Raw genomic sequence first — 57,671 nt, 5'->3', positions numbered from 1 at the left:
GGCCCTCGGCGTAGGCGTCGCCGTGCCGCTGGGCCGCGGAGATCACGGCGGTCGCGGCCTGGACGTACTGGCGGGCGCCGATGCCGGACTCCCCGAGGTCCACGGCCGCGACCAGCAGATCGGCCGCCCGGCGCAGCCGGTCCGCGGCGCCGCCGGCCTGCTGCACGGCCGCCAGCAGCCCGCTCGCCTCCGTGAACAGCCAGTCCAGCGCCCGGTCCCGGCCGGTGAAGGAGAGCCCCGGGTAGGTGCTGGGGGTCAGGTGGTCAAGGACGCGCTCCCCGGGCCGCTCGATCGCGTACACCCCCGCCGCGGTGGCCAGGTAGAAGTCCAGGAGGCGCGACATGGCCGCCTCTCGCTCGCTCGGCGGCCTCTCGTCGCGTTCGGCGCAGGAGCGCGCGTAGAGGCGGACCAGGTCGTGGAAGCGGTAGCGGCCGGGAGCCGCCGACTCCAGCAGGGACGTGTCCACCAGGGCCTCCAGCAGGTCCTCGGTGTCCTCCGCCGCCAGGTCCAGCACCGCCGCGGCCGCCGCCAGTGAGATGTCCGGGCCGTCGGCCAGGCCCAGCAGGCGGAAGGCGCGGGCCTGGGCCGGTTCCAGCTGGCCGTAGCCGAGTTCGAAGGTCGCCTTCACCGCGAGGTCGCCGGCCTGGAGTTCGTCCAGGCGGCGGCGCTCGTCCGCGAGTTTCGCCGCCAGCACCGAGACCGTCCAGGTGCGGCGGGCCGCGAGCCGGGACGCGGCGATCCGGATCGCCAGCGGCAGGAACCCGCACGCGGCGACCACGTCCAGGGCCGCCTCGCGTTCGGCGGCCACCCGTTCCGTGCCGACGATCCGCGTGAAGAGCTGGAGCGCCTCCTCGGGGGACATCACGTCGAGGTCCACCAGGTGCGCCCCGGCCAGGTCGACCATCCGCACCCGGGAGGTGATCAGCGCGGCACAGCCCTCGGTGCCCGGCAGCAGCGGGCGTACCTGGGCCGCGTCCTTCGCGTTGTCCAGCAGGACCAGCACCCGGCGGCCGTCCAGGACCGAGCGGTACAGGGCCGCGCGGTCGTCCAGCGCGTCCGGGATGGCGGAGTCCGGGGTGCCGAGGGCGCGCAGGAAGGAGCCGAGGACCGTCTCCGGTTCCGCCGCCCGTGGTCCCGCCCCTTGCAGGTCGACGTACAACTGGCCGTCGGGGAAGGCCGAACGGGCCTGGTGGGCCACGTGCACGGCGAGCGTGGTCTTGCCGACGCCGCCGATGCCGGCGAGCGCCGACACGGCCATCACCCGGCCCTCCGCCGACGCCAGCACCTCGCCCAGTTCGGTGGCACAGGCCGTCCGGCCGGTGAAGTCGGTCACGGTGGCGGGAAGCTGGGCGGGGCGGACGAGGGCGGCCGGAGCCTCCGCGGCGGGCGAGGAGGGCTCCGCGAGGGCCGGGTCGGCCCGCAGGATGCGCTGCTGGAGGTCGCGCAGCCCCGGACGCGGGTCGACGCCGAGTTCCTCGCTCAGCAGGCGGCGGGTGTCCGCGTACACGGCCAGCGCCTCCGCCTGCCGGCCGCTGCGGTACAGCGCCAGCATCAGCAGTTCGCGCAGCCGCTCGCGCAGCGGATGGGCCGCCGTCAGCGCGGTCAGCTCCGACACCGCCTCCGCGTGGCAGCCCTGCTCCAGGTCCATGTCCAGCCGGGACTCGAGGAGTTGCAGCCGCCACTCGTCGAGCCGGACCCGGTGCGCGTCGGCGTACGGGCCGGGGACGCCGGCCAGCGCCTCGCCGTCCCACCGGGACAGGGCGCGGCCGAGCAGCTCCCTGGCCCGGCCCAGGTCACCGCCGCCGCGCGCCTTCTCCGCCGCCCCCGCCAGCTCCTGCACCACCGCGAGGTCCAGGGCGCCCTCGCCGAGGCCGCGCACCGCGTAGCCGCCGGACTCGCTGACCAGGACGCCCGGGCCCAGGATCTTCCGCAGCCGGGACGCGTACGTCCGCACCGCGGCCAGCGCCTGCGACGGCGGCTCCGGGCCCCACAGCGCGTCGATCAGCTCGGCGGCGGTCGCCGTGCGGCCCTCGCGCAGCAACAGGGCCGCGAGCAGGGCGCGTTGCTGGGGGGAGCCGGTGTTGAGCGGCTGCCCCTCGCGCCAGGCGCGCACCGGACCGAGCACGCTGAAGCGCAGCGCCGCCTCCGTCGAGGACGAGGGGCGCCGCTGCTCCGGCACCCGCGGTCCACCGTCCATGCCGGTCCCCCTAGACATACCGATCCACCCCGTCAGTCTGCCTTGTCCACGGGAGCCGCGTCAGCCTGGCGAGACCCCGATCACAGGCGGCACGCGGCGGTCCACACAGTCTTCACACACGAGCGGCGGCCGCCGGCGGTTCCGGCGCGGTGCCGCGTCCGCCCGCGCGCGGCCGGCGTCCTGCGCGCGGGCCGGCGTCCTGCGCGCAGGGCCCGCGCCGGGCCCGGTCCGCCGCCCAGCGGTCGCCTGACGAACCGCCACACAAGAGCTGACGGTTCGTCAGATCGGCGCTACCGTGAGCGCCATGGACACCCAGGACGGCACCTTTCCGCTGATCATCTCCGTCGACGACCACACCGTGGAGCCGCCGGACGTCTGGCAGTCCCGCCTCCCGAGGAAGTACCAGGACACCGGGCCGCGGATCGTCCGCGCGCCGCTGCGGGAGATGAGCTTCCTCGGCGGCCGCTTCGCGCCGGTCATGGGCAGCCCCGGCGAGGACGGCCCGACCGGCGACTGGTGGATCTACGAGGACCTGCACCGCCCCCTCACCCGCCTCGACACCGCGGTCGGCTACAGCCGGGACGAGATCAGGCTGGAGGTGATCACCTACCAGCAGATGCGGGCCGGGTCGTACGACGTCCCGCAGCGGCTCGCCGACATGGACGTCAACCACGTCCAGTCCGCCCTCTGCTTCCCGACCTTCCCGCGGTTCTGCGGGCAGACCTTCACCGAGGCCAAGGACCGCGAACTGGCCCTGCTCTGCGTCCGGGCCTACAACGACTGGATGGTCGAGGAGTGGTGCGGCCCGCTCGCGCGGGGGCGGCTGATCCCGCTGACCCTCATCCCGCTGTGGGACGCCCGGCTGGCCGCCGAGGAGGTACGCCGCAACGCGGCCCGCGGGGTCCGGGCCGTCGCCTTCTCCGAGATACCCCCGCACCTGGGACTGCCCTCCGTGCACACCGACGACTGGGACCCCTTCCTCGCCGCGTGCGACGAGACCGGCACGGTCGTCGCCATGCACATCGGCTCCAGCAGCCGTATGCCCTCCACCTCGGCCGACGCCCCGCCGGCCGTCGGTTCCACGATCACGTTCGCCAACTGCTGCTTCTCGATGGTCGACTGGCTGATGAGCGGCAAGTTCGAGCGGTTCCCGAACCTGAAGGTGATGTACGCGGAGGGCCAGATCGGCTGGATCCCCTACATCCTGGAGCGCGCCGACGTCGTCTGGGAGGAGAACCGCGCCTGGGGCGGCGTCGCGGACAAGGTCACCCGGCCGCCCTCCGAACTCTTCGCCGGGCACGTGTACGGCTGCTTCTTCGACGACGCCTTCGGCCTGCGGAACCTCGACGCCATCGGCCTCGGCAACGTCCTCTACGAGACGGACTACCCACACTCCGACTCCACCTGGCCGAAGTCCCGCGAGGTCGGCGAGGCCCAGATGGGCCACCTGGACGCGGACGTGGTCGAACGTATCGTCCGCGGCAACGCGATCGACCTGCTCGGCCTCACCCCGGAGGGCCTGTGGGGCGGTCCGAGGTGACCGCGTACGGCATCCAGCTCCCGGTCCAGTCGCAGTCCACGATCTACGCCGAGGAGTGGGAGGCGGGCGCGGGCGCCGCCGACCTGGTCGAGATCGCCCGCGCGGTGGACCGGGCCGGCTTCGCCTACCTGGCCGTCTGCGACCACGTGGCGATCCCGCACCGGCTCGCCGCCGCCATGAGCACGGTCTGGTACGACCCGGTCGCCACCCTCGCCCACCTGGCCGCCGTCACCGAGCGGGTCCGGCTGCTCAGCCACGTCGCCGTCGTCGGCCTGCGCCATCCGCTCCTGTCCGCCAAGCAGTACGCGACCCTCGACCACCTCTCCGGCGGCCGGCTGATCCTCGGGGTCGGGGCCGGGCACGTGCGGGAGGAGTTCGAGGTGCTGGGGGTGGACTTCGGGCAGCGGGGCGCGGTCCTCGACGAGGCGATCGACGCGCTGCGGGCCGCCCTCGGCCCGGACGAGTTCCCCGCCCACCACGGGAAGTTCTACGACTTCGAGGGGCTCGGGCAGCTGCCCAGGCCCGCCCAGCGGCGGGTGCCGGTGTGGGTCGGCGGCTCGTCACCCGCCGCCGTGCGGCGGGCCGCCCTCAAGGGCGACGGCTGGCTGCCGCAGGGCGACCCCAGGGACCGGCTGCCGGCCCGGATCGCCCGGCTGCGGCGGCTGCGCCGGGAGGCGGGGGTGGAGGCACCGCTGACCGTCGGCGCGATCGCCGAGCCGCTGTACGTCGGCACGCCCCGGTGGGAGGTCGGCCGCCGCACCCTCACCGGCACCCCGGAGGCCGTCGCCGAATCCCTGCGGGCCTACGGCGCGATGGGCGTGCACCAGGTCCAGGTGCGGTTCCGCAGCCGGAGCCGGAGCGAACTCATCGACCAGATAGCCGTGTTCGGGGCGGACGTCGCGCCCCTTCTGAACTGAGGAGCGGGTGGCATGGGCAAGCTGGACGGGCGGGTCGTCATCGTCACCGGGGCGGCGCGCGGGCAGGGCGAGCAGGAGGCGCGGCTCTTCGCCGAGGAGGGCGCGCGCGTGGTCGTGGCGGACGTGCTGGACGACCAGGGCGAGGCGCTCGCCAAGGAGATCGGGGCACGCTACGTCCACCTGGACGTCGGCGTGGAGGAGCAGTGGCAGGCCGCCGTGGCCGCCGCGAAAGAGGCCCACGGCCGCCTCGACGGGCTGGTGAACAACGCCGGCATCCTGCGGTTCAACGCGCTCGTCGACACGCCTCTGGACGAGTTCATGCAGGTCGTCCAGGTGAACCAGGTCGGCTGCTTCCTCGGCATGAAGACGGCGGCGCCGGAGCTGTCCGACGGCGGGACCATCGTCAACACGGCGTCCTACACGGCACTGACGGGGATGGCCGCGGTCGGGACGTACGCCGCGACCAAGCACGCGGTGCTCGGGCTCACCCGGGTCGCCGCGCTGGAGCTGGCCGGCCGGCGGATCCGCGTCAACGCGATCTGCCCGGGCGCCATCGACACCGCGATGTCCAACCCGGCCCGGCTCGACCCCACCGCCGACCCGGAGGAGATGAGCCGGGCCCTGGACGAGCTGTACCGCAAGCTGGTGCCGCTCGGCCGGATCGGACGGGCCGAGGAGGTGGCCCGGCTCGCACTGTTCCTGACCTCGGACGACTCGTCGTACATCACCGGGCAGCCGTTCGTGATCGACGGCGGCTGGCTGGCCGGGGTCTCGGTTATCTGACGGACCGTCAGCTCTTGACGGTGGCGACGGCCGGTGCGACAGTCGGCCAACGAACGCAATCTGACGGAGTGTCAGTACACAGGGACGGTGGACCGCCGTGGAATTCGGGCTCTTTGTACAGGGGTACGTGGGCAAGCGCGCCGAGACCGACCCGCTCGCCGAGCACAAGGCACTGATGGAGGAGACCGAGTACGTCATCCAGGCGGACAGGTCCGGCTTCAAGTACGCCTGGGCCTCCGAACACCACTTCCTGGACGAGTACTCGCACCTGTCGGCGAACGACGTCTTCCTCGGCTACCTCGCCCACGCGACCGAGCGCATCCACCTCGGCTCCGGGATCTTCAACCCCCTCGCCCAGGTCAACCACCCGGTGAAGGTCGCCGAGAAGGTCGCCATGCTCGACCACCTCACCGGCAACCGCTTCGAGTTCGGCAGCGGCCGGGGCGCGGGCTCCCACGAGATCCTCGGCTTCATCCCCGGGGTGACCGACATGAACTACACGAAGGAGATCTGGGAGGAGACCATCGCCGAGTTCCCCAAGATGTGGCTCCAGGACGAGTACGCGGGCTTCCAGGGCAAGCACTGGCAGCTGCCGCCGCGCAAGGTGCTGCCGAAGCCGTACGGCAGGTCGCACCCGGCGATGTGGTACGCGGCCGGGTCGCCGCCGTCGTACGCCATGGCCGCGAAGAAGGGACTCGGCGTCCTCGGGTTCAGCATCCAGAAGGTCTCCGACATGGAGTGGGTGCTGGAGCAGTACAAGACGGCGATCGTGAACGCCGAACCGGTCGGCGACTTCGTCAACGACAACGTGATGGTGACGACCACGGCGATCTGCGCGCCGACCCACGACGAGGCGATCCGCATCGCCGCGTCCGGCGGCCTGCACTACCTGCCCTCGCTGGTGTTCCGCTACCACGACACCTTCCCGAGGCCCGAGGGCTTCCCGGTGTGGCCGGAGACCCTGCCCGAGTACACGCCGGAGTTCGTCGAACTGCTCGTCGAGGAGGAGCTGCTGATCTGCGGCGACCCGGACGAGGTGCTGCGGCAGTGCAAGCGGTGGGAGCAGGCGGGCGCGGACCAGCTGAGCTTCGGGCTGCCGGTCGGCGTCCCCAAGGAGGAGACGCTGCAGACGATCCGGCTGATCGGGGAGCACGTGATCCCGAAGATCGACACGGACCCGGTGCACCGGACCACCCGGTTCCGGGGTGCCGTGTAACGGCCGTCGCGGGGTGCGGGGCCGTCGTGGCCGGTCGCGCCCACGCGGCGGAGCCGCACCTCGATGCGGCCCCACGCCCCCAGGTAGCCATGCCTCACGGACCCAGAGGAGTCCCCGTGCTCGATCACGTCATCAAAGGGGCGACGGTCGTCGACGGCACCGGCGCGCCCGCGTTCACCGCCGACGTCGGCATCCGCGACGGCCGGATCGCCGTCGTCGGCACCGTCACCGAGGAGTCCCGGACGACCGAGGACGCCACCGGGCTGGTCCTCGCCCCCGGGTTCGTCGACCCGCACACCCACTACGACGCCCAGCTCTTCTGGGACCCGTACGCCACCCCCTCCCTCAACCACGGGGTGACCACCGTCGCCGCCGGGAACTGCGGGTTCACCCTCGCGCCCCTGCACCCGGCCCGCCCGGACGACGCCGACTACACGCGCCGCATGATGTCCAAGGTCGAGGGCATGTCGCTGGTCGCGCTGGAGGAGGGGGCGCCCTGGAGCTGGAACTCGTTCGGCGAGTACCTGGACGCGCTCGAAGGGCGGATCGCGGTCAACGCCGGCTTCATGGTCGGGCACTGCGCCCTGCGCCGGTACGTGATGGGACCGGACGCGGTCGGCGGCCGGCCCACCGACGAGCAGCTCGGCGAGATCGTGCGGCTGCTGCACGAGGCCATGGACGCGGGCGCCTGGGGCTTCTCCACCACCCAGTCCGCGACCCACTCCGACGGCGACGGACAGCCCGTCGCCTCCCGGCACGCCCGCCCCGAGGAACTGCTCGCCCTCTCCCGGGCCGTCGGGGAGCACGAGGGCACCCAGATCGAGGCGATCGTCGCCGGCTGCCTCGACCAGTTCAGCGACGCCGAGATCGACCTCCTCGCCGAGATGAGCGCGGCGGCCGGACGCCCCCTGAACTGGAACGTGCTCACCATCGACGCCGCCGTCCCGGAACGGGTCCCGCGCCAGCTCCAGGCCAGTGAACGGGCCCGGAAGGCGGGCGGCCGGGTGGTGGCCCTGACCATGCCCATCCTCACCCCGATGAACATGTCCCTGGGCACCTTCTGCGCGCTGAACCTGATACCGGGCTGGGGACCGGTCCTGGCCCTGCCCGTACCGGAGCGGATCGAGCGGCTCCGGGACCCGCGGGTCCGCGCGGAGATGCTGGAACGCGCCCACTCCAAGGAAGCCGGTGTCTTCCGGCGGCTCGCGAACTTCGGCCGGTACGTCATCGGCGACACCTACAGCGAGGCCAACGCCGGGCTGTCCGGCCGGGTGGTCGAGGAGATCGCCGCGGAACGCGGCCTGGACCCCTTCCACTGCCTGGTCGAGATCTGCGCGGCCGACGGGCTCCGCACCGTCCTGTGGCCCATGCCCACCGACAACGACCCCGCCTCCTGGGCGCTGCGCGCCGAGACCTGGCTCCACGAGGACGTGCTGCTCGGCGGGTCCGACGCGGGGGCGCACCTGGACCGGATGTGCGGGGCGCCCTACACCACCCGGTTCCTCGGCGACTGCCTGCGCGGCCGCAGGCTGGTCGGCCTGGAACAGGCGGTGAAGATGCTGACCGACGACCCCGCGAGGCTCTTCGGGCTGCGCGAGCGGGGCCGGATCGCCGAGGGCTGGCACGCCGACCTCGTGCTCTTCGACCCGGAGCGGATCGCCGCCGGCCAGGCCACCCTGGTCCACGACCTGCCCGGAGACAGCCCCCGCCTGGACGCGAAGGCCGTCGGGGTACGGGCGGTCTGGGTGAACGGGGTCGAGGCCATCCGCGACGACGAGGTCAGCGGCGCCGTCCCCGGCAAGGTGCTGCGGTCAGGCCGGGACACCAGGACGGTGAGCACCCGATGAACGGTCCGCGGGACGGGCAGCGGCTGTTCGTCGGCGGCGCCTGGGCCGCGCCGGACGACGGGTACTACGAGGTGGTCGACCCGGCGACCGAGGGAACCGTCGGCTGGGCCCCCGAGGCCTCCGAGGACCAGGTGCTGGCCGCCTGCGCGGCCGCCCGGGAGGCGTTCGGGGCGTGGTCGCGGACGCCGGCCGCCGAACGGGCCGCGGTCCTGGGACGGGCCGCCGACATCATCCGGTCCCGACTGAAGGAGTACGCCGACCTGGCCCGCGCCGAGACCGGCGCGACGACCGGAACCGCCCGCGCGATGCAGGTGGGCGTCGCCGCGGCCCGGTTCCGGCGGTACGCGACCGTCGAGCCCGCCGAATGGCCGATCCCGCCGCAGATCAACGAGGCCGGACCGATGGGGAAGGCCGGCGTGATGGGCGCGCTGGCCGTGCGGCAGCCGGTCGGAGTGGTCGCCTGCGTCACCTCGTACAACAACCCGTGGGCCAATCCGGCGGGAAAGGTCGCCCCGGCGCTTGCGATGGGCAACACGGTGGTGGTGAAACCCGCCCCGCAGGACCCCCTGTCCGTGTACCGGATGGCGGAGGCGCTGGAGGCGGCCGGAGCGCCGCCCGGCGTGCTGAACGTGGTCTCCGGCAGGTCCGCCGGGGTCGGCCGGGCGGCCGTCGCCTCCCCGGACGTCGACATGGTCAGCTTCACCGGGTCCACGGCCGTCGGACAGCGCATCGCCGAGGTGTGCGGACGGGACATGAAACGGCAGCTGATGGAGCTGGGCGGCAAGGGCGCGGCGGTCGTCCTCGACGACGCCGACCTCGGCTCGGCGGTGGCCGGGATCGGCACCACCTTCTCCTTCTACAGCGGACAGATCTGCACGGCACCCACCCGGGTGCTGGTGCAGCGCGGCCTGTACGACCGTCTGGTGGACGGACTCGCCGCCTACGCGCGCCGGCTGACCGTGGGCCACCCGGCGGCGCCGGACACGGTGGTCGGTCCGGTGATCAGCGCCGAGCACCGGGCCCGCGTCGAGTCGTACGTCGAACTCGCCAGGAAGGAGGGCGCGACAGTGGTGACCGGCGGCGAACGCCCGCCGCTGGAGCGGGGGTTCTACGTCGCGCCCGCCGTGCTCGCCGACTGCACCAACGAGATGCGGGCCGTCCGGGAGGAGATCTTCGGCCCGGTCGTCTCCGTCGTCCCGTTCGACGACGAGGAGGAGGGCGTCGCCCTCGCCAACGACTCCGACTACGGCCTCATCGACTACGTCTGGTCGGCGGACGTGGCCCGCGCCTTCCGGGTGGCGCGGCGGCTGCGGGCCGGCGGCGTCGGGATCAACACGGTCGGACGGAACATGGAGGCGCCCTTCGGCGGATTCAAGCGCAGCGGGGTGGGCCGGGACGTCGGCTCCTACGCCCTGCACGCCTACAGCGAGGTGCAGGCGATCGTCTGGCCGGGCTGAGACCCGGCCGCCGCGGACGGCTACTCCTGACGTGTGCACCGCGCGGCGGGGCGTGCCGGACGGCGGCCCGCGTGCCGTAGAAAGGCCGGGCGGGTTGCCGACTGCGGGAGGACGTCTTGCCGAGTACGGATCCGATCCTGGTCACCGGCGCGGGCGGCGGTGTCGGAGGCGTCGGCCGGACGGTCGTCGAGGAGCTGCGCCGGCGCGGGGTGCCGGTGCGGGCCCTGGTGCACCACGACGACGAGCGGGCCACCGCGCTGCGGGCTCTCGGCGGCGTCGAGGTGGTCGTCGGCGACCTCACGCGCGGCGCGGACGTGGCGGCGGCCTTGGACGGGTGCCGCAGGGCGTACTACGGCATGAGCCCGTCGACCGACTACCTGGAGGCCACCGCGACGGTCGCGGCGGCGGCCCTCGCGGGCGGCCGTCTCGAACTGCTGGTCCACATGTCCCAGATGACCGTCTCCCAGATGACCCTCACCAGCACCGCCGAGTCGCACCAGCAGCGGCTGCACCGGCTCTCCGAACTCGTCCTGAACTGGTCCGGGCTGCCGGTCGTGCACGTCCGGCCGACGGTGTTCATGGAGAACCCGCTCTTCGGCGTGCTCGCCGTCGCCTCCGTCCGGCGCGACGACACCATCCGCCTCCCGTTCGGCACCGCGCGCACCTCGCCGGTGGCCGCCGCCGACGTGGCCGCGGTGGTCACCCGGCTGCTGCTGGACCCCGCGCCCAGGACCGGCCGGGTCCACGAACTGACCGGCGCCGCCTCCCGCGACATGACCGCGATCGCCGCGGAGATCTCCGAGGCGCTGGGCCGCACCGTGACCTATGTCGACGTGCCCTACGACGAATGGGTCGAGCGGGACCTGAAGCCGCTGGGCCTGTCACCGCACCTCGTCGACCACCTCGCCACCATGGCCCGGCTGCACCGGGAGAACCGCTACGACCGGGCGACCGACGACGTGACGGAACTCCTGGGCCGCCCGCCGGCGGGCTTCGACAGCCTGCTGCGCACCCTGTAGGCCGCGCGAGGGGACCGACGGCCGGGCGCGGGCCTTCGGGCCCTGCCGGTTCACCGGCCCAGGAAGATCGGGTTCGTCAGGGCCGCGAGCGCGCCGGGCAGCGGGCCGGCCGCGGTCTCGTGGCGGAGCTCCGCGCGGACGTAGGCCGCGTACTGCGGGGTGGTCCGCCATTCGACCACGCCCGAGCCGGTCACCGGGAGCGGGTCGCCGGTCAGCAGCACGCCCTCGTCGGTGACGAAGCGGACCGTGCAACGCGGCACGCCGGAGGCTTCCAGGCGGACGGTCACCGGGGTGTCGGCGGCCACCCTCAGCCGCTCGCCGCTCGCCGCTCGCCGCTCGCCGCTCGCCGCTCGCCGCTCGCCGATCCCGGCCCCGGCCCCCGGCCCGCGGCCCGCGGCCCGCTCCGGCGGGTGGACCGGGCGGACCGGGGTGCCCGGCTCGCCGTAGGTCAGCGTGATCGTCAGCTCGTAGTCCAGGCCCTGCGGGGCGACCGTGTAGGGGCCGAGGGCGACGTGCCAGGTGCCGGCGCGGACCGGTCCGGGGAGGTAGCCGGGCGTCGCGTCGTCGGCGCGGACGAAGAACTCCGTGCGCGCCCCGCCGGACCAGCCGCGGAAGCCCGCGCCGCCCAGCTCGATGCCGTGCTGGTCGAAGACGCCGAGGTCGAGCGCGTTGCCCGTGGTGCCGGCCGGGACGCCCGGCCGGTCGTAGGTGGAGGAGACCTTGATCTCCCGGACGCCGGAGGGGACTTCGACGGGGACGTAGACGAAGTCCGGGCAGCCGGGCGGCAGGGTGCCGCGCACCGTCCTGGTCTCGCGTGTCCCGGGGGCCTGACCGTCGGCCGCTGCGAAGCTCACGGTTTCCCACGTAAGGGCTGCCGCCGCCCCGGTCACGAACAGCGCGCGCCTGCCGATGCCGTGCGTGTCCTCACCCATGCCGGTCACCCTCCTCCTGTGACGTGAACTCCCGTGGAAGGAAGGGGAATCCACATCCGCATGTCATGTGCATAGCAGCGTGAAAGGCGGGGCGGGCGATGCCGACCAGTCGGTATGGACATATCGCGCCGCCGCCGGTACAGATGGCCCATGCGTATAGCCGTCACGATCTTCCTCACCGACGAGACCATCACCCCCGTCCGGCTCGCCCGTGAACTGGAGGCACGCGGTTTCGCCGGGCTGTACCTGCCCGAGCACACGCACATCCCCGTCGAGCGGACCACCCCGTACCCGGCCGGCGGCGACCTGCCCCGCGAGTACGGCCGCACCCTCGACCCGTTCGTCGGCCTCGGCCAGGCCGCCGCCGTCACCGAGCGCCTGGGCCTCGGCACCGGCATCACGCTGGTCGCCCAGCACGACCCGATCGGCCTCGCCAAGCAGATCGCCACCCTCGACCACCTCTCCGGCGGCCGGTTCACGCTCGGCGTCGGCTTCGGCTGGAACGTCGAGGAGGCCGCGGACCACGGTGTGGCCTGGCGGACACGGCGGGAACTGACCCAGGACCGGATGGCGTTGATGCGGGCGCTGTGGGCGGACGAACCGACCGCCTACGAAGGCGAGTTCGGGATCGTCCGGGCGTCGTCCGCGTATCCCAAGCCGGTCCAGAAGCCGCGCGGGCCCCTCGCCGGTCCGCGCACGCTGGTCGGCGGTGCCGCCGGACCCAGGATGTTCGCGCACGTCGCCGCGTACGCGGACGGATGGATGCCGATCGGAGGACACGGGCTCACGGAGACGCTGCCGGTGCTGCGGGGGGTGTGGGCGGACGCGGGACGTGATCCCGCGGCGCTCCAGGTGGTGCCGTACGCGGTCTTCCCGAGCGCCGGGAAACTCGCGCACTACGCCGGACTGGGCATCGAGGAGGTCGTGGTCCAGCTGCCCCCGGCGGGGGAGGCGGAAGTGCTGGGGGCGTTGGACGAGTACGCCCGGTATCTGTAGTCGGCCGCGGCCGGGTGGGGGGTGCTCGCGCGGTTCCCCGCGCTCCTGAGGGGGCGCGGGGAACCGCGCGAGCAGCCACGACGCACCCGCACCCGGCAACGCGCCGCCGCCCCCCTGACCCCTCCGGCCCCGAACGTATGCTCAAAGAATGACGACTTCCGCGACCCCCGGAACCGGCCCCACCGAGAACTCCATGCGTCGCGCCCTCAAACGCGCCCGGGACGGCGTCGCCCTCGACGTCTCCGAGGCCGCCGTCCTCCTCCAGGCACGCGGCGAGGCACTCGACGACCTCGCCGCGTCCGCCGCCCGCGTGCGCGACGCCGGCCTGGAACAGGCGGGCCGTCCGGGCGTCATCACCTACTCGAAGAGCGTCTTCATCCCCCTCACCCGCCTGTGCCGCGACAAGTGCCACTACTGCACCTTCGTCACCGTCCCCGGCAAGCTCCGCCGGGCCGGGCACGGGATGTTCATGTCCCCGGACGAGGTCCTCGACATCGCCCGCAAGGGCGCGGCCCTCGGCTGCAAGGAAGCCCTCATCACCCTCGGCGACAAGCCGGAGGACCGCTGGCCGGAGGCGCGCGAGTGGCTCGACGCGCACGGCTACGACGACACGATCGCCTACGTCCGGGCCGTCTCCGTCCGCATCCTGGAGGAGACCGGCCTGCTGCCGCACCTCAACCCCGGCGTGCTGTCCTGGACGGACTTCCAGCGGCTGAAGCCCGTCGCGCCCTCCATGGGCATGATGCTGGAGACGACGGCGACCCGCCTGTGGTCCGAGCCCGGCGGCCCGCACCACGGTTCCCCCGACAAGGAACCCGCCGTCCGGCTGCGCGTGCTGGAGGACGCCGGCCGCTCCTCGGTCCCGTTCACCTCGGGCATCCTGATCGGCATCGGCGAGACCTACGAGGAGCGGGCCGAGTCGCTGTTCGCGCTGCGCCGCACGGCCCGGTCGTACCACGGTGTCCAGGAACTGATCATCCAGAACTTCCGCGCCAAGCCGGACACGGCGATGCGCGGCATGCCGGACGCCGAACTGGACGAACTGGTCGCGGCCGTGGCCGTGGCACGGCTGGTCATGGGCCCGGCCGGCAACATCCAGGCGCCGCCCAACCTCGTGGACAGCGAGTACGGGCGCCTGATCGCGGCCGGCATCGACGACTGGGGCGGGGTCTCCCCGCTCACCATCGACCACGTCAACCCCGAACGCCCCTGGCCGCAGATCGAGGAGCTGGCGGCGCAGTCCGCGGCCGCCGGTTTCGAACTGCGGGAACGGCTGTGCGTGTACCCGGAGTTCGTCCGCCGCGGCGAGCCCTGGCTGGACCCGCGGCTGCGTCCGCACGTGGCCGCGCTGGCGGACCCCGAGACGGGCCTCGCCCTCCCGGACGCGGTCGTCGAGGGGCACCCGTGGCAGGAGCCCGAGGAGGTCTTCGTCGCGAGAGGCCGCACCGACCTGCACACCGCCGTCGACACCGAGGGCCGCACCGGCGACCGCCGCGAGGACTTCGACGAGGTGTACGGCGACTGGGGCGCCCTGCGCGAGGCGGCCGCCCCCGGCATGGTGCCCGAGCGGATCGACACGGACGTCCGCCAGGCCCTGGCGACCGCGGCCGACGACCCCACGAAGCTGACCGACGCCGAGGCCCTCGCCCTCCTGCACGCGGACGGCCCGGCCCTCGACGCGCTGACCCGGATCGCCGACGACGTCCGCAGGGCCGCGGTCGGCGACGACGTCACCTACATCGTCACCCGCAACATCAACTTCACCAACGTCTGCTACACCGGCTGCCGGTTCTGCGCCTTCGCCCAGCGCCGCACCGACGCCGACGCCTACACCCTCTCCCTGGACCAGGTCGCCGACCGCGCCCAGCAGGCGTGGGAGGTCGGCGCGGTCGAGGTCTGCATGCAGGGCGGCATCCATCCCGACCTGCCCGGCACGGCGTACTTCGACATCGCGAAGGCGGTCAAGGAGCGGGTCCCCGGCATGCACGTGCACGCCTTCTCGCCGATGGAGGTGGTGAACGGCGCGACCCGCACCGGCCTGTCGATCCGCGAGTGGCTGACCGCGGCGAAGGAGGCGGGCCTGGACACCATCCCCGGCACGGCCGCCGAGATCCTGGACGACGAGGTCCGCTGGATCCTCACCAAGGGCAAGCTGCCCGCCGCCACCTGGATCGAGGTCGTCACGACCGCCCACGAGCTGGGCATCCGTTCCTCGTCCACGATGATGTACGGCCATGTCGACCAGCCCCGGCACTGGCTCGGCCACCTGCGCACGCTGGCCGGCATCCAGCAGCGCACCGGCGGCTTCACGGAGTTCGTGACGCTCCCCTTCATCCACACCAACGCCCCGGTCTACCTGGCGGGCATCTCACGGCCCGGCCCGACCCTGCGCGACAACCGCGCGGTGACGGCGATGGCCCGGCTCCTGCTCCACCCCCACATCCCGAACATCCAGACGAGCTGGGTGAAACTGGGCGCGGAGGGCGCGGCGGAGATGCTCCGCTCGGGCGCGAACGACCTGGGCGGCACGCTGATGGAGGAGACCATCTCGCGGATGGCGGGCTCGTCGTACGGCTCGTACAAGTCGGTGCGGGACCTGATCGCGGTGGCCGAGGCGGCGGGCCGTCCGGCGAAACCGCGCACCACCCTGTACGGCGAGGTGCCCGAGGAGCGCAGGCAAGCGGCGGAGGCGTCCGACGGGCACCTGCCGGAGCTGCTGCCCGTGCTGGACTGACGGGAGCGGGCGGACCGGGACGGGACCCCGGACCGGAGCGAGCGGGCGGGCAGCGCGCAGTACGATGATCCGACTCCTGCGTGCGTATGCAGGGGCCCTCATAACGGAGGAGATGCGTACCCGTGGCTGCCCGACTGCTGCCCTCCTGGGTCTGGGTCACCGGTCTGACGGCCGGGGCGACGGTGGCCGTCGTCTTCCTCGCCGTGCAGGCCGACAAGGGGCCGCACCCGACGGCCGCGGCGGCCCGCCCGTCCGCGAGCGCGCCGGCGGCCGCCCACCCCTCCGCGTCCCCGAAGCCCACGAAGGCCCCCGACGTGCCGGCGGCCTCCGGCACCGGCCGCCGCGTCGTCTACTCGCTGGGCGCCAAGCGGGTCTGGACGGTCGACGCGAGCGACAAGGCGACCCGCACCTTCACGGTCTGGCCGGGGACGGTGAGCCCCGACCCCGGCACCTACACGATCTCCAAGACGCTCTCCGCCACCACCGGCTCGGACGGCGTCCAGATCGAGCACGTCCTCTACTTCGCCGCGAAGTCCGGGCTGTCGGTCGCCTTCTCCAACGCGGCCGACGGCGCCTCGCCGCCGCCCGCCACCGCCGGCAAGCAGACCAGCGGCATCCGCATGCGCAAGGCGGACGGCGCGGCCCTGTGGACGTTCGGCACGGAACCCAACACCAAGGTGACCGTCGTCAAATAGCCCGCGGCCGCTCCGGCAGCCGTACGACGACCAGCGCGATCCCGGTGAGCACCAGCACCCGGGTCGCCGCGTCCAGCCCGTTCCAGGTCTTGGACTGCCACATCGAGAACCACTCCCCGCCGATCCCGACGAACCCGGCGCCGAAGAGCAGCACGAGCATCAGCAGACCGTAGGTGGACAGGCGGCGCGCGCGGTCGTCGTCGCGCCGGAACCACAGCACGGTCCCGGCGACCAGCACGAGGGCGGCGAGGGTCTCCCACACGATGATGGCGACGTACGCGGTGTTCTGCAGCCCGGTGCTGGTGACGGCCCGCCACATCAGGTCGTCGTCCTTGAACGTCGTGTCCATGGCCAGCACGTGCTGGACGAACGCCTGGTTGGTGCCGAAGTCGGTGATGTTCCCGAAGGCGACGAGGGCGATGTAGAGCGCGACCGTGCCGGTGAGCAGGGCCGCGGTGAGGGAGAGCGCACGAGGCGCGTGGGAGGTGGACATGTCACCGTCCTTCCCCGGCGCGGCCGTTCGCACCCGTGAGGGCCTCTGCCAGACTGAGCGCCCGGAGCGGCTACGGGGGTGCAGCTGATGGGGCCGACACGGCCGTCGATGCAGGAGCTGATCGGACGGCGCCGGCGGGCCGGATTCGTCGGCCGGACCGCCGAACGGGCCGCGTTCCGCGGGAACTTCGCCGTGCCCGCCGAGGACGAACGGCACCGCTTCCTCTTCCACGTGCACGGCGACGCGGGCGTCGGCAAGACCCGGCTGGTACGGGAGCTGGAGCAGATCGCCCGGGAGGCCGGGGCGCTGACCGCGTACGTCGACGAGGGCGTGGCCGGCGTGCCCGAGGCGATGACGGAGATGGCCCGTCAGTTCGCCTCCCAGGGGCGGCGGTTCAAGGATCTGGAACGGCTGCTGGCCGCGCACCGCGAGCGGCGGCACGAGGCGGCCGCCGCCCTGGCGCCGGGCCCGGCGGAGGACCGTGAGGGGCCGTCGGCGGGGAGCCTGGCGGTGGCGCGGGCGGCCCAGGCGGGCCTCGGGATGATCCCGGTGGCCGGGGCCTTCGCCGCCGCCCTGGACACCGACGGCCTCGCGCACGGCGCCGACCGGCTCCGGGCCCGCTTCCGGAGCCAGGAGGACGCCCAGCTGGTGCTCTCTCCCGAGCAGGTCCTCACCCCCGTCCTGCTGTCGGAACTCGCGGGCGCCGCCGACGCCGTGCCCTGGATCGTCCTCCTCCTCGACACCTACGAACGCACCGGCCCGTTCCTCGACCCGTGGCTGCACGACGTGATGACCACCGACCGGTACGGCGCCCTGCCCGCCGACGTCGTCGTGGTCACCTCGGGGCAGCACCCGTTCGACACGGTCCGCTGGGGCAGCTTCGCGGACTTCATGACGGACCTGCCGCTCGGCCCCTTCACGGAGGAGGAGGCCCGCGGCCTGCTCGCGGACAAAGGGGTGCGGGACGAACCGGTGGTCGCCGAGGTGCTCCGCCTCACCGGCGGGCTCCCGGTGCTCGTCTCCACGCTCGCCGAGTCAGGCCCCGTCGGCCCCGGGGACGTCGGCGACCCGAGCGCCACGGCGGTCGACCGGTTCCTGAAATGGGAGCGGGACCCGGTGCGCAGAGCCGCCGCGCTGGCGGGCGCGCTGCCCCGGCGGCTCGACGAGGACGCGTTCCGGTCGGCCGTGGACGGCCCCGGCGACCAGGCGGACGCGCTCTTCGCCTGGCTGCGCGGCATGCCCTTCGTCAGCGAGCACGGCGGACGGCTGCGGTACCACGACGTCGTACGGGCGCCGATGCTCCGGCTCCAGCGGCTGCGCTCGCCCGAGGCCTGGACCGGGCGGCACACCCGGCTCGCCGAGGCGTACCGCCGACGGCGCGCGCGGGCCGAGGGCGACCTGCGGCCGGACGAGCCGTGGGCCGACGAGGGCTGGCGGGAGCTGCGGCTCGGCGAGACCCACCACCTGCTGTGCGCACGGCCCCGCGCCGCGCTCGCCGGGACCCTCGCCGACCTCGTCACCGCCTGCGGCTACGGCGAGGACGCCGTCCGGCCGTGGGTGCGGGTCCTGGCCGAGGCCGGCGAGGACACGGACGCGGAGGCCCTGCGGACCTGGGGCGCGGACCTCGCCGCGGCGCTCGCCGGGGGCGGGCTCGCGGGACTCCTGCGGCTGCTGCTCGGCCGCGCCCGCGGCGACGAGCCGTGGCGGGCGACCGCCTGGGCGCTGCGGGCCGACGCGCTCGCCCGGGACGGCGCGCCCGGACCGGCGCTGGAGGACTACGACCGCGCCCTCGCCCTGGACCCCGCCCTGGTCCGCGCCCACCGCGGCCGGGCGGTGACCCTCGGCGCGACGGGCGACTACGCGGGCGCGCTCGCCGGCCTCGACCGCCTGCTCGAACTGGAGCCGGACAACGCCTGGAACGTCGTCCTGCGCGGCGAGCACCACCGGCTGGCCCGCCACCACGCCGAAGCGGTCGCCGACCTGAGCGAGGGGATCGCCCGCGACCCCGCCGGCGAGTTCGCCTGGGCCTCCCGCGGCGCCGCCCACGAACGCCACGGAGACCTCGACGCCGCCCTCGCCGACTTCGACCGCGCGCTGGCGCTCAAGCCGGACTACGCCTGGGCCCTCGCCCGCCGCGCCCGCGTCTGGCGCGGCCTGGGCGACCAGGTCCGCCGGCTGGCCGACCTCGACCGCGCCCTGGCGCTGCAGCCCGACTGGGCCTGGGGCCGCTGCGAACGCGGCGACGCGCTGCGCGTCAACGGCCGGGACACCGAGGCGCTCGCCGACTACGACCGTGCCCTCGAACTCGATCCCGAGTACGCGTCGGCGTACGCGAGCCGGGGCGCGTCCCTGTCCGCCCTGGGCCGCCACGAGGAGGCCCTCGCCGACCTGGACCGCGCCCTCGCGCTCAACCCGGAGTATCCCTGGGCCCTGGAGACGCGGGCGCGGGTGCGGCAGCGGCTGGCCGACCGCGCACTGCCCCCGACGTGATCGAAAACGACCGCTCGGGACCACACAACCCACACTTCGCATCCCCGACCGGTCCCTGAACGGACCGTTCCCGGTCGATTACAGTGCTGTGCGCTCGTGTGTACGGACGGTACCCGTGGGGAGGTCATGGTGGTGAGTACGACGTCGGGTGCCGTCTGGGGCCGTGCCGAGCAGCAGGACTTCCGGAGCCGGGTACGGGGCGCGCTGCTCGGCGCCGCCGTCGGGGACGCGCTCGGCGGGCCCGTCGACGGACTGACGCTGGAGGAGATCCGCACCGCCTACGGTCCCGAGGGCCTGGTCGACCTCGGGTTCGGGCACGGGCGGCGCGGGACCGTCACGCACCACACGCAGCTGACCCTCTTCACCGTGGACGGACTGATCAGAGCCCAGGTCAGACGGGACACCGGCGCCTGGCATCCACCCACCGACCTGCACCGGGCGTATCTGCGCTGGGCCGCCACCCAGCGGGACTGGGGGCCGGACGAGCGGCGCAAGGAGGACGGGTGGCTGGCCAGGGAGGAGTGGCTGTACGCCCGCCGCGAGCCGACCCGGGCGCTGCTGATGGGGCTCGGGGACGAGACCATGGGGACCCTGGAGTCGCCGAAGAACCCCGACGACATGGGGCCCGAGGCGGTCGCCAGGTCGGCGCCGTTCGGGCTGCTGGTCGGCTGGGAGCCGCAGCTCGTCGTCCAGCTGGCCGTGGAGTGTGCCGCGCAGACCCACGGGCATCCGACGGCCTGTCTGTCCGCGGGCGCCTACGCGGTGATCGTGCACGCGCTGGCCCGCGGGGACTCGCTGGACGGGGCCGTGCAGCGGACCCTGGCGCTGCTCGCCGCCCGGCCGGGACACCAGCCCGTCTCCGACGCGCTGCAGCACGCGCTCGGCGCCGTACGGCAGGGCATGCCCTCCCCGGCGCGGGTCGAGGAGCTGACCGGGGACGGGGCCGCGGACGGGGCGCTGGCGGCGGCCGTGTACTGCGCGCTCGTCGGCGAGGACGTACGGCACGGGCTGTGCCTCGCCGTCAACCAGGCCGGACCCTCCGCCGTCGCCGGCGCCCTCACCGGCGGCCTGCTGGGCGCGCTGCACGGGGAGACGGCCCTCCCGCCGGCCTGGGTGGCCGAACTGGAGGGCCGTCCCACGATCCTCGAACTCGCCGACGACTTCGCGATGGAGATGACCCAGGGCCCGGCCCTGCACAGCCCGGCGGGCGCGGCCCCCGGCTGGCTGGCCCGCTACCCGCGGGGCGCCTGAGACGGGGCGCCTGGGACGGGGTGCCTGAGCGGGCCGCCGGCGCGGCCGTCGCGGGTCAGTCCCGCAGGACCTCCCCGCCGCCCGCCGGGGCCTGCGCCTGGGCCGGTACCGGGGCCGCGGCCGCCGTACCGTCCCCGTCGGTGTTCACCGACTCGATGATCGCCAGGCGCTCCGGGGTGTCCTCCGGCTTCAGGTAGCCGATGAGGATGTAGAGGACCAGGGAGACGGCCAGCGGCACCGACACCTGGTACTGGAGCGGTACGCCGCCGTCGACGTTCCAGTTGATCGGGTAGTTGACCAGCCAGAAGGCGAGCAGGCCCGCCGCCCAGCTGGTGAGCGCGGCCGTCGGGCCGGAGCGGCGGAACGGGCGCAGCAGACCCAGCATCATCGGGATCGCGATCGGGCCCATCAGACCGGCCACCCACTTGATGACCACGGTGATGATGTCCTTGAACGTGGGCGAGTTGACCTGGGTGGCCACCGCCATCGACAGGCCGAGGAAGACCACCGTCGTCACCCGCGCCGCGATCAGCCCGGAGCGCTCGCCCCAGGCCCGGGCCCGCGACGACAGCACCGGCGCCACGTCACGGGTGAAGACGGCCGCGATGGCGTTGGCGTCGGAGGAGCACATCGCCATCGTGTGGGAGAAGAAGCCGACGACGACCAGGCCCAGCAGACCGTGGGGGAGGAGCTGTTCGGTCATCAGGCCGTAGGAGTCGGAGCCGTCCGGCTTCTGGGCGTGGACGAGCAGGGGCGACATCCACATCGGGAAGAACAGGACCACCGGCCAGATCAGCCAGAGCGCCGCGGAGAGGCGGGCGCCGCGTTCCGCCTCCTTCGGACCGGCCGTCGCCATGTAGCGCTGGGCCTGGTTGAGCATGCCGCCGTTGTACTCGAAGAGCTTGATGAAGAGGAAGGCGAGCAGGAAGACCGTGCCGTAGGGGCCGACCAGCGGCCTGCCGTGGCCGTGCAGGGCCGGCTGGTCGAAGGCGTCGAAGATGCCGATGCCCTTGTCGTTCAGCTTCAGGACGACGGCGACGAACATCGAGACGCCGGCCAGCAACTGGATGACGAACTGGCCCAGTTCGGTCAGCGCGTCCGCCCACAGGCCGCCGATCGTGCAGTAGACCGCGGTGATCGCGCCGGTGATGAGGATGCCCTGGTCGAGGGAGACCCCGGTGAACACCGACAGCAGGGTGGCGATCGCGGCCCACTTGGCGGCCACGTCCACGATCTTCAGCAGCATGCCGGACCAGGCCAGCGCCTGCTGGGTGGAGAGGTTGTACCGGTTCTTCAGGTACTCCAGCGGGGAGGCCACGTGCAGGCGGGAGCGGAGCCGGTTGATGCGCGGGGCGAAGAGTTTCGAGCCGATCGCGATGCCGAGCGCGATCGGGAAGGACCAGGTGATGAACGACGTCACGCCGTAGGTGTAGGCGATGCCGGCGTACCCGGTGAACATCACCGCGCTGTAGCCCGACATGTGGTGCGAGATGCCGGAGAGCCACCAGGGCATCTTTCCGCCGGCCGTGAAGAAGTCGCTCACGGTGTCCACGCGCCTGTGCGACCAGACGCCGATCGCCACCATCACGCCGAAGTAGCCGATGAGCACGGCCCAGTCGAGCCCGTTCATGTGCCCCCCTTCCAGGGTCCGCCTTCTGAACTCCGCTCAGCTGGCTGGCACTTCGCATAAGCGGAGTGGGGACGGGGAAGGCCGCGAAGTGCCCGCTCATCGTGGGTTCGGTCACATGGACACGACAAGCGGACGTAAGGTCAAGGGACGGTAAAATTGTTCTGCTTGCTGACCTTGATTCATGTAGATGAACAACTCGCGAGGGGTGCGATGCTCTCGGGTCGCGCCGTCAGCGCATCAGCTCCCCCGCGTTGACCAGCAGTGACTGTCCCGTGATGGCCCGCGCCCGGTCCGAGGCCAGGAACACCGCCGCGTCCGCCACGTCCCCGTCCGTCGCCAGCTCCGGCAGCGCCATCCGCTCCGTCAGCCGCCCCAGCACCTCGTCCTCCGGCACCCCCTCGGTGTGCGCGGTGAACCGCACGTACGCCTGCACCGGCGGCCCCCACATCCAGCCCGGCAGCACCGTGTTGACCCGGATCCGGTGCGGCCCCAGCTCCCTGGCCAGCGAGTACATCGCGCTGGTCAGCGCCCCCTTCGAAGCCGCGTACGCGGCCTGCCGCACCTGCGAGGGCGCGGCGACGGCCGACTGCGTCCCGACGAAGACCACCGCGCCGCCGCCCGCCTCCTTCAGCGCCGGCAGGCAGGCCCGGGTCATCCGCAGCGTCCCGAGCAGGTTCACGTCGACCACCGACGCCCAGGTCGCGAAGTCCGCGTCCTCGACCCCGCCGAAATAGGAGTCCCACGCGGCCACGTGCACCACCGCGTCGACGGACCCGAACCGCTCCCGGGCCAGCGCGGCCAGCGCCTCGCACTGGCCCTCGTCCGTGATGTCGGTGGCGCGGAACGCGGTCCGGCCGCCCTCGGGGTCGATCCCGGCCGCGCTCTTGGCGAGGTTCGCCTCGGTCCGCGCACCGAGCACGGCGTTCCCGCCGTCCCGTACGACGGCCGCCGCGACCTGGTGCCCGAGCCCGGCGCCGACCCCCGAGACGACGACCGTCTTGCCTGCGAGCAGTGACATCGATGGCCTCCCGGCTCTGGCGCTTCATCTGACGGAGCGTCAGAGTATGGGCGAGCGCAGGCGGAAGGAAGGGAAGACGCATGAGCGAGGACACGCGCAGCGAGGTGTACGCGGAGCTGGCCGCGGTCGGCCCCTACGGCGTCCGCCCCGGCCACGCCCTCATCACCATGGTCGAGCCGCACCCCGGCCACGAGTACGCGTACAACCGCTGGTACGAGGACGACCACTACTACGCCGGCGCCATGGCCATGCCCTGGATGTACGCGGGCCGCCGCTGGGTCGCCACCCGCGACCTGCAACTCCTGCGCCGCCCGGAGAAGTCGGCGATCGCCCGGCCCGTCACCGCCGGCTGCTACCTCTCCGTCTACTGGATCACCGACGGCCGCTACGCCGACCACATGAAGTGGACGGTCGCCGTCAACCGGCGCCTCAACCGGGACGCCCGGGTCTACCAGGACCGCACCCACGTCTTCACCGCGTTCCAGGACCACGAGGCCACCGTCTACCGCGACGGCGCCGCGGGCCCCCGCGACTTCCACGCCCTCGACCACCCCTACGCCGGCCTGGTCCTCCAGGTCGTCGACAGCGAGTCGCCCGAGCAGCGGGCCGACCTGCTGGAGTGGCTGCGCGGCCGCTGCCTGCCCAAGCGGCTCGCCGGCTCACCGACGGCCATGGTCACGGCCTTCCGCCCGACACCCCTGCCCGGCGACCGGATGACCTACGTCCAACAGGTGGAGGGCGTCGACACCCGCCTGACCCTGCTGTGGTTCCTCGAAGAGGACCCCAGGCAGTGCTGGGACACCCGCTTCACCGGACTGGACGAGGACATCACCGCATCCGGCCTGGGCCACACGGAACTCCTGGCCCCCTTCATCCCGACGGTCCCGGGCACGGACCGGTACGTGAACGAACTGCGCTGAGCGCTCCGGCGACGGCGGTGAGCCCTTGTGCCGGGTCCGGGACCCGGCACAAGGGCTCACGTCAGACGGGACGGACAGGCGTCAGGAACACTTCCCCCACTGGCAGTTGTGTCCCGACGGCGGCCGGCGCAGGTGCTCGGCCTCCTTGCACCAGGCGCACTTCGTCCGACCGGCGTTCGTGCAGGCACACGCCATGACTACATCCCCCTTCAGCCGTGGATCGCCCGAAAAGCGGGCTTTGGCGAACCCCTACGGTCGTCCTCGCCGTCCGGCCCCGTCAAGCGGGCGGACGGCGTATTCGGGGCGAGGCGCGTCGCGCGAGACCGGCATCAACGGGCGTTGATGGACCGGGTGTCCGGGTCACGGGAGATTGGCGTTGCGAGCGCGCGCCGCACTTCCGCCGACCCCTCCGAACCGGAGAGACACCCATGGACACCTGCCGCAGGGCACCTTTCGCCGTGCCGCCGCTCGGCCACCTCCCGCACGCCACGGCGCACGGCCCCGAGGACGCGGACGACCCGTTCGTCCCCGGCCGGCCGGCCGCCCGCTGACCCAGCCGCCCCGTCACTCCCGCCGCTGCCGCACCGTCGTACCGGTGCGGCAGCGGCGTTTGTCCGCGTAAGGGGCCCAGCCCCGCTCCCGCACGGCCATACTGAGGTCCCGCGGCAGCCCGCGAGGCCTCGTGGACGGGGGGGAGTGAGGGCCGGTGGAGCGCAGCATCGACGGGTACCGGCTCGAAGCCGAACTCGGCCACGGCGGGCAGGCCTCGGTGTACCGGGCCACCGGGCCGGACGGCGCCGTCGTCGCGCTCAAGGCCTGGCACACCCTCGGCGGCGCCCCGGACGAGGCCCGGCACCGGATCGCCCGGGAGGCCGCCCTGGTCGGCCGGATCGACCACCCCGGCGTGGTGCGCCTGCTCGGCGGGAATCCCGACGGCGTCCCTCCCTACCTGGTGTTCGAGTACATCGACGGCACCGCCCTGGACCGGATCGTCGCCCGCCGGGGCCCACTGACCGGGGACCTCGCCCGCGAGACGATCCTCGGACTGCTGCGCGCGCTGAGCGAGATCCACGCCGCGCCCGTGGCGCATCTCGACGTCAAACCGCACAACGTCGTACTGCGCAACGACTCCGGCGGCCTGACACCCGTGCTCATCGACTTCGGCATCGCCCGCTCCGCCGAGGTCACCCACACCCGGCTCACCGGCTACAGCGTGGCCTTCGCCTCACCCGAACAGCTCCGGCTCGACACCGCGTACACGCCGTCCGACGTCTTCTCCTGGGCCTCCACGGTGTACTTCCTGCTCACCGGACGGCACCCCTTCGGGTCCGACCCGGCGGCGGCCGCCGCCGCGATCCGGGACCGGGACGCGCTGCCCGACCCCGGACCGTTCCACGCGGCGGCGGGCGCCGCGGCGAGCCGGCTCTGGGAGATCCTGATCGGCTGCTGGCACCGCGACCCCGCCCTGCGGTGGCCCCTGCACATCGCTCCCGTCCCGGGCGAGGTGACCCGCCCCACCTGCGACACCCGGGCCCTGCTCGGCGCGGCGGAGGACGCGTTCAGCAGCGCGCCCGCCCGCACCCTGCGCCTGGGCCGGATCAACCCGCGCAAGGCCGGGCCCACACCCTGGCACGAGCTGGGCGCGCAGATGCGCCACCACCGCAGGCACGGAGCCTGGTCGATGACCCGCCGTCAGCTGGCCAGCCAGCGCGAACTGCTCGGCCGCACCAGCGCCTTCAGGCTGTGGGCCTACGAGATGGGCTGGAGCGAACCGCCCTTCGACATCGTCTCCATGGTCGACCGGATCACCGAGGCCCAGGGATATCTGCGCTACCTCCACCTGTGCGCACGCGGCAGCGACATGCTCGGCCTGGACGGCCGTCCCCGCGGCTCCCGCTACCCCATACCCGGCGACCGCAGCGAACAGCACGAGGACACCCCCTCGCTCATCGAACTCGCGCCCTGGCAGACGGGCGAGTTCCCGCTGCACATCCGCAACCGCGGGACGGTGACCTGGCGGGACCGGCGGCTGCGGGCGATGGCACCGGCCACCGGCACCGAGACCGTGCGGCTGCGCGGCGAACGCTTCGACGTACCCGAGACCCCGCCCGGCTCCGTCGCCACCGTCCTGATCCCGGTGCGCGCCCCGGGCTGGCCCGCCGTCTACCGCCAGCGGTTCAAAATGGTCGACGCGGAGGGGCTGTTCTGCTTCCCGGGCGTCAACACGCTCGGCATCGAGGTCATGATCCAGGTCGTGCGCAGGGAGGGACATGACGGGCTCGCGGGATGACCGCACGAGCGGCTCCGAGTCCCCGCGGACGGCCCCCGGAACCGCCGACGACGTGGTCGGCGTGCTGTCCGGCGCCTGCCCGCCGGGCACCTCCCGGCCCGGGGACGTGCCCCTGCGCGAGGGCGACCGCTACCTGGTCGGCCGCGCGTCCCGGCTGCGGCTGCCACCGGCCGGCGCCGACACGTTCCTCTCCCTGGGACCAGGAGTGCGGCGGAGCGTGCCGGCCGTCGCGCTCGTCCTGGCCGTCGCCCGCAGCGCCGTCCACCTCCGTGCCGGGCACGGAGCCGTCGACCTGGTGGTGGACGGCACCGTCCTCGCGCCCGGCGGCACACGCCTCGCAGGCCCCGCGCATGACATCGTCGTCGATCCCCTCGGCGTCCCCCGCGCCCTGACCGTCCGCCTGTTCAGCGCGCCACCGGCGTTCGGGCCGCCGCCCGCCAGCGGCACGACCTGCCGTCCCGTGCTCCGGGTGAGCGGGGACCGGCTGCTGCCCATGGCCGTGGCGCTGGCCTGGCCGGCCGTCACCGATGTCCCGCGCCCCAGGGCGGACGGCTGGTCGCTCCCGCAGATCGTGGCCCGCTACCGCGACCTGTGGGACGACGAACCCGCCGAGCCCCGGCACACCCTCTTCCGGCTCCGCGAGGTCCTGGCCGGCGCGCTGAGCGCGGACGGGCGTCCGATGGCGGCGATCGACGACGTCCAGCCGTGGCCCTGGGCCGACCGGATCGAGGACACCCCGTACCTCGACAACGAGTCGTTCATGGCGGCGAAGAACCGCGTCACCGCCGGGTACTTCGCCGCCGCCGGACAGGTGCGCCCCCTCCTGGTCGACCTGCTGGGACACCGGCCGACGGGATGACCGGCGTGCCCGGACCCGCTCACCAGGAACTCACCGTCCTCCCGGACGTGTCCGTGCGGGACAGCCGCGACCCCAGGGCGGACGGACGGATCTCACGCGACAGCGGCACACGGCCCTGGTTCGCCACCCGGTCCAGCCAGTCGAGACACAGGGCCGCGCAGTCGAACTGGCTGTCCGTCAAGTGGTCCGGGACCACCGGGTCCTCCGGATCGGGGGACGGGGACAGCGGGGCCAGGCGCAGCCGCAGATCGTGCTCGGGGCCGAGGAACGCGCCGCGCTCCTCCAGCACCTCCTCGACCCGCGCCAGGGCCCGGTGCACGTCCGCCTTCCAGGCGTCCGCCGGCTGTGCGTCACGGGCGGTGAGCTGGCGCCTGCGCGCCCACCAGTCCAGGTGTCCGGGCGTGGGCCGGGCGTAGACGATGTGCGCGCGGACGTTCCGCAGCAGACGCCGGGCCGCGACGTCGTAGGCGTCCTGGTCGCCGAAGACGTAGGGCCGGACGAGCATCACCACGGGCAGCGGGGCGGCGGGTTCGGAGAGCACCCCGATCCGGCGGGCGGCTGCGCCCCAGCCCTGTCTGCGCCGTCCCGGAGGCGACAGCGCCGGCGACCGGACGAGCCGCCCGGAGTCGAACGTGGTGGCCGAGGTGACCGGTACGAAGCGCCACCCCAGGGCCCTCGCCAGCAGGGCCGCGGTCGGGCCGATCGAGTAGTCCGCGCCGATCACCACCACCGGCAGGCCGTCGGTCGAGGACCAGGGCAGCCGCTCGGCGAAGGGCTGGCCGGTGAGCACGTGCTGGACGAGAAGGTGGGTCGGCCACCGGCGGCACACGGGCCGCCACAGCGTCGTCCCCGGCTCGCCCTGCCAGCTGAAGTCGCCGGCCCGGGACAGCGCGTCGGCCGTGACCACCTCCAGTTCCGCCTGGAACAGCCGGTGCCGCGCCGCCACCGGGTCACTCCCGTCGGAGTCCGGGGGCACCGGAGGCACCGGCCGCATCCCCACCGCCAGCGCGCGGGCCGTCAACTCGTCCGGATCGAGGGCCCGAACGTGGTCGCCGGGCAGGAACTCCGCGGTCAGCGTGGTCGGTACGGAGCACCGGTCGCCCGACTCCAGCGCGTGCAGCCGCACCTGGAAGCGCGCGGCGGCCTGCTCGTCGCCCAGGACCGCCGCGGCCGCCAGCAGCGTGGCGCGGCCGGTGCCCTCGGGCGCCAGCCCGTCCAGGCTCTCGCTCAGTCTCGTCACCGCGGCCGCCGCGGCCTGCAACTGCTCCGGCAGGTCCGGCTGCCTGACGGCCGACACCTCGTGCCGGGGCAACCAGCCCATCTCGGCGTACACCCGGGAGACCTGGACGCCGGCCAGCTCCGCGAGCGCCCGCAGCGCCGTCGGTTTGATCATCGTCCTGCCGCTGGCGTAGCTGCGCAGCGCCCCGGTGCTGATGCCCAGCGTCCTCGCCAGCGTCTCGTCGGTGACCGGTCCCTGTCGCTGCTCCACCTGCCTGCGCAGCTCGCGCATCATGTCCGCGGCGGTCTTCCGCTCGCCGGTTGCGTAGGTCAACGCGCCTCCCCCGAGGCCGAACAGATCTGATGACAAAAGCGTACAGAAATGGCGACTCCCGAGACGTCCGTTCCCTCATCCTTGAGGACATTCGCGATCTCGAACGGGACGGGATCACAAGCGAGTTCGGAACTGAGCGAAGGAAGCCGGCCATGAGTTTCGGTGCTGTGATCGGGCTGCTGCACGCGTTGGGCGTCATCGTGTCGATATGGGTGCTCACCCACCGGACCGGATATTCGGGGTGGCACGGGCTGCCGGTGAGGATCCTCCTGATCAGCCCCGAGTGGTTCGTCGTCAGCGTGCTGAAGGCCCTGGTGTGGGAAGCCGTGCTGGTGTACTGGCTGGCCACCGGGAAGCCGGCCTCCCGCTGGGGCGTTCCGCACGACAGCCGCAGCGGCCGGATCGTGCGGGGCCAGTGGGAGAGGGACGACGAGCCCTCCGCACGGCGGTAGTCGCCCGGACGGCGGTCCGTCGGGCCGGCCGCGCGGACGCCCGCCGGCCGCGGACCGGGCCACCGGTGAGCGGACGTCCCCACCGGCGCCGCTCGCGCACCACGCCAGACGACGCGGAGCCACGCGCCCGCCGAACGCGTTCGACCGCACGAGAGGTGTCACACCGATGGGACTGTTCGCCCGGCACAAGGCACTGCCACCGACGCGCTACGGGTACCGGCCGCCCCGGGGCGCCGTGGGGCTGCGCTGGATCTGCCCGTACGAGGAGTGCGGTCGCGGCGGTCCCGACCGGCCGTCCGACCGCTGGCCGGGCACCTGCCCCGGGTGCGGCACCGCCCTCGTCACGTTCTCGCTCGCCGAACCCTGGCAGCACGAGGCGAAGCGGGTCGAGCTCGACGCTCGGCTGAACGGCTCACCGGAGTACGGCGACCCCGGCCGGGCCCGCGCCGAGGACCTGCTGTGGTCCGCCGACGACGCCCTGAGGGCGGGAGCGCCGGACCGGATCCCGGAGCTAGCGACCCGGCTCGCCGACCTGCTCGACGCCGGCCGTGCCACGGGACGCGTCCACGGGTACGACCAGCTCTTCCACCTCGTGCGGCTCCTCGGGGGTGGCGGCGAGTGGCCGCTCGCCGCCGGTGTCCTGCTCCGGTGGCGGCGTTCGGTCCGCCACGACGACCTGGAGGACAACGTCCAGCGCACCGAGGTCCGCATGCTCGCCTCCTCCCTGATCTTCCTCCTCGAAGAGGCGCCGGCGACGTTCGCCGCCGACCGGCAGGCCGCCTGGGAGACGCTGCGGGAGTTCGTCCCGCTCATCGAGAACGTGACCACCGCCGACATCGACCGCTCGTGGAAACGCCTCCAGCACACCATGGCCGGCCGGCGCGACCCCCACGAGGCGGCCGCCCGCGCGCTGGAGCGCCTGTCCGTCCAGGACGCCGCCCGGCCCATGGGCGGGATGCCGCCGGAGACACCCCTGCGGATGGAGATCCTGGGCCGCCACACCGCCGACATCTCCGCCAGCACGCTGGACGCCTCGTACCTCTGGAGCGTCTGCCTCCAGCCCTACCTGAGCGTGACCCCCGAGGAACTGGCCGCGGTCGTCCTCCCGGTCGGCGGCTGGACGGTGTACGGGGCCTCCCGCTGCCTGCGGGAACTGGGCACGCACGACGAGAGCGGGGCGGCGTACGGCGCCATCTGGGACGCCGGCCTGGAGTTCTACCGCAGCACCGGAGTCTCCAGGGCCCACCTGTCCTTCAACGACCAGCAGCGCTGGATCCTGCGCCACGGCCCCGACAGCTGGTGAGGTGCCCGGAGGCGTCGCCGGAGCGTTCGTACCCGCTCCGGCGACGGCTCACTTCAGCTCGTCCGGGCAGGGGGTGCCGCGGGGCAGTTGGTAGGGGGCCGCCAGACGGTAGGTTCCCGTCTTCGGGGCCAGCAGCATCGTCCAGCGGTCGCCCTTGGCGTCCTCCGGTGTCTCCAGCAGGCAGCCGTTGACATTGGTGTACGTCTTCGGCGTGCCCTCGGCACGGTTCTTGGAGGCCTGGGTCTCCTGCGGCGGCTTCAGGCTCTTGCCGTCCGCGTCGACGATGCTCAGCCACGGCGAGTACGGGATCCGGATCAGGATCCGGCCGGCCGTGCGCACCTCGATGGTCAGCTCGCCCTGCTCGGCGCTGTCCACCACCGCGTCGGGCTCGGCGAGGGGCGTGGGATCGGTCACCCGGAACAGCTGCCAGTTGGCGTCGCCCCAGACCTGCTTCAGGTACGGCATCCCGCGCCGGACCAGCGCCCGCTCGCGCTCGCCGCCGTCGCCGTCGGGGTCGTCCTTCGGCAGCACCACGAAGTGCACGGCCCAGCGCTGCAGCCACTCGTGGTAGTTGGCGGAGTTGAGGGTGTCGTCGTAGAAGAGCGGGTTGCGCTCCATGTCGGCCTGGCGGTTCCAGCCGCGGGCCAGGTTGACGTACGGCGCGAGCGCGGACGCCTCCCGGTGCGAGCGGGCCGGGACCACCTCGACGCGGCCCTTCTCGGCGCCGACCTGCTGGAGCTGGTTGACCAGCGGGGCGAGCTCGCGGGCCCAGGAGGCCGCCGGGGTCGTGTGGATGATGTCGTCGACCGCCTTGAAGCCGATCCAGCCGACGAAGCCGAGGAAGGCGAGGACGGTGACGTAGTACCTGCGCGAGCGCGGCACGGTGTACGGGAGGGCCGCGATCAGGGCGGCGCCCGCGAACAGCATCGGCAGCCGGGATATGTTCGAGCCGATCTGCGAGCTGACCAGCCACACCAGCACGACCCCGAGGCTGTACACGGCGGCCGTCAGTCGGACCGTCTTCCACTCCTCGGGGACGAGGAAGAGGCAGAGCAGGCCGTAGCCCAGCGGCATGACCACCGAGCCGAAGCCCATCGGCTGGGTGCCGGAGAACGGGAACAGCCAGGCCGACACGGCGACCACGGCGGCCGGAGCGAGGCCCAGCGCCCAGGCGCCCGGCCGGCGCTTCTGCAGGAACAGCGCGACCGCGACCAGGCCGACGAAGAGCCCGGCCACCGGCGACGACATGGTGGCGAGGGCCGCGAACGGCGCCGCGACCAGGGCCTTCGCCCATCGCTTGTGACGCCAGCGGTGGGGCCAGCAGAACACCGCTCCCACCGAGGCCAGCGCGAACGCGGTGCCGAGACCGAAGGTGACCCGTCCGGAGACCGCGTTGCAGATCAGCGCGAGCACCCCGGCGAGCGAGGCCCACAGCGGGTTCTTCACCACGCGGCTGCGGATGAGGAGCAGGGTCAGCAGTCCGGCCGAGACCGTGCCGGCGATCATCATCGTCGTACGGACGCCGAGCACCGACATCAGGTACGGCGAGACCACGCTGTACGACACCGGGTGCATGCCGCCGTACCAGGCGAGGTTGTACGCGGAGTCCGGGTGGCGGCCGACGAACTCGGCCCAGGCGTCCTGCGCCGCGAGGTCGCCGCCGCTGTTCGCGAACGTGAACAGCCAGATGATGTGCAGGATGCCGGCGAGGGCCGTGACGGCCAGCACCGGGTGGCGCGAGGGCCACTCGCGCAGCGGCGCGTCCCGGTCGAGGAGCCGGCGGAGGCCGCCGTTACGCCGCGTGCCGGGTCTGTCGTGGGCGGTGCGCGGCCCGGTCTCGGGCAGGGCTATTCGCGGGCCGGCTACCGGGCCCGGTTCGGCGTCGTCGGCGCGTGTCGGCTCCGCTGTGGCCACCTGAAGGCACTCCCCGTGTCCCGTCTTCTGTTCTCGGCCGCGTTCCACGGTGTTACCGGCCGGTTCTCGTCCAGTTCGCGGCCGCGTCCCGGCGACCGGCGACCTGCCCCGATTCGCGACGCTAGCACGCACCCCGCCGCGGGGCCTCTGGGTGGGCCGCCATCAGCGGGGTGCGGGGACGGAATGTGCGTGATGTGTCAGCCGATGCGGGTCAGTTTGCTCGTGAACCCGGGCTCGGCCAGATCCTTCTGCAGGGCGACCGGGATCTGCACCGCGGAACCGGAGCCGTCACCGACGGTGAGGGCACCGACCTTCGTGCCGGCCTTCGCGGTGTGCGGCACGTCGTCGGCCTGGAAGGTCAGCTTCACCTTCAGGCCCGACCAGCCGACCGCGGTGACGTCCTTGGTCGCCGTGACCGGGGTACGGCCGCCGAGACCGTCGTCCACGTACCCGACGACGTCACCCTTCTTGTAGACGGTCGCCGACTTCAGCGCGCCCTGGGCCGCCCGGATCAGCTGGTCGCCGGCGTTGAGGGCGGCCTTGAGGATGCTGTTGTCGTTGCTGGCGTTGGCCGGCTGCCGGATCACCGCGCCGATGACCGTGCGGGTCTCGCCGTTCACGTCCTTCTTGGCGGCGAAGACCAGGTTGCCGAGGGCGGAGGTGGTGGTGCCGGTCTTGATGCCGACGACGTCGTTGTGACCGACCAGCTGGTTCCAGTTCGAGTGGTTGGCACCCTTGTAGTCGTCGTACGACATCATCGCGGCGACCTCGCGGAAGGTCGGCTCGCTCGCCATCGCGGCCTTCGCCAGCTTCACCTGGTCCACGGCCGTGGACACCGTGGAGTCGGTGAGCCCCGACGGGTCGGTGTACGTCGTGTTGGTCATGCCGAGCTTCTTCGCCGTGGTGTTCATCTTCGCCACGAACGCCTTCTCGGAGCCGGCGTCCCAACGGGCCAGCAGGCGGGCCACGTTGTTGGCGGAGGCGATGAGGATGCCCTCCAGGGCCTCGCGCTGCGTGATCGAGTCGCCGGCCGTCACGTCGACGGTGGACTCCTGTCCGGCGTTCGACTGGTCCTGGGCCGCCTGGTCGATCTTTATCTTGGGGCCGGCGGCACCGCTCTTGAGGGGGTGGTCGCGCAGGATGAGGTACGCGGTCATCACCTTGGCGACGCTGGCGATCGGCACGGGCTTCTGGTCGCCGGACGAACCGAACGAGCCGATGCCCTGGACGTCCAGGGCGGCCTGTCCGTCGGCGGGCCAGGGGATGTCGGCCTTGCTGCCGTCGAAGGTGTAGCTGTCCTTCGCGGTGAGCGACAGGGTGGGCTGCGGCAGCGGACGGAGAGCCTGTACGACCGCAAAGACGATCAGCAGGACGATGGCCAGGGGCGTCCAGATCTTGACGCGCCGGACGGCGGTCCTGACCGGCGTCTCCGGCGGCGGAGGCGTGTTGGTCAGCTCGGCGAGCAGGTCCAGCGGGGGCTTCGGCGGGAGCGGTACCTGGGTGGTGCGCTCGGGGCCGACCTGGGGCAGGACGGTGGTGCGGGTGGTGGAGGCGGTGCCGGCGCCCGTGCCGGGGGCGGCGGCGGGAGGGGTCTCGGGCTTGGCGCCGGGTTCGGTGTTCGGCTTGCCGCCCGGCTTGGGGTCCGGCTTGAGGTCCGACTTCAGGGCGACGAACCTGCTGGTGCGCTCGGGGTCGGACGCCGGCTTCTTCGGCTCGGCGCCGAGCTTGAGCGTGGTGGTGGGCTGGTCCACCTGCGGGGGGCGGGGCGCCTTCAGCATGGTGGTCGGCTGGTCGACGGCGGCCTCGGCCGCGCCTTCGGCCGCCTTCGTCTTCCCACCCGCACCACCCGTGCGGGAACCGTCCTCGGCCGCGGGTGGCCCCTGCGGGGCGTCCTCGCCGTCGGCGTCCGCGGGGTCGGCTGCGGAGTCTTCCGGTGCCGCGTCCTCCGGCTCGGCGTCTCCGGGTGCGGAGTCCTCCGGTGCCGCGTCTTCGGGTGCGGCGTCCTTCGGCTCGGCGTCTCCGGGTGCGGAGTCCTCCGGTGCCGCGTCCTTCGGTGCGGAGTCTTCCGGTGCCGCGTCTTCGGGTGCGGCGTCCTTCGACTCGGCGTCCTTCGGTTCGGCGTCGGTCGTGGGCTCGTTCGCCGGTGTCGCGTCCTCGGGCTCGGCGTCGGCCTTCGGGGCGGCGTCCTCGGGGGTGCCGGGCGCCTCGGGCTTGTCCTGGGGTGCCGCGTCCTCCGGTTCGGCGGCAGCCTCCGGTTCGGCGGCAGCCTTCGGTGCCGCGTCCGCGTCCGCGTCCGCCTCCGCCTCCGCGTCCGCGGACTCCGCGTCGTGCGTCGCCTCGGGGGCCGTGGCGCCCTTACCGGCCGTGGCGCCCTTACCGGCCGTGGCGGCCTTCTCCGGCGGCGCGGGGGCGTCCTGGGGCTTCTCGGCGTCGTCGGGGCCCTCGGGGCCCTCTCCGGGCTCCGTGGCCGCCTCGGGCCGCTCAGGCCGCTCCGCGTCGGAGGCCTCGCCCTCCGTCGCCGGCGTACCCGTGCGCACCCACGCCGCCACCGCCTGACGGAGCTTCGGGTCGTCCTCGCCGTCCGGCTTCACGTCCGGTACCGAGAAGACCCGGGTCGCGGTGTCCACGCCGCCGGCCGTCTCCCTGTCGTCCTCGCCGGCCACCGCCAGCCGTGGGTCGCGTGGTTCGGGAACCGTTCCCGCACTCCCCGACGTCGGTTCCGCCGACGACTCGCGCTGCTTCGACCTGTCGGGGGACTCGCCCGCCACCGATGCCTCCTCCACGCTTCGCACGTTTCCGTGCGCTGTCCGAACCATGTACCAGTGTCCTGTGTGCGGGCTTAGCCGCTGTGGTAGACGAGAACGACATACCTTCCGGTTCCCTTACAAACCGGTCACGCGCCCTCGACAGACCAATGTGAGAGGGGTCACCCTGTCATTCATCCACGCGGGGAGGCATGGATGGGCAGGAGCCGCAGAACACTTCCGGAGGAGCTTCTGCTGCTGGCACTGGACCCGACCACGGGTACCACTGCGCAGCCGCAGTCGCTCGACCTCGGTCTGGCCGGAGCACAGCTAGTAGAGCTGGCGCTGGCCGGACGGATAGCCCCAGACGGGGATCGTATCGCCGTGGTGCAGCCACGGCCGACTGGAGATCCGACTTTGGACTGCGCGTTGGAGTTGCTGCGAAGGCGTGGCGCTCCCGTGCGGGCTGTGCACTGGATCGGCGGGCCACGTCTGGGACTTCGCCAGACGTATCTCTCGTATCTGGAGCGGTGCGGCATGGTGCATGCCGTGGCGGGCCAGATGTGCGGGGTGCTCCCGACGACCCGGTACCAGGCGACGGACAACGAGATCAGCCGGGAGATCCGAGCCCGACTGGATTCGGCGATCCGTACCGGCGTACCACCGGACCCGCGGACCGCGGCGCTCGCCGCCCTGGCCCACGCGGTCGGCCTCGGCAAGCACCTGTATCCGGGCAACGAGGGACGCTCCTCGCGTTCCCGGCTGCGGGACTTGATACGGCACGACCCGATGGGCGGGCTCGTGGCCCACGCCGTCATGGACGTGCAGAACGGCGCGGGTGCCCAGCCACGGCGCCAGGCCGGGCCCCCGGCCAGGCCCGGTGCGCCGGAACCCGCCCGCGGCGTTCCCATGCAACCGCGCCGAGGCGCGGGCGCGATGGCGCGGGCCGCGGTTCACTGAGCCGCGGTGACACGACCGCGGCAGCAGGCAACACAGCACCATTGAGACCAGGTTCGGGAGCCGCTGGTCCGGACGGGGCGGTGAGGCGCAGCGGTACGCGCCTCACCGCCCCGCCCGGTTTTTTCGCGGAACCTGCCCGAACCGAACGCGTACGCGCTGCATATACGCGGTTTCCCAGCGGTAGGAAGCACCTTGGTGGCAGTCTGCTCAACAGCAGATACGCAAAGTGGTACTTACAGGCAGGCAGCCGGAGGTGCGCGTCCCGTGGCGTCCAATGTCAATCCCACCGTCAGGCGGCGCCGGCTGGGCCAGGAGCTGCGCAGGCTCCGTGAGCTCAAGGGCATGACGGCGGAGGAAGTGGCGGAGCGGCTGCTCGTTTCGCAGTCGAAGATCAGCCGGCTGGAGAACGGCCGCCGGAGCATCAGCCAGCGAGACGTCCGCGACCTGTGCGGGGTCTACGAGGTCGAGGACCAGCGGGTCGTCGAGTCGCTGATGGAGATGGCCCGGGATTCGCGGCAGCAGGGCTGGTGGCACGCGTTCGGCGACATCCCGTACAGCGTCTACATCGGTCTGGAGACCGACGCCGAGTCGCTGCGGGTGTACGAACCCCAGCTCGTCACCGGGCTGTTGCAGACCCGGGCGTACGCCGAGGCCCTGGTGCAGGGCGCGCTGCCGGAGACCTCCGCCGCCGACATCGAGAAGCGGGTCCAGGTCCGGATGCGGCGACAGGAACGTATCACCGCCGAGCACAACCCCCTCCGCCTGTGGGTGGTGCTCGACGAGGCCGCGCTGCGCCGTCTCGTCGGCAACCGGCTCGTGATGCGCGAGCAGTTGGAGTACCTGATCGAGATGTCCCAGCAGCCGCACATCACCGTGCAGGTGCTGCCCTTCGAGGTGGGCGCGCATCCCGGCCTCAACGGCCAGTACGCGATCCTGGAGTTCGCCGACGCGGCCGACTCCAGCGTCGTCTACCTGGAGGGCGTGACCAGCGACCTGTACCTGGAGAAGGCCCATGACGTGCAGAAGTACGCCGTGATGTACGAGCACCTGCGGGCCCAGTCGCTGAACGTCGAGCAGTCCCGGCAGTTCATCTCCGACGCGGCCAAGGAGTACGCCCGCTGAGCCCTCCCGGACGGTGAGCGCCGCATCGTACACCGGTGCCATGCCTCAGCGGAAGAATCCCCTGGAATATGCCACCCGGTCGAGTGAACGAGTGCTCCAGGCGGGGGAGTTGGCTAGTAGCGTCGATCACGCCAACCGATCAGAAGGTTGGCGTGAATCGCACTACAGCAACTCGTTACAGGAGTGGACATGGCACTGCTTCAGGGCGCCACGGAGACGTGGACGAAGTCCTCCTATTCCGCAGGGAACGGGGCGTGCGTCGAGGTCAAGTCACCGACGACCGCTGGACTCGCCGTACGCGACTCCAAGGTCGAGGAGGGCCCGGTCCTCGCGTTCCCGGCCGGCGCGTGGAACGCGTTCGTGGCCACGGTCAAGGCGTAGGGGTATTCGCTGACCGATCGGCCACGCTCCCGACGATGACAACCACAACTGCACAAGCGTCACCACAAGAGCCCTCTCGACTAGCTCGCCGTCCTTGCCGAGGGGGCTCGGCTTGTGCCACCGGCCCGACCGGCCGGCCGGCCACCGGCCCGACCGGCCGCTCGGCCGTCGGGTCGGCCGGCCGAGCGGCCACCGGCCCGGCTGCCGGAGCGTGGACAGAGCCGGTCGCCGGGCCGGTCGCCGTCCCCGCTACCGGACGGGGAAGGCCACGTCGCACACCGGGTCCTCCGGGCCCGCCGCGTCCCAGTCCGTGAAGTAGACCTCCCGGCAGGGACCGTCGTACTCCAGGCCGTCCTGCCGGGCCACCCAGCCCTCCACCGCCTCGAAGGCCGCCAGGATCTGCGGATGCGCCACCTGCGCCTTGCTGATCCGCGTGTACGCCAGCGTGCGCGCCGGCTCGACGCGCACCCTGGTCTCCCAGGACCGCCCGTACCGCTCCACCCAGGCCCGCGCCGCCGCCTCGTCCGCCACCGGCACACAGGCCTCGACCGGCCCGTCGCTCTCCACGGACACCTCCGCGTGGTACACGACGAACGGCGCCGCCGTCACACCCCCGCACGCACGCGCCGCGCCCTCCAGCCGGCCCAGCGCGGCACCGATCCAGGCGGGCAGCTCGTCCGCCAGGGTGTGCCGCGTCTCGGTGACCACCACCTGCGCGGGCACCCGCACCGTCTCCACCACGAACGTCTCGTACATCTGCGAACTCCTCCCGGACAGCCGTCCACGGAGATATGCGGCGAGGGTCCGCTGCCCGGCGATCCGCCGCTCGACGTCCGCCCAGTAGGCGGCCAGCAGCTCCGCGGCCCGCGCGTCGCCGTCCGCCCCACCGCCGTCCGCCGCCTCGACCAGCTCGGCGATCCGCGTCAGCGGCATGTCCAGCCGGCGCAGCAGCGCCACCAGCCGGGCGCGCTCCGCCTGCCCGGCCCGGTAGTACCGGTAGCCGGACGCCTCGTCGACGTACGCGGTCGCCAGCAGCCCCAGCCGGTCGTACAGGCGCAGCGCCTTCGCCGAGAGCCGGGACCGCGCCGCGAACGCGCCGATCGTGAGCAGTTCCTCGTCCACCGCGTCCTCCCCGGCCGCATCCTCCGTCACCGGGCCCCGTGGCCCGGCCCGACCGACGCTCGGCCCTGCCCCAGGGACAAGGTCAAGCGGGGCACGGAACGCCGACGGCGGCCCCGGGAGCGACTCCCGTGACCGCCGCCGCGAAGCAGGAAGGCTCAGCCGATGGCCTTCTCCACCGCGGCCACGACCTCAGCCGACTCCGGCTCGGTCTGCGGCGCGAACCGGGCGACGACCTGGCCGTCCCGCCCGATCAGGAACTTCTCGAAGTTCCAGCGGATGTCACCGGTGTGGCCCTCGTCGTCGGCGAAGGGGGTGAGACGGTCGTACAGCGGGTGCCGGCCCTCACCGTTGACCTCGACCTTCTCGGTCAGCGGGAAGGTCACGCCGTACGTCGCCGAGCAGAACTCCGCGATCTCCTCGGCGCTGCCGGGCTCCTGCCCGAGGAACTGGTTGCAGGGCACGCCGAGCACGGTGAAGCCCTGCGCCGCGTACCGCTCCTGAAGCCGCTCCAGGCCGCTGTACTGCGGGGTCAGGCCGCACTTGGAGGCCACGTTCACAATGAGCACGGCCTTGCCGGCGTACCCCGACAGGTCGGCGGAACCGCCCTGGAGAGCACCGATCTCGGTGTCGAGTACGGATCCGTTGTTCTCGGTAGTCGTCATAAGCGGATGCTAACTCCGAGGCGTGACCGGCCGGGGCCCGGCCGGCGCCAGGTCTAGTGATATGGCTAGGCCCGCGGCCGGTCGCCGGGTGCGGGGGCGGGAGCCTCCGGTGAGGGTTCCGGTGCGGCCGTGACCTCGGCCCGCGGCCCGAACCGGTCCGCGACGGCGGCGATCTGCTCGATCCCGGCCTTGAGCGCGGCCTGTCCCTCCGGGGCGTCCAGCTCCCGCTCGTTCTTCTCGACCTCCTGGTCCAGCCGCTTGGCCGCGCGGTCGAAGTAGCGCAGCAGCTCGACCGGGAACGGCATCACCAGCGTGGAGTTCTTCTCGGCGGCGACCTCGACGACGGTCTGCAGCAGCCGCAGCTGCATCGCCTCCGGCGTGTCGGACATGATCCGGGAGGCGTTCGCGAGCTGCTGCGCGGCCTGGAACTCGCCGTCGGCGGTGATGACCCGGGCCCGCCGCTCCCGCTCGGCCTCCGCCTGCCGGGACATGGACCGCTTCAGCGACTCCGGCAGCTGTACGTCCTTGATCTCGACGCGGTCGATGTGGATGCCCCACTCGGCGGCCGGACTGTCGATCATCAGGGCGAGCCCCTCGTGCAGCCGCTCCCGGTCGGTGAGCAGGTCGTCGAGGTCGCTCTTGCCGATGATGGACCGCAGCGACGACTGGGCGACCTGCCCGACGGCGAAGACGTAGTCCTGCACCTCGATGGCGGCCCGGATCGGGTCGGTGACCCGGAAGTAGACGACGGCGTCGACCTTCACGGACACGTTGTCCTTGGTGATGCCCTCCTGGGTGGGCACCGGCATGGTGACCACCTGCACGTTCACCTTGCGCATCCGGTCGGCGAAGGGGATGAGGAAGGTGACCCCGGGGTGCCGGTAGGCCGGCAGCGCCTTGCCCCACCGGAACACGACCCCGCGCTCGATCTGGTTGACCACCCGCATCCCGCCGCGCAGGACCAACAGGCCCAGGACGAAAGCGACCACGACCCCTATGACGGCGCCGTCCATCGGCACTCACTCCCTCTCCGACATGATCCTGACGAGGATCCGGTAAGGAAGATGACACCGGCCGGACGCCACGGGATGCGGGAGTCGGCGTCAGGAGTGCGTAAAGAAAACGACCGCCCGGACGGCCCGCGGCGGGGTCGTCCGGACGGCCCGGGGCCAGGCCGGCCGGGCGCCGGTCGCGCACGCCGCGCGCACCGGGGCCCGACGCGGCCCTCCCACGGGTCCCTAGTCGACGTCCACCGGGCCGTCGTCCGACTTCCTGCCCTTGCTGGACGGCAGCTGGAGCAGCGAGCTGTCGCCGCCGTCCGCGCCCTTCTCGGAGCGGCGTCCGTCCGACTCCTGGCCGCTCAGGTTCTGCCGGACCGAGTCGAGGATCGTCAGGCCCTGCGAGACCAGGCCGGCGGCGATCTCACCGAGGCCGTCCGCGCCGTTGAGGACGTTCACGTTGGCGCCCGCGAGACCGCCGGCCGCCTCCTTGACGATCTGCGGAAGCTGGTCGATCAGCATCCGGTCGAGCGCGACCCGGTCGTACGACGCGGCCGCCTCCGCCTGGATCTTCATCCGCTGCGCCTCGGCGGACGCGAGGATCCTGACCCGCTCGGCCTCGGCCTCGGCGGGCTTCACGACCTCGGAGACGAGCTGCTGCTGGCGCAGCTTGGCCTGGCGCAGGGCCAGCTCCGTCTGGGCGGCGAGCACCTCCTGCTGGGCGTGCGCCTGCGCCAGCGGACCGGCCTGCGCGGCCTGCGCCTGGGCACGGTCCACCTCGGCCGAGTACTCGGCCTTGACGATCGCGGTCTGCCGGGCGTACTCGGCCTGGTTCCGGGCCGCCACCTGCTCGGCCTCGACCGCGGCCTGCGTGGCCTGCGCCTGGGCGATCTGGGCCTGCCGCTGGATGGCCGCCTTGTGCGGCGCGGACATCGCGTCGATGTAGCCGGTGTCGCCGTCGTCGATGGACTGGATCTGCAGCGAGTCGACGATCAGGCCGATCTTCGCCATCTCCGTCTTGGAGGTGTCCAGGACCTCCGCCGCGAGCTTCTGCCGCTCGGTGACGATCTCCTCGACCGTCATCGAACCGATGATGGCCCGCAGGTGACCCGCGAAGATCCGGCCGGTGAGCACGGACATCTGCTCCTGGTCGGAGAGGAAACGCTGGCCCGCGTTGATGATGCTCTCGTGGTCGTTGCCGACCTTGAAGGCGATGACCGCGCGGACGTGCAACGAGATGCCCTGTCTCGTCACGCAGGTCTCGGTGACCTCGGACTCGCACATCGACAGGGTGAGGAACCGGACCTTCCGTACGACCGGCAGCACGAACTTCCCGTGCCCCGTCACCACTCGGAACGGCGCGCCCCCCAGTCCCCGCCTGCCTCCCGAGATCAACATCGCCTCGTCGGGAGCGGGTACGCGGTATCCGAACATTCCTGTTACTCCTCAGCCGGCCTCGGCACTGTCGCCGAGCGCGTCCAATGGATCCACCCACTCGATGACGCCCACCTCGCGGCATCCCCGTGATTCGATCACGAGCACCGCGGCGCCCACCGGCAGGGGCTCCTCCGACCAGGCGAGGAAGGTCTCGGAGCCGCCCCTGACGCGCACGAGGACCTCGCCGGGACCCGCGGGACCGCGCGTCGCGATGAGGACCTCCCCCGTGCGGCCGATCACGGCCTCGTCCTGCGGCATCACCGGCCGTCCTCCTCGTCCTGGCCCATGATTCCGACGATAGACCCACCGGGCCCGGCACCCAATGGCCAGGACCCCGCCCCCTTCCGCTCACCCCCCCGCCGCCCGCGACCCGCCGCCCGCGACCCGGCGCCCGCGACCCGCCGCGCGGACCGGGTCCGCGGCGAGGCCCGGGGTCCGGGGTCCGGGGTCCGGGCTCAGGTCCGGGCGCCGTCGAAGACGAAGAGCGGCTTGGCGCCGTGGGCGGGCTCCTCGGCGAACGCGACGGCCTCGGCGAAGCCGTCCAGCGGGAAGGGCCGCCCGGGCGGGATGGTCAGCACGCCCTCGGCGACGAGCGTGAACACCTCGGACAGCGCGCGCAGCACCTCCGCGGGGCTGGCGGAGCCGAACCAGCGGTTCAGCCAGAAACCGCGGACCGTCTTGGCCTCGTAGATGACCGAGCGGGCCCGCAGCGGGATCGTCAGCGCCGCCGGGTCGGTCTGCCGGTGGGTGGAGAGCGCGCCGTAGACCACGAGCTCGCCGCCCGGCGCCAGCGCCTGGGAGACCTGGGCGCCCACCGGACCCGCGACACAGTCGGTGGCCTTGCGCACCCCGGCCGGCCCCGCGATCTCGGCCACCCGCCGCGCCAGGTCCTCGTCCTCCGTGCAGATGACCTCGTCACCGCCGAGGGCCTTGATCTCGTCGACGGCGGCGCGCCGTCGCACCACGTTGATGGTGGGGATCCCCAGATGCCGGGCCAGCTGGATGACGAGCCGGCCGACCGTGGAGCCCGCGGCCGTCTGCACCAGCCACTCGCCCGGCCGCACGTCGAGTTCGCGGGTCACCAGGAGCAGCGCGGTCAGGGGGTTGACGGCGAGCTGGCAGGCGCTGGAGTCGTTCAGGTCGTCCGGGACCGGCAGCAGCCGGTGGGCGTCGGCGACGAGGTACTCCTGCCAGGTGCCGACCACGGGCGGCCCGGGTACGGCGGGGACCGCGACGGCCACCACGCGCTCGCCGATCTCCAGCCCCTCCGTCTCAGGACCGAGCGCCTCGACGTGCCCCACGCACTCCATGTGCCCGCCGACCGTGGGGAAGACCGGGAAGAACCCGTAACGGCCGCGCAGCACGTGCAGATCACTGGCGTGGATCGGCGTAGCCGTCACGCGGATCAGCGCCTGACCTGCTCCCGGCTCCGGAACCGGCCGGGACTCCAGCCGCAGGACGTCGGCCGGCTCGCCGACCTCGCCGGCCACGAGCGCGCGCATGGTGTGGGGCATGGGGGACCTCGTCTCTCCGCGCCCGACGGACTCGACGGACGTCCTGGACAGGAACGGCACCGGTGCCGGCACCCTCGACGGCGACCAGGCTCCGGCCCTCGACGGACCCGGAGCCCCCGCCATCACGCTAAGCGCCACCGAGGGGCCCTGCAATCCAGGCTCCGCCGGACTCTGCCCGACCTCTGCCCGGCCTGCACGATCGGGTGAATCCAGCAGCTGCCCGGCAACCGCACCGCATCACCACATGTCCCCCATATCACCGTCGACTCGATCTCAGGGGGATCCATGAACAACCAGCAGCCCGGCTGGGTCGGCCCGCAGCAGCCGTACGGCCGTCCGCCGTTCGAGCCTGAGCCGCCGCGCAGGGGCCCCGGCGCCGGAAAGATCGTCGGTCTCGGCTGTCTCGGTCTGGTCGGCGTGGCCGTCGTCATCGGCATCGCCGCCGCGGTCGTCGGCGGCGGCTCGGACGACTCGCACGACGGCGGGTCGACGTCCACGTCCACGACGAGGACCGACGACAAGGCGGCCGGTGGGGCCAAGGACCACGGCGAGAGGTCCGGGACGCCGAAGACCGTCGTCTTCAAGGTCTGGGGAACCGCCCCGGCCGGAGCGCTCGGCGGCCTGGACATCACCTACGGCTCCGACAGCGACACCCGCAAGGGCACCTTCGAGAACGGCGGCTTCGAGGCCGAACTGCCCTTCGTGAAGGGAGCGATGTACTACACGCTGAACGCCCAGTTGCAGGGCTCGGGCGACATCAACTGCAGCGTGACCGTGGCCGGAAAGACGAAGTCGGCCCACGCGTCGGGCGGTTACAACATCTGCGACGCCCAACTCACCAGCGATTTCACGGGTGGTTGGCGGTAGGCGCGGACGCCGTTCCGTCCGGACCGCTCACCGCGCGGGCCGCAGGGGGCCGGAGTGGTGCGCAGTGGGCCGGAGCGGGCCGAGGGAGCCAGGTCTCCCGGCGGCCAAGATCGAGTAAAGGTCGTTCGCGCAACTGTTCGCCCCTCGGGAGCTGATCTAGCCTCGGTCCAGCTCCAGCGGACAGCCGGCTGGACGGGACAGGCCCCGCGCGACGGCGATCACGCGCCCGCACCGGCCAGGGGGAGGAGCGCACCGGATGCGCCGCGGACGATCACTCGTGACACCCGCCGTTCTGGGAGTCCTGCTCAGCGGCCTCGGCGCCGGCGGGGCCCACGCGGACACCGGCACCGCGCTGTTCGTCGACAACGTCGCCGCCGACTGCACCGACACCGGCCCCGGCTCGCGGGCGGAGCCCTTCTGCCAGATCCAGCCGGCCGCGCAGGCCGCGACCGCCGGCGACACCGTCTACATCGCCGCCAACGGGCCCAGGTACGCCCCGGTGACCATATCGAGCAAGGGCACGGCGGACGCGCCCGTCAGATTCGTCGTCGCGGCCGGCAACGGAACAGCCGTCATGGTGTCGGGCACGCAGACGACGGCGATCACCTTCTCGGGCGCCCAGTTCGTCGACATGGCCGGAATCCAGGCCTCGGCCGGCTCGGCCACGGCCCTGGCCTTCGCGAACTCGCAGCACATCACCTACCGCTCCGCCATCGTCGCGACCGGCCTGCACGCGATGCCGGACGTCCCGGCGATCGCGGTCGACGGTTCCTCCTCCGACGTCGCCCTCACCCGGGACATGGTCACCCAGTCGGGCGGCCCGGTCTTCGCCAGCGCCGCCGGGGCGAGGGACATCACACTCTCCGACGACCACGTCGGGACCGCGCGGGGCGGGATCACGGCCGTGGGCACCACCGGCATCCACCTCGCCGGCGACACCGTCTCGACGGTGTGCGGGAACGCGATCAGCCTGACCGGTGGCAGCTCCGGGTCGGTGGAGAACACCGTCGTGATGCCCTACGAGGGCATCTCCTGCTCCGACACCGGCACACCGGCGGAGATCACGGTGGACGCCGCCTCCGCCCCGCAGGTCACCGAGGACTACAACGCGGTCAACCCGCTGGCGACCGGCGTCGACTACGACTGGGCCGGCACCGCGTACCCAACCAGCCGGGCCCTTCGGACCGGCACCGGGCAGGGAGCCCACGACCTCGATCAGACGGACCTGACCATCCCTCCGACGGGGCGGCCGACGGAGAACTCGCCGCTCGTCGACTCCGCCGACGCCGACGCGCCCGGAGAACTCCCCACGGACTACTACGGCAGTCCCAGGGTCGACGACCCGCTGGTCGCGGACACCGGCACGGGCGACGGCTCGTACGACCGCGGTGCCGACGAGCTCCGGGACCCGTTCAAGGTGAGCGGGATCGCCATGGCGCCGTATGCCGCCTACGTCGGAGTGCCCACCACCTTCACCGCCAAGGTGAGCAACCCCTGGTCGGACTCGCTGGCGGGCGCGAGGTACGCGTTCGACTTCGGCGACGGCGCCACGGCCACCGTGTCCACCGCCTTTGCGACACACACGTACACGAAGGCCACCGGGAGCGGCTACGTCCAACCCGCGGTGGAGGTCGACAGGGCCGACGGCACCAGGCTGGGCACGACCGGGTTCATCACGATCGGGGTCACCCAGCCCCCCGGACCCGACGCGGGCCTCTCCTGCGGCCAGGACCCGTCCCAACCCCGCACCGCGAGCTGTGCGTTCACCGCCACCGGCTTCTACCCGACGACCAGCGACCGGATCACCTTCGGCGACGGCTCGGCGCCCGTCACGGTCACCGGCTCCGGTCGGTACCTCACTCACACCTACGCCACCGCCGGCACCTACACCGTCACCCAGCACCTCACCGACTCCGACGGGCGCACCGCCACGGCGACCACCGAGGCCGTCGTCGGCGCCTCCTACGTGGTCACCAGCCCGAAGCGCATCCTGGACACCCGGCACGGCACGGGCGCACCCCGGCGGCCGGTCGGCCCCGGCAAGGTACTGCGCCTGAAGGTCCTCGGCGCGGGCGGCATCCCGGCGTCCGGAGTGACCGCGGTGACCCTGAACGTCACCGACGCCGACGCCACCGCGAGCAGTTACGTCACGGTGTACCCCGACGGCACCGGCCGTCCGGCCGCCTCCAACCTCAACTTCGCGGCCGGGAGGGTCAGTCCGAACCTGGTCACGGTCCGGGTCGGCGGCGACGGCTACGTCGACCTCTACAACGCCCACGGCGACGTCGACCTCATCGCCGACGTGGCGGGCTACTTCACCAACGTGCCCAGGAGCGGCGCGCGCCTGAGCGGCCTGTCCCCCCTCGCCGCACCCGTGCGGGACCTGGACACCCGCAACGGCACCGGCGTCCCTGGGGGCAAGGTCGCGCCGGGCAGCACCACGACCGTCACCCTGCGGCCCGCAAGCTCCTCCGCGGTGGCTGCCGTCCTCGACATCACCGCGACGGGAGGCACCGCGAGCGGCGTGGTCACCGTCTACTGCGGAAGCCGCCCGACCACCTCGAACCTGAACTACCGCGCCGGACAGACCGTCTCCAACCTGGTGGTCACGCCCGTGTGCGGCGGAAAGATCAAGCTGTACAACAGCGGCGGTCATGTCGACCTGGTCGCCGACCTCCAGAGCTTCTTCACCACGGGCGGGAGCCCCTTCGTACCGACCGTTCCCACCCGCTTCCTCGACACCCGCACCGGCACGGGTGCCCCCGCCAAGCCGCTCGGCGCGAACGGCCCGCTCACGGTGAAGGTCGCCGGTGTCGCCGGCGTCCCGGCCGACGCCCACGCGGTGCTGGTCAACCTCACGGGCGTCGCGCCGACCACCGCCACGCACCTGACGGCCTACGGCGACGGCAGCCTGCCGGAGGTCTACGACGACAGCCTCGCCGCCGGGGAGACCCGCCCCGTCCTGGCCGTGATCCCGGTCGGCGCGGACGGCTGCATCCGCATCGGCAACGCCCACGGAACCGTCCACGTCCTCGCCGACCTGGAGGGCTACTCGGGCTGATCCGACGGTGGGCCTGCTCTCACTCCCCCTCGGGGGAGCCGTCGGATCCGGAAGACACCGCAATCGAGTTTCGTCCTTCGCGGCGCGGGCGGCTTCCCGTCAGACCTTCTCGACTCGCACGGAGTGTCCCGCGAGGAGTTGATGCAGGTCGTCGGTGTCGGAGGTGAAGTCGGTTACCTGGGCACACACCCTGGGCGGCTTCCCGCCCGGCCACAGCTGCCAGGACGGCATCGATGGCGTACTTGTGCCCCTGCAGGCCGGCCGCCCTCAGCATGGCGCGCGCCATGGCGACCACCTGCTCGTCCGTGGGCGCGACGCGGATCCGGGACAGCGTCCAGTTCCACAGCGCCTGCCCCGACGTGTCGCGAGGGTCCCCTGCCTCCAAGGCCGTGAGCGCCGAGGTGACGATCGGGATGTCGAGCCGCGGAGCCGTCTTGATCAGCGCGACCGTCTCCCGGTCGCCCTGAACCGCCTTGGAGAGCGCTTCGGAGCCGAACACGAAGACGCGCTGCCGCGGCGGGTGCAGCTTCGCTCGGGTGGTCCGGCTCACAGGGCCTCGTCCGATTGCGATGGCTGCTCGTCATGCCGGCCGTCGACGGCGGCGATGCGGTCCAGCGCTGCTTGCCGCTCGTCGTCCGTCACGGCGCCGTGCTCTTCTTCGAGGCGTTCGGCCAACTCGCGGAGTCGGTCATTGGCGTCCTGATGAGCGGCGGCGGCCGCGACCCATCGGTCGGCCTGCGGTGCCGTGTGTAGGCGTCGAAGGATGCCCAGAGCGCCGGCGGTTCGTCTCCGGTAAGTCCTTCGGTCCAGCCCTCGCACCAGAAACCGCGCCTCGGCTTGTCCATCGGCACGGGTGGCCTCCCCTACGGGCCCCGGTGAAGAGTGCCGCGGTGACCGTGTGACCGCCGTCGCTGTCGTGGACGACGACGCGGTGCGCGATCACACTGACTGTGCCCAATTCCCGGCCGTGCTCGGCGTCCTGGTCCTGGTGCTCGACTGCCGGCGCCGATCCTGTGCCTCCGTCATCCGTGACCGACAGGGCGATCACCTGCGAGGAGACCGCCAGCGCGAGATGGAAGCCGCCCGACTCCTTGCCGCTGGCCGTGTGGAGGATCGCGTTCGCGCTCAGCTCACTCACGATCAGGGCTGCGTCCTCGACCAAGGGTGAGTCACGCAGGATGTCGCGGGTCCAGCGGCGGGCCCTGCTCACCTCGTCCGGCGTCACCCCTGCGTCACCGATGACGGACAGCTTGCGTCACCAATGACGCAGGCCTACTCGTCTGCGTCACCGAAAAACCGCAGGTCAGAATGCCTGAATGACGCAGGTGACGCGGTGACGCGGAAATCCCCACCTCGGACACACAGGCCCTGCCACCGGAGGTTCCGACGTGCTGACCGTCGTCCCGAACGAGCCCCAAGCGCTCACCGTCCCGGAGGCCATGACCTCATCCGGTCCAGAGTGCTTCCGAGCTGCACGTCCGGCCGCGCCCGTCGCATCCCGGTGAACGCGATCCGCAGCTACATGCACGGCCGACTTGAGGAGAACGCGGCCTGATGGCATCCCGTCCGAAAGAGGAACCCCAACGGCGCAGGCAGCATCTGGCAGCGCAAGGACGGCCGGTACGAGGCGCGCGTCGACGTCCCTCAGCCGGACGGCACCCGCAAGCGCAAAACGGTCTACGGCACCGCAGGGGAGGAGTGCGACACCAAGCGCCAAGAGCTGGTGCGGCGGGACCGCCAGGGCATCCCGACTCCCACCCGGTTCGCCAAACTCTCCGAGTGGCTGCTGTACTGGCTTGCGCACTACGTCGAGCCGCGCCGGAAGCTGAGCACGTACGACAAGTACGAGACGCATGTGCGGCTCTACCTCGTGCCCCCGCGCGGAACCAAGCGGCTGGAGTCGCTGAGCGTCGCCGACGTACGGCGGTTCATCACCCGCATGCAGAACACCCACACGGCCGCCACCGCCAAGGAAGCGCACCGTGTGCTCCGCACCGCGCTCACGGCAGCCGTGCGGGAAGAACTGATCACCTGGAACGTTGCGTCGCTGGTGGAGCCGCCACGAGTCAAGCAACGGGAGATCCGGCCGTGGACCCTGGAGGAGACGTCGGCCTTCCTGGAAGCCGCACGTAGCGATCCGCTGTACGCGGCGTTCGTGATGGCCGTGGCCATGGGACTGCGACGCGGCGAGCTGGTGGGGTTGCGCTGGTCGGACGTGGACCTGGACAACCGGGTGTTGCACGTACGTCAGCAGACGCAGCGGCGCAGAGGATCCCTGTACGACGACGCCCCCAAGAGCCGCCGCAGCCGTGTGGTCCCGATGCCTGCACTGTGCATCGCGCCGCTGGGCTGGCACCGCTTGCGACAGCGCGAGATCTTCGCACGCACGGGTGTCGCGTGGTCGGAGAGCGGCTGCGTCTTTGCCACGCGCAACGGCCGGCCGGTCGAGCCGCGCAACGTCTACCAGTCGTTCACGCGAGTCGCCGCTGACGCCGGTCTGCGCGTGGTCCGGCTGCACGACGCACGGCATGGCACGGCCACGCTGCCGACGGCGGCCGGCGTCGCCCCACGGGTCATCATGGAGATCCTGGGACACAGCCAGATCAGCACACGATGGACGTTTACACGCACGTCGTGTACGACACCCAGCGGGAGGCGATCAGCCACATGGACCGGCTGCTCAAACGCCGACGGCCCGCCGCCTGAGCAACTCCGCTTTTTGTTCGGGTTGGTGCCGAGCTGCGCCAACCCGAACAGCATCCGAATGACGTACTCGATATACGCTTGTCTCTCGTACTCGATACATGCTCCACTGGTGTCATGACGAACATCCGGCTCACCAAGCCGACTATTGCGGTGCTGGAGGCGTTGCTTTGTGCGACCGTCAACAAGCCTGCTTGGGGCCTAAGTATTTGCCGGGACGCCGACCTTGGTCCCGGCACCGTCTATCCCATTCTCGATCGCCTCGCTGAACGTGGCTGGGTCACCAGTTGCGAGGAGACTGGTCCTCATCCCGGCCGGCCTGCACGCCGCTTCTATGAGCTCACCGGCGCTGGCCGTCAGCAGGCGACGGCAGCCTTGGAGGCGCGCAGGACCCGCCGCTTCGGGCTCGGGTTGGCAGGTGGCGCCGCGTGAAGCTCGAACGTCTCAGTTTCGGCCCACAGGCGGAGAAACAGCTCAGGCGGCTCACGCGACGCGATCGAGCGCAGGCCCGGGAGGTTCTTAGTCATTTCGCTGAAGGCAATCTCCCTCTCAAGCTGGTCAAGATCAGGAAGAGTGATAGCTCCAACGACCTGCCGCGGATCTATATGGCGGAGATCCGCTTCAGTCACCGTCTCAGGGCATTCGTGCAGATCCTGCCAGCAGATGTCGTTTTTCCGGAACGGTACCTGGTCAGCCAGATCACGAAGCTGGAAAGAGACTGGACGTGGGACGACTCCGCCAGCACTGATGGGGAAACCGCCGATCCATCGGCCACCAAGACGGTACGCCGTGCCGTGGGTCTGGCGGCGAGCGTAGCCGGCGGCAGTCGAAGTCACCTGCGAGAGGAGTGGATGGCGATTCTCGCGGGTGCACCAGAGGAGCGACTGCACCTGAGTAGCCGCCAGCGCTCTTCTCTTGCCCTGGGCTTTCTCCTGGCTGCCCTTCGTATGCGCATGCACGACGTCGTGCAGCCGGCGTGGCGACCAGTGGATTGGGTGCTTCGAGCGCCCTCCCGCACGAACGCCTTCATTGCGTCAGTTGTCGGAGCGCAGGCGATCTACATCGTGGGAGACGACGGCTTCGCCGCTCTTGTGACCGAAGTCTGGGAGCCCTGCGGGATCGCTGGTGCTTCGATCTTCGCTCTGGCGCGTTGGCTCGGCCGCGTGCGCGGCATTCAGGTGGCTGCTTCAGAGACCGAACGTGCCGACGAGTAGTAGCGCGGTGCCAGTCGCTTGGCGCGATTGCCGTCAAGGATTGCCGTTAAAGGCCCCGTACCATGATCGGTCCGGGGCCTTTTGGCGCATCGTGCCTGTTCAGGCATGGTGCCCCCGGCAGGATTCGAACCTGCGACACCCGCTTTAGGAGTTCGATCTGGGTCCGCCTCGGCTGCGGTCGGCAACTGGTGGGACGACCGGACAGAGTCGCTGGTGTACGCCCTCGTCCGGCGTCGTTGATGTCAGCAGTGGATGTCAGAGCTTTCTGATCCGTAGCTCTGTGGAGCGGGACCGGCTCAAACAACTGCTGGGCGGTGACGACGAAGCGTCGGTGGCTGCCCTGGCTGCTCTCTGTGCCGGCGGATCTCACGTTGTGTGGGACGGCACATCGTCCGCCGCGTCACTCGCCAGGATCTACGGCCGCAGACTCAGGCTCACCCTTCGGAAGGGCATTGAAACGACGGGGCTGGAGCAGGCTGTGCAACGGCTCAGCCGCTATGCCGGACCGGTCCGGCTGGGCCAGATCAGAGCTGCCGATGGGTCCTGGACGTTCGTGCTGTTCCTTGATCAGCACGGCAGCGCTCTGGTGTCATGCACTGGCGTACGGCGAACGCCAACCGAGCTCTGACGTCCTCACGGGCCGACGCCTGCCGAAGCTCGGACCTCCACCACGCTTTCCAACTGTGGTGGTGGTCCTGGAGGCCTCGGACAGGGCCGTTCACCTGCGTTCATGCGAGGTCAACTGGTAGGGCAAGCACGGTGAGTGGTCCCGCTGAACGGCCGTGAGCGCGGCTGAATGAGACGGGAACTGAGACGGCTCAGCTGGCCGCCGATACGGCTCCGTACCTCGAAGGCCACTTGCGGCCGCCATCGTTGATGTCAGCTGGTGATGTTACGATCCGAGGCGCTCTTGACGTGCGCCTGCACCGCGATGCGTAGGGCTCCGAGTTTGTGTCGAAGGAACGTACGGCTCCACTGAGCCTCTTAAGTTTCCTCACCGAGTTCGTGAGTGAGTTGATCGAAAGCGCGGGCGGCCGAGCCAGTGCCGCAATCGGGTGGCAGCCGGACGGCGCGGCCTCTCCTGGTAGTCAGGATTGGCTGAAGGCCTGCCACAGCTGCGTTCCAGGCCGTACGGTTGGCTTCATGGGAGAGATTGATGACATCTTTGCGGGCACCCCTTACTTGATCGCTGAAGATGAGACTGCTATTTCTCGTTTCAGAATTGTCGAAGAAAAGGCAACGCGCTCGCGGGAAAAGTCGATTGCCGTACAGGAGCGAATCGCTCTCGAAGGGCAAGAGATGTTTGAGCCCTATGTCCGAGCAATCAGGACTCGACTCGTTGCGGAAAGCAATCGCATCGAAGGCTATGACTGGAACTACAGGCAGGTCAACGAGGTAGCTCTGACATACAGGGAGCTACTGCAGGCGCCTGTGGGTTCCTTGATGCAGGCGGTCAGGCAAGATCCGAGAGTCTACGAGGCACTCGGGCTTTATAAGGCGCACGAGATTGCAGACGAATGGGCGCGTGGCTCTGTAAGGCCGCGTGAGTATGAGATGCGCTCGCTGCATGAGCTAATCGCCAGTGGGGAAGCGTATGCCGGTCGATATAAGGAGGTGGAGAATAAAATCGGCGGCACCAAGCATCGCACCTCTGCTCCTTGGGAAGTCCCCGTTCACATGGGCCAACTCTCCGACTGGTGGCAGCGATGCGATGTGAATCCTGCACTGGAGGCTACGGTTATTCACGCCTGGCTTACGCACATTCACCCATTCGAGGATGGAAACGGTCGAATGGCTCGTCTACTTGCGAACATGTCATTGGCGCGGAACGGATTCCCGCCTCTCTTGGTGCGTTCAAGAGTAGATCGGGGACAGTATTATGACGCTCTGGCGCGAAGTGACGATGGCGACATGCTACCGCTATACGACCTGTTTGTTCTGGTGTTGAATCGGACGGTTCGGCTCATGTCGCGCCCAGACTACGTCCGGGATATCGTTAGAGATCGCCTGTTGTCCACCGTGAGAGACAGGTTTGATCTCTGGAAGATCCTTCCAGATCAGTTTTTCATGGCCTTGTCCGATGCGCTTAAGGCCCGCGGTTGGTCGATTCTGCTCCAAGGGAACCCGGACTTGAGTTCGTATGCTTTGCTGGAGGACCTTGATCTTGAGGGTAATTCTTGGTTCGGGAAAGTATTGGACGGAGACCGGGTGCCGCAGTCGCTTCTCTGGTACGGGTTCAAGAGCGAGGTCCTGCGTGACCTTGATGGTTCGGCGAAACGGTATCCGTCAATCTTTGTCTCTTTGCGAGACGACGATCCCGAGGCTATTCATCCATATCGTCCGCTGAGATTTAATGAAGGCCCCGTGGAAGAGATCGTATTGCGGCCTATGGAATCTAAGACGGTTTTGCTGCGTCGAGGCTACGACATAGAGGAGAAAAGCATTCTGGAAGCAGCGGCAATCTTGGCGGGCGAGCTCGCGACTTGAGTTTCCCTTGGAGATCCAGTCAGCCGGCCTTGGCGTATCCGGTTCCAGGATGCTCACCACGCCACGGTAATGCTCCTCGCGGCGGCTGGGTTGCGTCCTGCGTGGTGATGGAGATCTTGGGTTGCGTCCAGATCGGCATCACGATGGACGTGTACGCGCATGTAGTGGAGGACATGCAGCGCCAGGTCGGGAGCTACGTAGACCGGCTGCTCAGGCAGAGGCGCCCCGGTCGCCAGTGACCACCAGTGTTGATGTCAAAGGCCCCGGACCATGATCGGTCCAGGGCCTTTCGCCTGGTGTCCCAGCAGGATTTGAACCTGTGACACCCGCTTTAGGAAAGAGGCTGGGGCATCATGCCGGGGACCCGGCGCTTCGATGATCTTTAAGGTATCCAGTAAATTGACTGCCAGACAACCTTGTTGACCGCTGCATCTGGCACAGCAGTGGCACGAACCTCAGCCGACGAAAGCTAGCCACGATGGCGGGTGGGCCGGTCGACCAGGCGCGCGTGTGCCTCGCTGAACCCCCACGGGCCTCAGCCACGCTACCGGCTGGTGTCATCGACCTGAGCAAGCGGCGACGGCTGGCCCGCGACGGCGGCGGTAAGCCCACAGCTTGGGAAATTGCGATCACCGAGCCAGTCTAAATTCGTTTCGCCAAGAGGGAGCGGATTGGATCCCACATTTCATTAACATCGTCGGGATATGCGTAGGCCCACGTTGTGATAAATGCTCGCTGAACCAGCTCTTCACTAAGGAAGTCCAAATCCTCTCCGATTTGGCGAAAGATATTGTGACGATCGCCGTTAGTATATGATCTCTGAACTACGGACTGTCGCACCTGTTCCTGCATGAAGCTATCCAAATGCAGTGAGATCGTCAGCTTGCCCAAAAGGGTTGGAATATCCTTCAGGCCCGTCAAAATGCGATCAATAATTAGCTCTTCCGGGTCGCTTTCCCCAGGAATGAAAGACAAGTCCGAGAACGTTTCCATTTCATCTTCAGCAGCAGAGATTGTTACTCGTTTCGGCTCGAAACCGTCCTCTTTCCTCTTGTCGCCGTCCAATAGGGCAACTGCAAAGAATCTACGCGCCGGGCTAGCGTTATGAAATCGAGTATGATCCCTCGCGGGCGCAGCGCCACCGAGCTTGTGGATCTCAATCCCAGAGCGATCAAGGCCGTGTTTCTGACAGTAGGCGCGCAAGGTGATGTCGGCGACAATCTCGTCGAATCGATCTTCAGTAAATACTGCGACCCGGGCGTTGATTTGGCCGGTCAACGCCCGCAACGAGGCAATATCCAATTTTCCCTGCTTTACTTCCCCCTTGTATGCGACCCATACGGCTTCGTTCGGGAGGGGCATGAGGGCATCATTGGAATGGGTTGTAAAGATTACCTGGGTAGACTTCCGCTTGGCGACGCCGATGAAATATTCGACAAGTCGTCGTGTCGCGACAGGGTGCAGTCCATTTTCGATCTCTTCTACGAGGATCAATGCGTGATTTTGCGCTGCTTCGATCTGGGATACGATCCGAATTACGCTGGCTTCGCCTGCGCCGAAGTGAAATTCGGAGTAGCCAGCAGTTTCATCCGTTTCCTGAGAAGCGAAGATGGAAAGATCCCCCTCGCCCGAGTTAACGCGGAGATATGCGGCGGCGTCCTTGCCTAGGATTGCTTCCACCGCCTGAATGACCGGGGCCGTCAGTTGATCCTCAGAGAACCCCTGGAAGCCCGATCCGATGAACCTGGAAAGCTCTTTCCGCTCGCTGGCCGGGAGTGTTCTACTTACGCCGAAAATCAACACTTCGCGATCGACTGCGTCTCGATTCCATTTGGCCTTGAGGTAGCTCGCAGTACGACTGATGGTGGTGCTGCTCATTTCGCGCTTGTCGAGAATTTCGTATTCAACCCTCCAGTTCTTCATGCTCTCGTCATACTTGCCACTCTTGGCGAAGAACCGTCGAGGGACTACGCCTTGATGAATCAAGGCAGATGCTCCCAAGATCGTGGTCTTTCCGGAGCCGTTTGGTCCCACCAGGGCCGTCACCGGAAAGTCGAAATTGATTTCTCGATTTTCGAATCCGCGGAGCTTTACGAGGCGGACGCGGCGAAGGTATTTGTCGTAGGCTCGCTTATTTACTCGCGAGAAGAGTGCCATGATGTCGCTGTTGCGGATTTCGCTTTTCACTCGCGCCCCTCCAGTGTGCCTCTCAACGCCACTGCCAGCATACGAGGCCGCCCTAGCTGTGGCGTGTCGTTTCTCTTAGGTCAAGTGGCTTCTTGATGAGAGCGCGGCGCGGGTGCCGGCCGGGCTGGAGCGGGGCGGAGGCAGACGTCCGATGCGGTTGATCAGTCAAGCTGTGTTTGGGAAGGCGGTCTGGTCGTCGTAGGGGATGCGGTGGGTGAGGCAGTGGTGCAGGCAGCCGAGTAGGCGGTTGAAGAAGTTGCGTTGGGCTGCGACGTGTCGGTCTTCGGCTTGGCGGCGGCGGTTGTAGTGGGCTCGTGCTCCGGGGGATGCGGTGAGGGCGGCGAAGGCCCAGATGTAGCCGGCCGAAGCGAGACGCTGGTTCTTGATGTGCCTGGCCAGGACGGTGGTCTTGCGTCCGGAGGATCTGGTGATGGGGGCGGATCCGGCGTAGGCCTTTAAGGCGCGGGGGGTTGGTGAAGCGGGTGTGGTCGTCGCCGAGTTCGGCCAGGACGCGGGCTCAGGTGAGGGCGCCGAGTCCGGGGAAGCTGGGCAGGCCGCGTTGATTTCGGCGTCCTGGTGGGTGGTGAGGGCCGTGGTGGTGGCTGCTTCCAGGTCGTTGGCGCTGGTGCAGGCCGCGTCGAACTGCCTCAGCAGAGCGAGGGCTTTGGTGCCCATGGCCTGCTCGATGACGGGTGGCTGGTGCATCTGGGGTTCGCGCAGCAGCGCGTGAAGGCCTCGCCTCGCCGGTGATCTCGCGCTGGCGTCCGGCCTTCTTCAGGATCGCTTGCAGCTGGGCGCATGTGAGCTGGGCGGCCTGGGTCGGAGTGGGGGCTGCGGCGAGCAGAGCGCGGGTGACGGGTGAGGCGGGGCCTTCGCGGAAGTGGCGGAAGACGGTGAGGAAGCCGGGGAAGTATGCGCGCAGGTGGGAGCGCAGCCGGTTGCCGGTCTGGGCGCGGTCCCAGACGGCGTCCTGCTGGGCTCGGGCCAGGACGGTGGTGGCCTGGGCGAGGTGGCTGTCCGCGGGCGGGGGCCGGTGTTCGGCCGGGTCGGTGCGCAGGTTGTGGGCCAGGACTTTGGCGTCGAGGTGGTCGGACTTCTTGCGGCTGAGTGCGTAGCGGTCGCGGTAGCGGGCGGCGGTGAGCGGGTTGATCACGTAGATGGGTCTGCCGGTGGCGCGTAAGCAGGCGACCAGGAGCCTGTGGGAGGTCTCGATGGCGACTGGGATCGGGTTCTCTGGGGTGTCGCCGTGCTGGGTCAGCAGGTCCAGGAGCTGGCTGAGGCCGGTGGGGGTGTCGTCGATGCGGAGCTTGTCCAGGAGGGTGCCGGCTTGGTCGAGGAGTGCGATGTCGTGGTGGTCGGTGGCCCAGTCGATGCCGCAGAACACGCTGGTCATGGTGGTGTCCTCGGGTGGGTGCCTGTGGTGGAGTGGTCGCCGTGGCGGGGTTGCGCGTCTCCCTCATGGCAGGGCACGGGGCCCGTCATCCGATTAGCCGTTCGCAATCCCAGCGGTCGCCAGGGGCCGCGGTCAGCTGCGGAACTGGGAGCGTTCGCCGAGCGGTGAGAGGTGTTCCCTGGCGGCGGCTTGGACCACGAGAGGCAACGATGCCGCTGCTTGTGTGCGAGCGGGGGTGGGGGGGGGGGGGGGGGCCGGGGCCCCCCCGGCGGGCGGCGCGGCGCCCCCCCCCCCCCCCCCCCGCGCGAGAGCGC

Annotated in this window: 43 protein-coding genes and 3 pseudogenes (1 of these 46 only partly in view); 27 read left to right on the top strand and 19 right to left on the bottom strand. The window is 71.2% G+C overall.

What is annotated here, in order from left to right; all coding sequences use genetic code 11:
- Window positions 1–2,197, bottom strand: partial view of a BTAD domain-containing putative transcriptional regulator gene (locus tag ACIRQ9_RS15810; RefSeq protein ID WP_404172424.1) — the 5' portion only. The gene continues 776 nt to the left of window position 1, outside the view; the window shows 2,197 of its 2,973 coding nt (coding positions 1–2,197); its start codon is at window positions 2,195–2,197; the stop codon falls past the left edge of the window.
- Window positions 2,198–2,501: 304 nt separating this feature from the next.
- Between ACIRQ9_RS15810 and ACIRQ9_RS15805 the strand changes: the two genes are divergently transcribed.
- The 7 genes from ACIRQ9_RS15805 to ACIRQ9_RS15775 all read left to right on the top strand — a co-directional run bounded on the left by ACIRQ9_RS15805 (window position 2,502) and on the right by ACIRQ9_RS15775 (window position 10,976).
- Window positions 2,502–3,737, top strand: coding sequence for an amidohydrolase family protein (locus ACIRQ9_RS15805; protein WP_404172421.1), 1,236 nt, complete (start codon window positions 2,502–2,504; stop codon window positions 3,735–3,737).
- Window positions 3,719–4,654, top strand: coding sequence for a TIGR03619 family F420-dependent LLM class oxidoreductase (locus ACIRQ9_RS15800; RefSeq protein WP_404172418.1), 936 nt, complete (start codon window positions 3,719–3,721; stop codon window positions 4,652–4,654). The genes ACIRQ9_RS15805 and ACIRQ9_RS15800 overlap by 19 nt, the downstream gene beginning before the upstream one ends.
- 12 nt (window positions 4,655–4,666) lie before the next feature.
- Window positions 4,667–5,437 carry an SDR family NAD(P)-dependent oxidoreductase gene (locus tag ACIRQ9_RS15795; RefSeq protein WP_404172415.1) on the top strand — a complete coding sequence of 257 codons (771 nt, stop codon included), beginning with the start codon at window positions 4,667–4,669 and terminating at the stop codon, window positions 5,435–5,437.
- Window positions 5,438–5,534: 97 nt separating this feature from the next.
- Entirely contained in the window at window positions 5,535–6,653 is a 1,119-nt protein-coding gene (locus ACIRQ9_RS15790; RefSeq protein ID WP_404172411.1) for an LLM class flavin-dependent oxidoreductase, read from the top strand.
- Between the two features lie 116 nt (window positions 6,654–6,769).
- A complete protein-coding gene (locus ACIRQ9_RS15785; protein WP_404172408.1) occupies window positions 6,770–8,500 on the top strand; it encodes an amidohydrolase family protein in 1,731 nt (576 codons plus the stop codon).
- The gene (locus tag ACIRQ9_RS15780; protein WP_404172405.1) at window positions 8,497–9,957 is read left to right on the top strand and encodes an aldehyde dehydrogenase family protein; all 1,461 of its coding nucleotides are present in this window, start codon (window positions 8,497–8,499) and stop codon (window positions 9,955–9,957) included. Before ACIRQ9_RS15785 ends, ACIRQ9_RS15780 begins: the two co-directional genes overlap by 4 nt.
- A 116-nt stretch (window positions 9,958–10,073) precedes the next feature.
- Window positions 10,074–10,976, top strand: a complete 903-nt coding sequence (locus ACIRQ9_RS15775; RefSeq protein ID WP_404172402.1) for an NAD(P)H-binding protein — start codon at window positions 10,074–10,076, stop codon at window positions 10,974–10,976.
- Window positions 10,977–11,026: 50 nt separating this feature from the next.
- Here ACIRQ9_RS15775 and ACIRQ9_RS15770 read toward each other — a convergent pair whose 3' ends face one another.
- Window positions 11,027–11,908, bottom strand: coding sequence for a hypothetical protein (locus tag ACIRQ9_RS15770; protein WP_404172399.1), 882 nt, complete (start codon window positions 11,906–11,908; stop codon window positions 11,027–11,029).
- A gap of 150 nt (window positions 11,909–12,058) precedes the next feature.
- Between ACIRQ9_RS15770 and ACIRQ9_RS15765 the strand changes: the two genes are divergently transcribed.
- From ACIRQ9_RS15765 to ACIRQ9_RS15755, 3 genes are all read left to right on the top strand, one after another.
- Entirely contained in the window at window positions 12,059–12,904 is an 846-nt protein-coding gene (locus ACIRQ9_RS15765; protein ID WP_404172396.1) for an LLM class F420-dependent oxidoreductase, read from the top strand.
- 148 nt (window positions 12,905–13,052) lie between these two features.
- Window positions 13,053–15,638 (top strand): bifunctional FO biosynthesis protein CofGH, encoded by a 2,586-nt coding sequence (locus ACIRQ9_RS15760; RefSeq protein WP_404172393.1) that lies wholly within the window; start codon window positions 13,053–13,055, stop codon window positions 15,636–15,638.
- 122 nt (window positions 15,639–15,760) lie between these two features.
- Window positions 15,761–16,333, top strand: coding sequence for a hypothetical protein (locus ACIRQ9_RS15755; RefSeq protein ID WP_404172391.1), 573 nt, complete (start codon window positions 15,761–15,763; stop codon window positions 16,331–16,333).
- Here the strand turns inward: ACIRQ9_RS15755 and ACIRQ9_RS15750 are convergent.
- Window positions 16,326–16,826, bottom strand: a complete 501-nt coding sequence (locus tag ACIRQ9_RS15750; protein ID WP_404172388.1) for a DUF2165 domain-containing protein — start codon at window positions 16,824–16,826, stop codon at window positions 16,326–16,328. The two genes, ACIRQ9_RS15755 and ACIRQ9_RS15750, sit on opposite strands and share 8 nt — an antisense overlap.
- An 87-nt stretch (window positions 16,827–16,913) precedes the next feature.
- On the opposite strand from ACIRQ9_RS15750, the gene ACIRQ9_RS15745 reads away from it, so the two are divergent.
- Window positions 16,914–19,316 (top strand): tetratricopeptide repeat protein, encoded by a 2,403-nt coding sequence (locus ACIRQ9_RS15745; RefSeq protein ID WP_404172385.1) that lies wholly within the window; start codon window positions 16,914–16,916, stop codon window positions 19,314–19,316.
- Between the two features lie 132 nt (window positions 19,317–19,448).
- Window positions 19,449–20,567: an ADP-ribosylglycohydrolase family protein gene (locus ACIRQ9_RS15740; protein WP_404172382.1), complete on the top strand. Its 1,119-nt coding sequence runs from the start codon at window positions 19,449–19,451 to the stop codon at window positions 20,565–20,567.
- A 55-nt stretch (window positions 20,568–20,622) separates the two neighbouring features.
- On the opposite strand, the gene ACIRQ9_RS15735 is transcribed toward ACIRQ9_RS15740, so the two are convergent.
- Window positions 20,623–22,197 (bottom strand): sodium:solute symporter family protein, encoded by a 1,575-nt coding sequence (locus ACIRQ9_RS15735; RefSeq protein ID WP_404172379.1) that lies wholly within the window; start codon window positions 22,195–22,197, stop codon window positions 20,623–20,625.
- A 229-nt stretch (window positions 22,198–22,426) separates the two neighbouring features.
- Window positions 22,427–23,215 carry an SDR family oxidoreductase gene (locus ACIRQ9_RS15730; protein WP_404172376.1) on the bottom strand — a complete coding sequence of 263 codons (789 nt, stop codon included), beginning with the start codon at window positions 23,213–23,215 and terminating at the stop codon, window positions 22,427–22,429.
- 80 nt (window positions 23,216–23,295) lie between these two features.
- On the opposite strand from ACIRQ9_RS15730, the gene ACIRQ9_RS15725 reads away from it, so the two are divergent.
- The 4 genes from ACIRQ9_RS15725 (at window position 23,296) to ACIRQ9_RS15710 (ending at window position 27,284) form a co-directional block, all read left to right on the top strand.
- A complete protein-coding gene (locus ACIRQ9_RS15725) occupies window positions 23,296–24,135 on the top strand; it encodes a hypothetical protein (protein ID WP_404172373.1) in 840 nt (279 codons plus the stop codon).
- A 428-nt stretch (window positions 24,136–24,563) separates the two neighbouring features.
- Entirely contained in the window at window positions 24,564–24,686 is a 123-nt protein-coding gene (locus tag ACIRQ9_RS15720) for a hypothetical protein (RefSeq protein WP_404172370.1), read from the top strand.
- A gap of 155 nt (window positions 24,687–24,841) precedes the next feature.
- Window positions 24,842–26,425: a protein kinase gene (locus ACIRQ9_RS15715; RefSeq protein WP_404172367.1), complete on the top strand. Its 1,584-nt coding sequence runs from the start codon at window positions 24,842–24,844 to the stop codon at window positions 26,423–26,425.
- Window positions 26,406–27,284 carry a hypothetical protein gene (locus ACIRQ9_RS15710; protein WP_404172364.1) on the top strand — a complete coding sequence of 293 codons (879 nt, stop codon included), beginning with the start codon at window positions 26,406–26,408 and terminating at the stop codon, window positions 27,282–27,284. Before ACIRQ9_RS15715 ends, ACIRQ9_RS15710 begins: the two co-directional genes overlap by 20 nt.
- Window positions 27,285–27,303: 19 nt before the next feature.
- Here ACIRQ9_RS15710 and ACIRQ9_RS15705 read toward each other — a convergent pair whose 3' ends face one another.
- Window positions 27,304–28,836 (bottom strand): helix-turn-helix domain-containing protein, encoded by a 1,533-nt coding sequence (locus ACIRQ9_RS15705; RefSeq protein ID WP_404172361.1) that lies wholly within the window; start codon window positions 28,834–28,836, stop codon window positions 27,304–27,306.
- Window positions 28,837–28,988: 152 nt separating this feature from the next.
- Here ACIRQ9_RS15705 and ACIRQ9_RS15700 point away from each other — a divergent pair, with 152 nt between their 5' ends.
- Together ACIRQ9_RS15700 and ACIRQ9_RS15695 are read left to right on the top strand one after the other, a co-directional pair.
- Complete coding sequence (locus ACIRQ9_RS15700; protein WP_404172358.1) at window positions 28,989–29,288, top strand: hypothetical protein; 300 nt, start codon at window positions 28,989–28,991, stop codon at window positions 29,286–29,288.
- Window positions 29,289–29,454: 166 nt separating this feature from the next.
- A complete protein-coding gene (locus ACIRQ9_RS15695; protein ID WP_404172355.1) occupies window positions 29,455–30,591 on the top strand; it encodes a hypothetical protein in 1,137 nt (378 codons plus the stop codon).
- A 48-nt stretch (window positions 30,592–30,639) separates the two neighbouring features.
- Here the strand turns inward: ACIRQ9_RS15695 and ACIRQ9_RS15690 are convergent, their stop codons facing one another.
- Window positions 30,640–32,505 (bottom strand): MFS transporter, encoded by a 1,866-nt coding sequence (locus ACIRQ9_RS15690; RefSeq protein WP_404172352.1) that lies wholly within the window; start codon window positions 32,503–32,505, stop codon window positions 30,640–30,642.
- A gap of 197 nt (window positions 32,506–32,702) precedes the next feature.
- Entirely contained in the window at window positions 32,703–35,321 is a 2,619-nt protein-coding gene (locus ACIRQ9_RS15685; RefSeq protein WP_404172350.1) for a D-alanyl-D-alanine carboxypeptidase, read from the bottom strand.
- Between the two features lie 144 nt (window positions 35,322–35,465).
- On the opposite strand from ACIRQ9_RS15685, the gene ACIRQ9_RS15680 reads away from it, so the two are divergent.
- From ACIRQ9_RS15680 to ACIRQ9_RS15670, 3 genes are all read left to right on the top strand, one after another.
- A complete protein-coding gene (locus tag ACIRQ9_RS15680; RefSeq protein ID WP_404172347.1) occupies window positions 35,466–36,209 on the top strand; it encodes a GPP34 family phosphoprotein in 744 nt (247 codons plus the stop codon).
- Window positions 36,210–36,473: 264 nt separating this feature from the next.
- The gene (locus ACIRQ9_RS15675; RefSeq protein ID WP_365576632.1) at window positions 36,474–37,331 is read left to right on the top strand and encodes a helix-turn-helix transcriptional regulator; all 858 of its coding nucleotides are present in this window, start codon (window positions 36,474–36,476) and stop codon (window positions 37,329–37,331) included.
- A 189-nt stretch (window positions 37,332–37,520) separates the two neighbouring features.
- A complete protein-coding gene (locus ACIRQ9_RS15670; protein WP_404172344.1) occupies window positions 37,521–37,712 on the top strand; it encodes a DUF397 domain-containing protein in 192 nt (63 codons plus the stop codon).
- 249 nt (window positions 37,713–37,961) lie between these two features.
- Here the strand turns inward: ACIRQ9_RS15670 and ACIRQ9_RS15665 are convergent, their stop codons facing one another.
- From ACIRQ9_RS15665 to ACIRQ9_RS15640, 6 genes are all read right to left on the bottom strand, one after another.
- The gene (locus tag ACIRQ9_RS15665; RefSeq protein ID WP_404172341.1) at window positions 37,962–38,864 is read right to left on the bottom strand and encodes a MerR family transcriptional regulator; all 903 of its coding nucleotides are present in this window, start codon (window positions 38,862–38,864) and stop codon (window positions 37,962–37,964) included.
- Between the two features lie 125 nt (window positions 38,865–38,989).
- Window positions 38,990–39,496: a glutathione peroxidase gene (locus ACIRQ9_RS15660; protein ID WP_404172338.1), complete on the bottom strand. Its 507-nt coding sequence runs from the start codon at window positions 39,494–39,496 to the stop codon at window positions 38,990–38,992.
- A gap of 65 nt (window positions 39,497–39,561) precedes the next feature.
- Window positions 39,562–40,509, bottom strand: coding sequence for a slipin family protein (locus ACIRQ9_RS15655; protein WP_404172335.1), 948 nt, complete (start codon window positions 40,507–40,509; stop codon window positions 39,562–39,564).
- 225 nt (window positions 40,510–40,734) lie between these two features.
- A complete protein-coding gene (locus tag ACIRQ9_RS15650; protein WP_404172332.1) occupies window positions 40,735–41,928 on the bottom strand; it encodes an SPFH domain-containing protein in 1,194 nt (397 codons plus the stop codon).
- 12 nt (window positions 41,929–41,940) lie between these two features.
- Window positions 41,941–42,189, bottom strand: a complete 249-nt coding sequence (locus ACIRQ9_RS15645) for a hypothetical protein (RefSeq protein ID WP_404172329.1) — start codon at window positions 42,187–42,189, stop codon at window positions 41,941–41,943.
- 197 nt (window positions 42,190–42,386) lie between these two features.
- Complete coding sequence (locus tag ACIRQ9_RS15640; protein ID WP_404172326.1) at window positions 42,387–43,445, bottom strand: zinc-dependent alcohol dehydrogenase family protein; 1,059 nt, start codon at window positions 43,443–43,445, stop codon at window positions 42,387–42,389.
- Between the two features lie 285 nt (window positions 43,446–43,730).
- Between ACIRQ9_RS15640 and ACIRQ9_RS15635 the strand changes: the two genes are divergently transcribed.
- Window positions 43,731–44,312, top strand: a complete 582-nt coding sequence (locus tag ACIRQ9_RS15635) for a hypothetical protein (protein WP_404172323.1) — start codon at window positions 43,731–43,733, stop codon at window positions 44,310–44,312.
- 277 nt (window positions 44,313–44,589) lie between these two features.
- Window positions 44,590–47,373, top strand: coding sequence for a PKD domain-containing protein (locus ACIRQ9_RS15630; RefSeq protein ID WP_404172321.1), 2,784 nt, complete (start codon window positions 44,590–44,592; stop codon window positions 47,371–47,373).
- 19 nt (window positions 47,374–47,392) lie between these two features.
- Here the strand turns inward: ACIRQ9_RS15630 and ACIRQ9_RS15625 are convergent, their stop codons facing one another.
- The 3 genes and pseudogenes from ACIRQ9_RS15625 to ACIRQ9_RS15615 form a co-directional block, all read right to left on the bottom strand.
- A complete protein-coding gene (locus tag ACIRQ9_RS15625; RefSeq protein WP_404172319.1) occupies window positions 47,393–47,923 on the bottom strand; it encodes a hypothetical protein in 531 nt (176 codons plus the stop codon).
- Window positions 47,920–48,048, bottom strand: coding sequence for a hypothetical protein (locus ACIRQ9_RS15620; protein ID WP_404172317.1), 129 nt, complete (start codon window positions 48,046–48,048; stop codon window positions 47,920–47,922). The genes ACIRQ9_RS15625 and ACIRQ9_RS15620 overlap by 4 nt, the downstream gene beginning before the upstream one ends.
- A gap of 172 nt (window positions 48,049–48,220) precedes the next feature.
- Window positions 48,221–48,622, bottom strand: a pseudogene (locus ACIRQ9_RS15615) (ATP-binding protein); the annotation flags it as partial.
- 348 nt (window positions 48,623–48,970) lie between these two features.
- Here ACIRQ9_RS15615 and ACIRQ9_RS15610 point away from each other — a divergent pair.
- From ACIRQ9_RS15610 to ACIRQ9_RS15595, 4 genes and pseudogenes are all read left to right on the top strand, one after another.
- Window positions 48,971–50,079 (top strand): annotated as a pseudogene (locus ACIRQ9_RS15610) (tyrosine-type recombinase/integrase).
- A 114-nt stretch (window positions 50,080–50,193) separates the two neighbouring features.
- Complete coding sequence (locus ACIRQ9_RS15605; protein WP_404172314.1) at window positions 50,194–50,508, top strand: PadR family transcriptional regulator; 315 nt, start codon at window positions 50,194–50,196, stop codon at window positions 50,506–50,508.
- The gene (locus tag ACIRQ9_RS15600; RefSeq protein WP_404172311.1) at window positions 50,505–51,290 is read left to right on the top strand and encodes a hypothetical protein; all 786 of its coding nucleotides are present in this window, start codon (window positions 50,505–50,507) and stop codon (window positions 51,288–51,290) included. The genes ACIRQ9_RS15605 and ACIRQ9_RS15600 overlap by 4 nt, the downstream gene beginning before the upstream one ends.
- 1,143 nt (window positions 51,291–52,433) lie before the next feature.
- Complete coding sequence (locus ACIRQ9_RS15595) at window positions 52,434–53,777, top strand: Fic family protein (RefSeq protein WP_404172309.1); 1,344 nt, start codon at window positions 52,434–52,436, stop codon at window positions 53,775–53,777.
- Between the two features lie 642 nt (window positions 53,778–54,419).
- Here the strand turns inward: ACIRQ9_RS15595 and ACIRQ9_RS15590 are convergent.
- Both ACIRQ9_RS15590 and ACIRQ9_RS15585 read right to left on the bottom strand, forming a co-directional pair.
- Entirely contained in the window at window positions 54,420–55,964 is a 1,545-nt protein-coding gene (locus ACIRQ9_RS15590) for an ATP-dependent nuclease (protein ID WP_404172306.1), read from the bottom strand.
- Between the two features lie 165 nt (window positions 55,965–56,129).
- Window positions 56,130–57,357, bottom strand: a pseudogene (locus ACIRQ9_RS15585) (IS110 family transposase).
- Between the last annotated feature and the right edge of the window lie 314 nt (window positions 57,358–57,671).

The organism is Streptomyces sp. NPDC101237, assembly GCF_044767465.1.
GTDB lineage: Bacteria > Actinomycetota > Actinomycetes > Streptomycetales > Streptomycetaceae > Streptomyces > Streptomyces gramineus.
Note: the sequence above shows the minus strand (reverse complement) of the source record. Positions and strands in the feature narration are given on the sequence as shown.

Excerpts from the sequence above, each read along its gene's own strand:
- ACIRQ9_RS15725 (WP_404172373.1), top strand. The coding sequence starts at position 23,296 with ATGAGCGAGGACACGCGCAGCGAGGTGTACGCGGAGCTGGCCGCGGTC.
- ACIRQ9_RS15720 (WP_404172370.1), top strand. The coding sequence starts at position 24,564 with ATGGACACCTGCCGCAGGGCACCTTTCGCCGTGCCGCCGCTCGGCCAC.
- ACIRQ9_RS15650 (WP_404172332.1), bottom strand. The coding sequence starts at position 41,928 with ATGTTCGGATACCGCGTACCCGCTCCCGACGAGGCGATGTTGATCTCG.
- ACIRQ9_RS15710 (WP_404172364.1), top strand. The coding sequence starts at position 26,406 with ATGACGGGCTCGCGGGATGACCGCACGAGCGGCTCCGAGTCCCCGCGG.
- ACIRQ9_RS15660 (WP_404172338.1), bottom strand. The coding sequence starts at position 39,496 with ATGACGACTACCGAGAACAACGGATCCGTACTCGACACCGAGATCGGT.
- ACIRQ9_RS15655 (WP_404172335.1), bottom strand. The coding sequence starts at position 40,509 with ATGGACGGCGCCGTCATAGGGGTCGTGGTCGCTTTCGTCCTGGGCCTG.
- ACIRQ9_RS15640 (WP_404172326.1), bottom strand. The coding sequence starts at position 43,445 with ATGCCCCACACCATGCGCGCGCTCGTGGCCGGCGAGGTCGGCGAGCCG.
- ACIRQ9_RS15685 (WP_404172350.1), bottom strand. The coding sequence starts at position 35,321 with ATGGTTCGGACAGCGCACGGAAACGTGCGAAGCGTGGAGGAGGCATCG.
- ACIRQ9_RS15750 (WP_404172388.1), bottom strand. The coding sequence starts at position 16,826 with ATGTCCACCTCCCACGCGCCTCGTGCGCTCTCCCTCACCGCGGCCCTG.
- ACIRQ9_RS15595 (WP_404172309.1), top strand. The coding sequence starts at position 52,434 with ATGGGAGAGATTGATGACATCTTTGCGGGCACCCCTTACTTGATCGCT.
- ACIRQ9_RS15695 (WP_404172355.1), top strand. The coding sequence starts at position 29,455 with ATGGGACTGTTCGCCCGGCACAAGGCACTGCCACCGACGCGCTACGGG.
- ACIRQ9_RS15760 (WP_404172393.1), top strand. The coding sequence starts at position 13,053 with ATGACGACTTCCGCGACCCCCGGAACCGGCCCCACCGAGAACTCCATG.
- ACIRQ9_RS15700 (WP_404172358.1), top strand. The coding sequence starts at position 28,989 with ATGAGTTTCGGTGCTGTGATCGGGCTGCTGCACGCGTTGGGCGTCATC.
- ACIRQ9_RS15680 (WP_404172347.1), top strand. The coding sequence starts at position 35,466 with ATGGGCAGGAGCCGCAGAACACTTCCGGAGGAGCTTCTGCTGCTGGCA.
- ACIRQ9_RS15770 (WP_404172399.1), bottom strand. The coding sequence starts at position 11,908 with ATGGGTGAGGACACGCACGGCATCGGCAGGCGCGCGCTGTTCGTGACC.
- ACIRQ9_RS15745 (WP_404172385.1), top strand. The coding sequence starts at position 16,914 with ATGGGGCCGACACGGCCGTCGATGCAGGAGCTGATCGGACGGCGCCGG.
- ACIRQ9_RS15805 (WP_404172421.1), top strand. The coding sequence starts at position 2,502 with ATGGACACCCAGGACGGCACCTTTCCGCTGATCATCTCCGTCGACGAC.
- ACIRQ9_RS15765 (WP_404172396.1), top strand. The coding sequence starts at position 12,059 with ATGCGTATAGCCGTCACGATCTTCCTCACCGACGAGACCATCACCCCC.
- ACIRQ9_RS15795 (WP_404172415.1), top strand. The coding sequence starts at position 4,667 with ATGGGCAAGCTGGACGGGCGGGTCGTCATCGTCACCGGGGCGGCGCGC.
- ACIRQ9_RS15730 (WP_404172376.1), bottom strand. The coding sequence starts at position 23,215 with ATGTCACTGCTCGCAGGCAAGACGGTCGTCGTCTCGGGGGTCGGCGCC.
- ACIRQ9_RS15635 (WP_404172323.1), top strand. The coding sequence starts at position 43,731 with ATGAACAACCAGCAGCCCGGCTGGGTCGGCCCGCAGCAGCCGTACGGC.
- ACIRQ9_RS15605 (WP_404172314.1), top strand. The coding sequence starts at position 50,194 with ATGACGAACATCCGGCTCACCAAGCCGACTATTGCGGTGCTGGAGGCG.
- ACIRQ9_RS15645 (WP_404172329.1), bottom strand. The coding sequence starts at position 42,189 with ATGCCGCAGGACGAGGCCGTGATCGGCCGCACGGGGGAGGTCCTCATC.
- ACIRQ9_RS15780 (WP_404172405.1), top strand. The coding sequence starts at position 8,497 with ATGAACGGTCCGCGGGACGGGCAGCGGCTGTTCGTCGGCGGCGCCTGG.
- ACIRQ9_RS15670 (WP_404172344.1), top strand. The coding sequence starts at position 37,521 with ATGGCACTGCTTCAGGGCGCCACGGAGACGTGGACGAAGTCCTCCTAT.
- ACIRQ9_RS15735 (WP_404172379.1), bottom strand. The coding sequence starts at position 22,197 with ATGAACGGGCTCGACTGGGCCGTGCTCATCGGCTACTTCGGCGTGATG.